General features: G+C 67.8%; 43 protein-coding genes and 1 tRNA gene. 28 read left to right on the forward strand and 16 right to left on the reverse strand.

What is annotated here, in order from left to right; all coding sequences use genetic code 11:
• The 14 genes from tsf to lpxB form a co-directional block, all read left to right on the forward strand.
• Positions 1-625 (forward strand): translation elongation factor Ts (tsf, locus tag ACI8U3_RS13805; protein WP_415015446.1); only part of this gene is annotated, 625 nt, incomplete at its 5' end.
• Between the two features lie 239 nt (positions 626-864).
• Positions 865-1,611 (forward strand): UMP kinase, encoded by a 747-nt coding sequence (pyrH, locus tag ACI8U3_RS13810; RefSeq protein WP_415015447.1) that lies wholly within the window; start codon positions 865-867, stop codon positions 1,609-1,611.
• 25 nt (positions 1,612-1,636) lie between these two features.
• Positions 1,637-2,194, forward strand: a complete 558-nt coding sequence (gene frr / locus ACI8U3_RS13815) for a ribosome recycling factor (RefSeq protein ID WP_415015448.1) — start codon at positions 1,637-1,639, stop codon at positions 2,192-2,194.
• A gap of 33 nt (positions 2,195-2,227) precedes the next feature.
• Positions 2,228-2,995, forward strand: coding sequence for a polyprenyl diphosphate synthase (gene uppS, locus ACI8U3_RS13820; protein WP_415015449.1), 768 nt, complete (start codon positions 2,228-2,230; stop codon positions 2,993-2,995).
• Positions 2,995-3,810 carry a phosphatidate cytidylyltransferase gene (locus tag ACI8U3_RS13825; RefSeq protein ID WP_415015450.1) on the forward strand — a complete coding sequence of 272 codons (816 nt, stop codon included), beginning with the start codon at positions 2,995-2,997 and terminating at the stop codon, positions 3,808-3,810. The genes uppS and ACI8U3_RS13825 overlap by 1 nt, the downstream gene beginning before the upstream one ends.
• Positions 3,810-5,006: a 1-deoxy-D-xylulose-5-phosphate reductoisomerase gene (gene dxr, locus ACI8U3_RS13830; RefSeq protein ID WP_415015451.1), complete on the forward strand. Its 1,197-nt coding sequence runs from the start codon at positions 3,810-3,812 to the stop codon at positions 5,004-5,006. Before ACI8U3_RS13825 ends, dxr begins: the two co-directional genes overlap by 1 nt.
• A 65-nt stretch (positions 5,007-5,071) precedes the next feature.
• Positions 5,072-6,289, forward strand: coding sequence for a M50 family metallopeptidase (locus ACI8U3_RS13835; protein WP_415015452.1), 1,218 nt, complete (start codon positions 5,072-5,074; stop codon positions 6,287-6,289).
• Positions 6,290-6,318: 29 nt separating this feature from the next.
• Positions 6,319-8,757 carry an outer membrane protein assembly factor BamA gene (gene bamA / locus ACI8U3_RS13840; RefSeq protein WP_415015453.1) on the forward strand — a complete coding sequence of 813 codons (2,439 nt, stop codon included), beginning with the start codon at positions 6,319-6,321 and terminating at the stop codon, positions 8,755-8,757.
• A 9-nt stretch (positions 8,758-8,766) separates the two neighbouring features.
• Positions 8,767-9,342 carry an OmpH family outer membrane protein gene (locus ACI8U3_RS13845; RefSeq protein WP_415015454.1) on the forward strand — a complete coding sequence of 192 codons (576 nt, stop codon included), beginning with the start codon at positions 8,767-8,769 and terminating at the stop codon, positions 9,340-9,342.
• 24 nt (positions 9,343-9,366) lie between these two features.
• On the forward strand, positions 9,367-10,386 hold the full coding sequence (gene lpxD / locus ACI8U3_RS13850; protein WP_415015455.1) for a UDP-3-O-(3-hydroxymyristoyl)glucosamine N-acyltransferase: 1,020 nt from the start codon (positions 9,367-9,369) through the stop codon (positions 10,384-10,386).
• Entirely contained in the window at positions 10,379-10,858 is a 480-nt protein-coding gene (gene fabZ / locus ACI8U3_RS13855; RefSeq protein WP_415015456.1) for a 3-hydroxyacyl-ACP dehydratase FabZ, read from the forward strand. Before lpxD ends, fabZ begins: the two co-directional genes overlap by 8 nt.
• Positions 10,855-11,640, forward strand: a complete 786-nt coding sequence (lpxA, locus tag ACI8U3_RS13860; RefSeq protein WP_415015457.1) for an acyl-ACP--UDP-N-acetylglucosamine O-acyltransferase — start codon at positions 10,855-10,857, stop codon at positions 11,638-11,640. The genes fabZ and lpxA overlap by 4 nt, the downstream gene beginning before the upstream one ends.
• Positions 11,637-12,470, forward strand: coding sequence for a UDP-2,3-diacylglucosamine diphosphatase (lpxI, locus tag ACI8U3_RS13865; protein WP_415015488.1), 834 nt, complete (start codon positions 11,637-11,639; stop codon positions 12,468-12,470). Before lpxA ends, lpxI begins: the two co-directional genes overlap by 4 nt.
• Positions 12,467-13,669, forward strand: a complete 1,203-nt coding sequence (lpxB, locus tag ACI8U3_RS13870; RefSeq protein ID WP_415015458.1) for a lipid-A-disaccharide synthase — start codon at positions 12,467-12,469, stop codon at positions 13,667-13,669. The genes lpxI and lpxB overlap by 4 nt, the downstream gene beginning before the upstream one ends.
• Here the strand turns inward: lpxB and ACI8U3_RS13875 are convergent.
• From ACI8U3_RS13875 to gltX, 3 genes are all read right to left on the reverse strand, one after another.
• Entirely contained in the window at positions 13,633-14,145 is a 513-nt protein-coding gene (locus ACI8U3_RS13875; RefSeq protein ID WP_415015459.1) for a DUF305 domain-containing protein, read from the reverse strand. The two genes, lpxB and ACI8U3_RS13875, sit on opposite strands and share 37 nt — an antisense overlap.
• A 106-nt stretch (positions 14,146-14,251) precedes the next feature.
• Complete coding sequence (gene gltA / locus ACI8U3_RS13880) at positions 14,252-15,553, reverse strand: citrate synthase (RefSeq protein WP_415015460.1); 1,302 nt, start codon at positions 15,551-15,553, stop codon at positions 14,252-14,254.
• Positions 15,554-15,619: 66 nt separating this feature from the next.
• Entirely contained in the window at positions 15,620-17,032 is a 1,413-nt protein-coding gene (gene gltX / locus ACI8U3_RS13885) for a glutamate--tRNA ligase (RefSeq protein WP_415015461.1), read from the reverse strand.
• Between gltX and ACI8U3_RS13890 the strand changes: the two genes are divergently transcribed.
• The 3 genes from ACI8U3_RS13890 (at position 17,031) to ACI8U3_RS13900 (ending at position 20,123) form a co-directional block, all read left to right on the forward strand.
• Positions 17,031-19,169 carry a ComEC/Rec2 family competence protein gene (locus ACI8U3_RS13890; protein ID WP_415015462.1) on the forward strand — a complete coding sequence of 713 codons (2,139 nt, stop codon included), beginning with the start codon at positions 17,031-17,033 and terminating at the stop codon, positions 19,167-19,169. The genes gltX and ACI8U3_RS13890 overlap by 2 nt on opposite strands.
• 110 nt (positions 19,170-19,279) lie before the next feature.
• Positions 19,280-19,354, forward strand: a tRNA-Val gene (locus tag ACI8U3_RS13895).
• Positions 19,355-19,877: 523 nt separating this feature from the next.
• A complete protein-coding gene (locus ACI8U3_RS13900) occupies positions 19,878-20,123 on the forward strand; it encodes a hypothetical protein (protein WP_415015463.1) in 246 nt (81 codons plus the stop codon).
• An 88-nt stretch (positions 20,124-20,211) separates the two neighbouring features.
• Here the strand turns inward: ACI8U3_RS13900 and ACI8U3_RS13905 are convergent, their stop codons facing one another.
• The 13 genes from ACI8U3_RS13905 to ACI8U3_RS13965 form a co-directional block, all read right to left on the reverse strand.
• On the reverse strand, positions 20,212-23,535 hold the full coding sequence (locus ACI8U3_RS13905; RefSeq protein ID WP_415015464.1) for an error-prone DNA polymerase: 3,324 nt from the start codon (positions 23,533-23,535) through the stop codon (positions 20,212-20,214).
• Positions 23,532-25,085, reverse strand: coding sequence for a Y-family DNA polymerase (locus ACI8U3_RS13910; RefSeq protein WP_415015465.1), 1,554 nt, complete (start codon positions 25,083-25,085; stop codon positions 23,532-23,534). Before ACI8U3_RS13910 ends, ACI8U3_RS13905 begins: the two co-directional genes overlap by 4 nt.
• Positions 24,988-25,491, reverse strand: coding sequence for an ImuA family protein (locus ACI8U3_RS13915; RefSeq protein ID WP_415015466.1), 504 nt, complete (start codon positions 25,489-25,491; stop codon positions 24,988-24,990). Before ACI8U3_RS13915 ends, ACI8U3_RS13910 begins: the two co-directional genes overlap by 98 nt.
• 2,456 nt (positions 25,492-27,947) lie before the next feature.
• Positions 27,948-28,961 (reverse strand): type VI secretion protein, encoded by a 1,014-nt coding sequence (locus tag ACI8U3_RS13920; RefSeq protein WP_415015467.1) that lies wholly within the window; start codon positions 28,959-28,961, stop codon positions 27,948-27,950.
• Between the two features lie 518 nt (positions 28,962-29,479).
• Entirely contained in the window at positions 29,480-30,412 is a 933-nt protein-coding gene (locus ACI8U3_RS13925) for a DUF2493 domain-containing protein (protein ID WP_415015468.1), read from the reverse strand.
• Positions 30,413-30,731: 319 nt separating this feature from the next.
• On the reverse strand, positions 30,732-31,136 hold the full coding sequence (locus ACI8U3_RS13930) for a single-stranded DNA-binding protein (RefSeq protein WP_415015469.1): 405 nt from the start codon (positions 31,134-31,136) through the stop codon (positions 30,732-30,734).
• 2 nt (positions 31,137-31,138) lie between these two features.
• Positions 31,139-31,495, reverse strand: coding sequence for a single-stranded DNA-binding protein (locus tag ACI8U3_RS13935; protein ID WP_415015470.1), 357 nt, complete (start codon positions 31,493-31,495; stop codon positions 31,139-31,141).
• 102 nt (positions 31,496-31,597) lie between these two features.
• A complete protein-coding gene (locus ACI8U3_RS13940) occupies positions 31,598-32,587 on the reverse strand; it encodes a hypothetical protein (RefSeq protein WP_415015471.1) in 990 nt (329 codons plus the stop codon).
• The gene (locus ACI8U3_RS13945; protein ID WP_415015472.1) at positions 32,584-33,834 is read right to left on the reverse strand and encodes a hypothetical protein; all 1,251 of its coding nucleotides are present in this window, start codon (positions 33,832-33,834) and stop codon (positions 32,584-32,586) included. The genes ACI8U3_RS13940 and ACI8U3_RS13945 overlap by 4 nt, the downstream gene beginning before the upstream one ends.
• Positions 33,835-34,306: 472 nt before the next feature.
• Positions 34,307-36,874, reverse strand: a complete 2,568-nt coding sequence (locus ACI8U3_RS13950) for a hypothetical protein (RefSeq protein WP_415015473.1) — start codon at positions 36,872-36,874, stop codon at positions 34,307-34,309.
• A gap of 65 nt (positions 36,875-36,939) precedes the next feature.
• Complete coding sequence (locus ACI8U3_RS13955; RefSeq protein ID WP_415015474.1) at positions 36,940-37,410, reverse strand: MucR family transcriptional regulator; 471 nt, start codon at positions 37,408-37,410, stop codon at positions 36,940-36,942.
• 201 nt (positions 37,411-37,611) lie between these two features.
• On the reverse strand, positions 37,612-38,910 hold the full coding sequence (locus ACI8U3_RS13960) for a type II toxin-antitoxin system HipA family toxin (protein WP_415015475.1): 1,299 nt from the start codon (positions 38,908-38,910) through the stop codon (positions 37,612-37,614).
• Entirely contained in the window at positions 38,907-39,260 is a 354-nt protein-coding gene (locus ACI8U3_RS13965) for a helix-turn-helix transcriptional regulator (protein ID WP_415015476.1), read from the reverse strand. Before ACI8U3_RS13965 ends, ACI8U3_RS13960 begins: the two co-directional genes overlap by 4 nt.
• A 357-nt stretch (positions 39,261-39,617) precedes the next feature.
• Here ACI8U3_RS13965 and ACI8U3_RS13970 point away from each other — a divergent pair, with 357 nt between their 5' ends.
• From ACI8U3_RS13970 to ACI8U3_RS14020, 11 genes are all read left to right on the forward strand, one after another.
• Positions 39,618-41,489 carry a type IV secretory system conjugative DNA transfer family protein gene (locus ACI8U3_RS13970; protein WP_415015477.1) on the forward strand — a complete coding sequence of 624 codons (1,872 nt, stop codon included), beginning with the start codon at positions 39,618-39,620 and terminating at the stop codon, positions 41,487-41,489.
• Positions 41,479-41,907 (forward strand): hypothetical protein, encoded by a 429-nt coding sequence (locus tag ACI8U3_RS13975; protein ID WP_415015478.1) that lies wholly within the window; start codon positions 41,479-41,481, stop codon positions 41,905-41,907. The genes ACI8U3_RS13970 and ACI8U3_RS13975 overlap by 11 nt, the downstream gene beginning before the upstream one ends.
• Positions 41,904-42,857, forward strand: a complete 954-nt coding sequence (gene trbB / locus ACI8U3_RS13980) for a P-type conjugative transfer ATPase TrbB (RefSeq protein ID WP_415015479.1) — start codon at positions 41,904-41,906, stop codon at positions 42,855-42,857. Before ACI8U3_RS13975 ends, trbB begins: the two co-directional genes overlap by 4 nt.
• A gap of 82 nt (positions 42,858-42,939) precedes the next feature.
• Entirely contained in the window at positions 42,940-43,299 is a 360-nt protein-coding gene (locus ACI8U3_RS13985; RefSeq protein ID WP_415015480.1) for a hypothetical protein, read from the forward strand.
• Positions 43,300-43,539: 240 nt separating this feature from the next.
• Positions 43,540-43,857 (forward strand): TrbC/VirB2 family protein, encoded by a 318-nt coding sequence (locus tag ACI8U3_RS13990; protein ID WP_415015481.1) that lies wholly within the window; start codon positions 43,540-43,542, stop codon positions 43,855-43,857.
• On the forward strand, positions 43,857-44,120 hold the full coding sequence (locus ACI8U3_RS13995; RefSeq protein WP_415015482.1) for a VirB3 family type IV secretion system protein: 264 nt from the start codon (positions 43,857-43,859) through the stop codon (positions 44,118-44,120). Before ACI8U3_RS13990 ends, ACI8U3_RS13995 begins: the two co-directional genes overlap by 1 nt.
• A gap of 12 nt (positions 44,121-44,132) precedes the next feature.
• Complete coding sequence (trbE, locus tag ACI8U3_RS14000; RefSeq protein ID WP_415015483.1) at positions 44,133-46,544, forward strand: conjugal transfer protein TrbE; 2,412 nt, start codon at positions 44,133-44,135, stop codon at positions 46,542-46,544.
• Positions 46,507-47,268, forward strand: coding sequence for a conjugal transfer protein TrbJ (locus tag ACI8U3_RS14005; protein ID WP_415015484.1), 762 nt, complete (start codon positions 46,507-46,509; stop codon positions 47,266-47,268). The genes trbE and ACI8U3_RS14005 overlap by 38 nt, the downstream gene beginning before the upstream one ends.
• Positions 47,269-47,276: 8 nt before the next feature.
• Positions 47,277-48,578, forward strand: a complete 1,302-nt coding sequence (gene trbL / locus ACI8U3_RS14010) for a P-type conjugative transfer protein TrbL (protein WP_415015485.1) — start codon at positions 47,277-47,279, stop codon at positions 48,576-48,578.
• 1 nt (position 48,579) lies between these two features.
• Positions 48,580-49,263, forward strand: coding sequence for a conjugal transfer protein TrbF (gene trbF / locus ACI8U3_RS14015; RefSeq protein ID WP_415015486.1), 684 nt, complete (start codon positions 48,580-48,582; stop codon positions 49,261-49,263).
• Positions 49,242-50,069 (forward strand): TrbG/VirB9 family P-type conjugative transfer protein (locus tag ACI8U3_RS14020; protein ID WP_415015487.1); only part of this gene is annotated, 828 nt, incomplete at its 3' end. The genes trbF and ACI8U3_RS14020, both read left to right, overlap by 22 nt.

Below are 50,069 nucleotides of genomic sequence, written 5' to 3' on the forward strand. Positions count from 1 at the left end.
GCTGGACGCCGAGGGCGTCGAGGGCGTCAACGCCGCGACCCTGCCGGGCGGCAAGACCGTGCAGGACGAGGTGACCAACCTGATCGCCACCATCGGCGAGAACATGCAAGTGCGCCGCGTGGCCCGTCACTCGGTGTCCGAAGGCGTGGTCGCGTCCTATGTGCACAACGCCGTGGCCCCCTCGCTGGGCCGCATCGGCGTGCTGGTGGCGCTGGAAGGCGCTGCGGACAAGGCCGCCCTGCGCGACCTGGGCCGCAAGATCGGCATGCACATCGCCGCCACCGCACCGCTGTCGCTGAACACCGACGACCTGGACCCGGCGGCCATCGAGCGCGAGCGTGCGGTGCTGACCGAGAAGGCCAAGGAAGACGGCCGTCCGGAAAACATGATCGCCAAGATCGTGGACGGCCAGATCGCCAAGTTCCAGAAGGAAGTGGTGCTGTCCAAGCAGCCTTTCGTCATGAACCCGGACCAGACCATCGAGCAGCTGGTCGCCGACTCCGGCAAGGAATTCGGCGCCGAGCTGAAGCTGGTGGGCTTCACCCGCATGGCCCTGGGCGAAGGCGTGGAGAAGGCGGAAGAGCCCGACTTCGCCGCCGAAGTCGCGAGCATGACGGGCGGCTGAGGCTGACTTTCCCTCCCCCCGCGGGGGAGGGCGGCTGGCGCGAAAGCGACAGCCGGGTGGGGAGGGCGCGGCGAGGCGGACTCGCTGTTTCGCCGAAACGCCCCCACCCGGTCGCTTCGCGACCACCCTCCCCGAGCGGGGAGGGAGAATTATAGGGGCGCGTCGGCTTTAAGGTCGGCGCGCCCTTCGTCTAGTATGCGCCCGCCGATTCCGGCGCCCCGACCCGAGAGAGCATCGCCATGAGCCCGACCCGCGCCGATCCCAAATACAAGCGCGTGCTGGTCAAGGTGTCCGGCGAGGTGCTGATGGGGGATCAGGGATACGGTCTGGACATCAAGACCGTGGACGCCATCGCCGCCGAGATCGCCGAGGTGGCGCGGACCGGGGTGCAGCTGTGCCTGGTCATCGGCGGCGGCAACATCTTTCGCGGCCTGTCGGGCGCGGCCAGCGGCATGGAGCGCGCCAGCGCCGACTACATGGGCATGCTGGCCACGGTGATGAACGCCCTGGCCATGCAGAACGCGCTTGAGCGACTGAACGTGGACACCCGCGTGCAGTCGGCGATCCAGATGGACACCATCTGCGAGCCCTATATCCGCCGCCGGGCCCTGCGCCATCTGGAGAAGGGCCGCGTGGTGATCTTCGCCGCCGGGGTGGGTGCGCCGTTCTTCACCACGGACTCCGGCGCCGCCCTGCGCGCCGCCGAGATGGGCTGTGACGCCCTGCTGAAGGGCACCAGCGTGGACGGGGTGTATACGGCCGACCCCAAGAAGGATTCGTCGGCCACGCGTTATGACACCCTGACCTATCACGACGTGCTGGCGAAGGATCTGCGGGTCATGGACGCGTCCGCCATCGCCCTGATGCGGGACAACGGCATCCCCATTGTGGTCTTCTCGATCCGCGAACACGGCGCCCTGAAGGCTGTGCTCGAGGGCAGGGGCGTCTATACGGTCATCAGCGACAACCCGGCGAACGGGGCCTGAGGTCAAAGGAAATACGGACAAGAACATGAGCAAACCCGATCTCGCATCCTATCGAAACCGCATGGACAAGGCGGTCGCCGCCCTGAAGGAAGAGTTCAGCGGCCTGCGCACCGGCCGGGCCAATTCGGGCCTGCTGGATCCCGTGCAGGTGGAGGCCTACGGCTCGGTGTCGCCGCTGAACGCGGTGGCGGCCATCAGCGTGCCGGAACCGCGCATGATCACGGTCAATGTCTGGGACAAGGGCATGGTGGTCTCGGTCGAGAAGGCCATCCGCGCCGCCGGCCTGGGCCTGAACCCCATCGTGGACGGCCAGACCCTGCGCATCCCGATCCCGCCCCTGACCGAGGAGCGCCGCAAGGACCTGGTCAAGCTGGCGGGCAAATACGCCGAGCAGCAGAAGATCGCCGTGCGCAACGTGCGCCGCGACGCCAACGACGACCTGAAGAAGGCCGAGAAGGCGGGCGACATCAGCCAGGACGATCAGAAGAGGATGGAGGCCGAGGTCCAGAAGGACACCGACGCCGCCATCAAGCGCATCGACGAGACGCTGAAGACCAAGGAAGCGGAGATCATGCAGGTGTGAGGCGGCTTGACCGCCCGGCCCGGCACACAGGGAATGGCTGACGACATGCGCAGGGTGGATGCGCCCGCCGACGGCCCTTCCGATCCCGGGCCCCGGCATGTGGCGATCATCATGGACGGCAACGGCCGCTGGGCCGCCGCCAGGGGACTGCCGCGCGCGGCGGGCCACAAGGAAGGCGTGTCCGCCCTGAAGCGCACCGTGCGCGGCTGCGCCGGGCTGGGCGTGCGCTGCCTGACCGTGTTCGGCTTTTCCACCGAGAACTGGCGCCGCCCGGCCGAGGAGGTCTCGGACCTGATGGGGCTGGTGCGGTCCTATGTGGCCAGCGACCTGACCGGGCTGGCGAAGGAGGGCGTGCGCATCCGGGTGCTGGGGCGGCGCGAGGGCCTGCCGCCCGACATCGCCGCCATCGTCCAGAAGGCCGAGCGGGACACCGCGCACAATGACCGCTTCCTGCTGCAGGTGGCGTTCAACTACGGCGGCCAGGCCGACATTGTGGACGCCGCGCGCAAGCATGCGGAACGGGTGCTGGCGGGCGAGGCGGACGCGCCGATCAGCGAGGCGGAATTCGGCAGCCTGCTGTCGACCGCGGGGGCGCCGCCGCTGGATCTGATCGTGCGGACCTCGGGCGAGTTGCGGCTGTCGAACTTCCTGCTGTGGGAAGCTGCGTACGCCGAACTGGTTTTTCAGGACATCCTGTGGCCCGACTACGGGCCGGAGGCGCTGAAGGCGGCGATCGACGAGTATCAGGCGCGGGAGCGCCGCTTCGGCGGACGTCCCGCCCTTGTTGAGGCGTCAGGCTGATGGCGTTCCGGGCGAAAGACATCGGGCTAAGGGCGGCGTCGGCGCTGGTGCTGGCGCCTGCCGCCATTCTGGCCACCTGGGGCGGGGGCTGGTGGTTCGCGGCCCTGATCGCCGCCGCCTGCGTGCTGTTGGCCCGCGAGTGGGCGCTGATGAGCGCGCGGGGCGCGCGCAAACCGGTCTGGGCGGCAGTGGCCGCCGCTCTGGTGGCGGTGGTGTTGATCGCCCACGTGGGCCATGTGCCGGGAGCCCTGGTCACTCTGGTGCTCGGCGCCGGACTGGCGGGGGTGTTCGCCCGACGGCTAGGCCAGCAGGGGCTGGATGCCGCCTACGGGGTTCTGTACCTGGGCTGGCCCGCGATCCTGTTCATCTGGTTGCGGGGACAGCCGGAGGGGCTGGGCTGGACGGTTCTGCTGTTCATGACGGCGTGGTCGGCGGACGTTTTGGCCTATCTGGTGGGGAACCTGCTGAAGGGGCCGAGACTGTGGCCCCGCTATTCGCCCAACAAGACCTGGTCCGGCTTCATCGGCGGGCTTATCGGCGGCCTGGCGGCGGGCGCGCTGGTGACAGCGTCACCTTGGCCGGACCTGGGGATGTTGAGCGTGGCTTGGGGTGCGGTGCTTGGCCTCGCCGGCGCCGTCGCCACCATGGCGGGCGATCTGTGGGAGTCGGCGCTGAAGCGGCGGTACGGCGTCAAGGACGCGGGTGACCTGATTCCCGGTCACGGGGGCCTGATGGACCGGGTCGACGGGCTGATGTTCGCGGTGGTGGTGATCGCCGCCGGTCGCGTACTGCTTCAATGGATTGGCGTCATCTGATGATCCGTCGCCGTGTCACAATTCTGGGCGCCACCGGGTCGGTGGGACGCTCGACGCTCGATCTGATGGATCAGGCGGAGCAGGCGGGCAGCGGCGCTTTCGAGGTGGAAGCCCTGACCGGCGCGGGCAACATCGCCCTGCTGGCGGAACAGGCGCGGCGGTGGCGGCCGAAGCTGGTGGTGACGGCTGAGACGGGGCGACTGGAAGAGTTGGGCGCGGCGGTGGCGGGGCTGGATGTGGCCGTGGCGGCAGGGCCGGAAGCCGTGGTTGAAGCGGCGACGCGAACCGTGGACTGGACCATGGCGGCCATCGTGGGCGCGGCGGGTCTGCGGTCGGCGTGGGCGGCGGCGGGGACGGGCGCGACCCTCGCCTTGGCCAACAAGGAGAGTCTGGTCAGCTGCGGACCGGCCCTGATGGCGCGGGTGCGGCAGGCGGGCGGGCGGCTGATTCCCGTGGATTCCGAGCATTCCGCCATCTTCCAGGTGTTTCCCGCCGAGGCGCCCGAGCGGGTGGCGCGGGTTGTGCTGACCGCCTCGGGCGGTCCGTTCAGAACCTTTTCCCGCGAGCAGATGGCGCGGGTGACGCCGGAGCAGGCGGTGGCCCATCCCAACTGGAGCATGGGGGCCAAGATCTCGGTGGACAGCGCCACCATGGCCAACAAGGGCCTGGAGATGATCGAGGCGGCCTATCTGTTCGGGCTGGAGGCCCGGCGCATCGACGTGGTGGTTCATCCGGAGTCCATCATTCACAGCCTGGTCGAGATGATCGACGGTTCGACTCTGGCCCAGATGGGCCCACCGGACATGAAGACGCCCATCGCCTGCGCCCTGGCCTGGCCTGAGCGCATGGCGTGGCCCGCGCCGAGGCTGGATCTGGCGGCGCTGGGGGCGCTGACCTTCGAGGCGCCGGACGAGGTGCGATTTCCGGCCCTGGCGCTGGCGCGGCAGGCGCTGGAGGCGGGCGGGGCGGCGCCGGCGGTGTTCAACGCCGCAAACGAGGTGGGCGCGCGCGCTTTCCTTGACCACAAGCTGGGCTTTCTCAATATTGCCGCAGTCGTGGCCGAAACCATGGAGCGACTGGCCCGCGCCGACGAGGCCGCCGACGCTCCGGATGCATGCGATGCCGCTCTGCGCATCGACGCCCTGGCGCGACGGACGGCCCAGCGGATCGTGGCCGATCACGCGCAGGCGGCGTGAACGAGTGCGCGTAAAGAGGCGGGTTCGTCGAATTCCTCGACGGCTTTAGGGAGGCGCTTCGCTTCATGTTGGATTTCATCGGCCAGGCGCTGATCTACGTCGTGCCGTTCCTGCTGGTGCTGACGCTGGTGGTGACAATCCACGAGCTGGGCCACTTCTGGGTGGCGCGGGCCTTTGGCGTGAAGGTGGACCGGTTCTCCATCGGCTTCGGCAAGGGCGTTCTGAGCCGGACCGACAAGCACGGCATCGAATGGCGGCTGGGGTGGATCCCCCTGGGCGGCTATGTGAAATTCTCCGGCGACGCCGATCCGTCCAGCGTGCCGGATTCGCGCGGGCTGGAGGCCATGCGCGAGGAGATCGCCGCCCATGACGGGCAAGGCGCCGAGAAGGACTACTTCCATTTCAAGCCGGTGTGGCAGCGGGCCCTGATCGTGGCGGCGGGGCCGTTCGCGAACTTCGTGCTGGCGGTGACCATCTTCACGCTGCTGTTCAGCCTGATCGGCGCCGAGATACGGCCGCCGCGCATTGTGAATGTCGTCCCCGACAGCGCCGCCGCCGAGGCCGGGTTTCAGCCCGGCGACCTGATTCTCCGGGTCAACGGCCGCGCGGTTGAGGATGACGTCGCAGTCCAGCGCATGGTGACCCTGAGCGCCGGCGATCCGCTGGACTTCGTAGTGCGCCGTGGCGAGCAGGACGTGGCCCTGACCGCCACGCCGCGCCGGGTCGAAACACAGAATCCCATCGCCGGGCCGGTGCGCATGGGCGTGCTGGGCGTGGAGATGCGGCCCATGCCGGGCGAGGCGACCCACATGCGCTATCCGCCCCATGAGGCGGTCTGGCAGGGCATGAAGGAGACCTGGTCTGTGCTGGAAACGACGGTGACCTATCTGGGCCGCATCGTGACCGGCCGGGAATCGGGCGACCAGCTGAGCGGGCCGCTGGGGATCGCCAAGGCTTCGGGCGCCCTGACCAACGCGGCGGCGGATGTGGAGGCGTCCAACGGAATTCGCCTTGCGAACGTATTGCTGACCCTGATCAGCTTCGCCGCCATACTTTCGATCGGAATTGGCTTTCTAAACCTGTTGCCGATACCGGTTCTGGACGGCGGGCACCTGCTGTTCTACGGCTACGAAGCCGTGGCCCGGCGTCCGCTGGCCGCAAACATCCAGGAGATGGGGTACCGCGTTGGTCTTGTATTGCTGGTCGGATTGATGTTGTTCGCCACTTGGAACGACCTGCGCAAGCTCAGTCTCTTTCAATTCCTTGGCGGGCTCTCTTCATGAGCAGACGCCGCTCGCCGATGGTTCTCTCCATGATTCAACGACGTCCCGAAGCCCTGCTCCGCTCCCACGGCCGCGCCAGCGTGCTGGCGCTGATCCTCGCGGCGGGCCTGGCAGGGCCGGCGCTCGGTCAGGACGCCGCCCAGCAGCCGGCCCCTGCGCCCGGCGAGGTTCAACTGCCGCAAGCCGCGCCGCCCGCCACCGTTCAACGGGCCCAAAGCGGGGTGGCCAACCGTATTCTCGTGCAGGGCAACCAGCGGATCGATCAGACGACGATCCTGTCCTACCTGCCGATCCAGCCCGGCGACACCGTCGATCCGGTGTTGCTGGATGTGGCGGTCCGGACGCTCTACCGCACCAATCTGTTCGCGGACGTCCAGATGGCGCTCGACGGCTCGGACCTGATCATTCAGGTGGTCGAGAATCCGGTCATCAATCAGGTGGTTTTCGAGGGCAACAGCGCCGTCAGCGAGGAAAAGCTGCGGGAGGAAGTGACCATCCGTCCGCGCGGCATCTATACCCCGGCCCGCGTGCAGGAGGACGTGCAGAGCATCGTCGAACTCTACCGGCTGTCGGGTCGGATCTCGGCCACCGTCACGCCCAAGCTCATCCAGCTGGAGCAGAACCGCGTCGATCTGGTGTTCGAGATCGACGAGGGCGTGTCCACGGGCGTTCGCGGCATCAACTTCCTGGGAAATGAGGCGTTCTCGGACAGTGACCTGCGCAGTGTGATGGTTACGAAGACCTCACGTTGGTGGCGGCTGTTCTCGAGCAACGACAACTACGACCCCAACCGCCTGGATTACGATCAGGAGCAGTTGCGCAGCTTCTACACCAATCGCGGTTACTATGACTTCCGCGTCGTCTCGGCGGTGGCCGAGCTGTCGCCCAGCCAGGACGATTTCCTGGTCACCCTGACCGTGGACGAGGGCGAGCAGTACAACTTTGGCGAGATCCGGGTCGAGACTGAAAGCGATCGTCTGAACGCGGACTTCCTGCGTCGGCTCCTGCCCTTGCAGGAGGGTGATCTGTTCGAGAGCGACCGGATCGAAGAGTCCGTCGACGCCCTGACCTTCGCGGCCGGTTCGGCCGGCTACGCCTTCGTCGATATACGGCCCAGCTACAGCGCCGACCCCGAGACCCGCACCGTGGACATGGTCTTCAACGTGCGGGAGGGCGAGCGCGTCTATGTTGAGCGCATCGATGTGGTCGGCAACACGCGCACCATCGACCCGGTCATCCGGCGTGAGCTGCTGCTGGTCGAGGGGGACGCGTTCAACCGGACCCTGGTGGAGCGCTCGCGCAACAATCTGCGCGCCCTGGGCTTCTTCGAGGAGGTCGAGATCACCGAGGTGCGCGGCAGCGAGCCTGACCGCAGCGTGGTGACCGTTCAGGTGACCGAGCAGCCGACCGGCGAACTTTCGGTGGGCGCCGGATTCAGTTCGGTCGACTCCTTCATCATCAATCTCGGCATCACGGAGCGAAACTTCCGGGGACGTGGTCAGAACGTGGTCGCCCGTCTGGAGTGGGGCTCTATCCGCCAGCAGATCGACTTCCGCTTCACGGAGCCCAAGTTCCTGGGACGAGACATCCGGGCGGGATGGGACCTGTACCATTCGCGATACGACTACAGCGAGTTTTCGTCCTATAGCTACGCGTCCACGGGCGGCGGATTCCGGCTGTCATGGCCGATCAACGGCTACACCCTTCTGTCGACCCGTTATTCGCTGCGCGCCGATGACGTGACGGTTCCGGGGAATTTCTGTGAGAACGGATCGGGTTCGCGGGCGCTTTGCGAGCAACTTGGCGAATCGATCAACTCGTCGTTGGGCTACACCCTGCTTGTGGATCGACGGAATGATCCCGTTCGTCCGACGCGCGGATGGACCGGCACCCTGCGTCAGGACTTCGCCGGCGTCGGCGGTGACGTGAACTATGTGCGCAGTGAGCTGGACGCGGCCTGGTACTATGGGTTCAATCCCAACTGGGTCGTCACGCTTCAGGGCTCCACTGGCTATATCGCCGGCTGGAATGGCGACGCGATCCGCATCAACGATCGCTTCTTCAAGGGCGGAAACAGCTTCCGCGGCTTCGAGACCGCCGGCATCGGGCCGCGCGACCTGGCGCAGGGCTTCAATTCCCGCGGCAACGCCTTGGGCGGGAACTTCTACGCCATCGGCACGGCCGAACTGACCGTCCCGAATTATCTTCCTGAAGAGTACGGCATTCGGACATCGGTCTTCGTGGACGTCGGCACGCTCGGCGTTCTTGATGATCGCTACAAGCTGCTGGATGACGGAACGCTCGATGCGCAGATCGTCGACGAGCTGGCGCTGCGCGCCTCGGCCGGCATCAGCGTTCACTGGCGCTCGCCCATGGGGCCCATTCGCCTCGACTTCAGCCAGGTCCTCGCTGAAGAGGAATACGACGTTACGGAAACCTTCCGCTTCTCCACCTCGACACAGTTCTAAAGGCTCAAAATGAAACGTCTTCTTCTCACCGCCGTCGCGGGCGTGATCGCATTGTCGGCCCAGGCCGCCGCCGCTCAAACCCAGTTGCAGAACCCCGGCCCCGCCATTCCGGGCATGTGCGTCTATCACAACGAGCGCATGCTAGCGCAGTCGTCGGCCGGACAATCCCTGAACCAGGGCATGCAGCGCCTGGTGCAGGAAGTTCAGGGTGAGCTGGCGCCCTACGGGACGGCCATCGAGACCGAGGCCCAGCGCATCCAGGGCCTGCCCGAGGACCAGCGCGCGCAGCCGGTTCAGGCCCTGCAGCAGCGGATTCAGGAAGCCCAGCAGCTGGAGCAGACCCGGGACACCGAACTGCGGTACACCCGCGCCCAGCAGATCAACGCCATTGCCGAGGCCGTCGATCCGATCGTGGTCGCAATCTATCAGGAGCGCGGCTGTGGCATGCTGGTGGACCGGGAAAGCGTCTATGTGATGAACCCGGCCATGGACATCACTGACACGGTGATCGAGCGCCTGAACGCCGCCCTGCCGTCGCTGAGCTTCACTCGCCAGTCGCCGCCGGTGCAGCAGCAGCAACAGTAAAACTGAGGAGGCGGGTGACGGGGCATGCCTGACGCCCGCTTCTTTCTGACTGCTGACCCGCTGACCGTCGCGGACCTTGCAGCCCTGACCGGGGCCGAGGTGCTTCGCGGCGGCGACGCGGTCATCACGACCGTCGCGCCCCTGTCCCAGGCGGACCGGGGCGCGATCGCGTTTCTGGGTGACCGTCGCCATGCGGCGGCGCTGGCCACCACGCACGCCGGCGCGGTTTTCGTGTCGCCGGCCATGGCGGGCGGAACGCCGGCGGATACGGCCGTTCTGGCCACAAGATTCCCTCAGGCCGCCTGGGCCATGGCGGCGTCCAGGCTTCACCCCGTCGTTGAGGCAGACGAGACACCCGGGGTCCATCCGCAAGCGGAGTTGGAGGACAGCGTCCGGATAGGCGCCGGGGCCGTCATTAGCGCCGGCGCGCGGATCGGGCGCGGGACGGTCATCGGCGCGAACACCGTGATCGGGCCAGGGGTGGCGATCGGGCGCGGATGCCGGATCGGCGCCAATGTCTGCATCGGATTCAGCCTGATCGGAGATCGAGTGAGGATCGCCTCCGGGGCCGTAATCGGCGAGGCCGGTTTCGGCGCCGCAGGCTCGGCCACGGGACCGGTGGACATTCCCCAGCTTGGCCGCGTGATCATCCAGGATGATGTCACGGTGGGGTCCAACAGTTGCATCGACCGCGGCGCCTTCGACGATACGGTGATCGGGGAGGGGACCAAGATCGATAATCTGGTCCACATCGCGCACAATGTGGTCCTGGGCCGGTTCTGCCTGATCGCCGCCCAGGTGGGCATATCCGGATCGGTGGTCATCGGCGACGGGGTCATGTTCGGCGGCCAGGCGGGCGTGGGCGACCACCAGACCATCGGCGCCGGGGCGAAGATCGGCGGCGCGGCGGCGGTGTTGTCGGATGTGCCGGCGGGCGAGACGTGGTCGGGTTATCCCGCCAAACCGCTGCGCCGGTTCTTGCGCGAGACGGCCTGGCTGGCCAAACAGGCGTCTTCGCGAGCGAAGGGAAAGCGTGATGAGTGAGTCCGAGGGCGTTTCGATCGACTATGCCGAGGTTTTGCGGCGCATTCCGCACCGCTATCCCTTCCTGCTGGTGGATCGGGCTGAGGACTACCGGGCCAATGAATCCATCGTCGGGATCAAGAACGTCACCGCCAACGAACCGTTCTTTCAGGGGCACTTTCCGAACAATCCGGTGATGCCCGGCGTTCTGATCGTCGAGGCACTGGCGCAGTCCGGCGCGCTGCTGATGTCCAAGACCCTGGACGCCGATGTGTCGAACAGGACCATCATGTTCATGGCCGTGGACGGGGCGCGCTTCCGCAAGCCGGTGCGGCCGGGCGACGTGCTGCGCCTGCATGTGCATGTGACCAAGCACCGGGGCGATCTGTTCAAGTTCCGGGGCGAGGCCTATGTGGACGGCAAGATGGCGGCGGAATGCGAGTTCGCGGCCATGGTTGTCGACAACCCCAAATCCGACGGCTCCGGCGCATGACCGTTCACGCCACCGCCTCGGTCGACGCCTCGGTGACCATGGCTGACGACGTGGTCATCGGGCCGTGGTGCGTGGTGGGGCCGGGCGTGGCCCTGGCCGAGGGGGTGGAGCTGCGCGGCCATGCGGTGGTGGAGCGGGACACCATCGTCGGCCCGCGTACGGTGATTCATCCCTTCGCCGTGGTGGGGGGCGACCCTCAGCATACGGGCTACAAGGGCGAGACGGTGCGGCTGGAGATCGGCGCCGACAACGTCATCCGCGAGCATGCGACCCTGAACCGGGGCACGCCGCAGGGCCATGGGGTGACGCGCATCGGCTCGAACAATCTACTGATGACCGGCGCGCACGTGGGGCATGACTGCGTGGTCGGCGACAATGTGGTCATGGCCAACAACGCCACGCTGGGCGGCCATGCGATCGTCGGGGACAAGGTGTTTCTGGGCGGGCTTTGCGCCGTGCATCAGAACGGCCGGGTGGGCGAGGGCGCCATGGTGGGCGGCCTGTCGGCGGTGACGCGGGACGTGATTCCGTTCGGTTCGGTGTGGGGCAACCACGCGCGCCTGCAGGGGCTGAATCTGGTCGGCCTGAAGCGGCGCGGATACGGCAAGGCGGACCTGCGCCGGCTGCTGGGCGCTTACCGCGAGATGTTCGAGGGCGAGGGCGCGTTTGCGGACCGGCTGGACGCGGCCGAGGGCGAATACGCGGACCTGCCGGAGATCCTGCGGATCATCGCCTTCATCCGGGAAGATTCGAAGCGACCGCTGTGTCTGCCGGAACGGTGAGAAAACTGGGCATTGTGGCCGGCGGAGGGGATCTGCCCTTGGCGGCGGCGCGGCGGTGTGAGGCCGAGGGCCGCCCCTTTTATGTTGTTCGGATCAAGGGGTTCGCGGATGAAGCTCTTGTCCGATATGAGGGGCAGGAGTCGCGCATCGGTGAGTTCGGCCGCACCATCAAGCTGTTGAAGGCGGCGGGCTGCGAGGCGGTTTGTTTCGCGGGCGTCGTTCAGCGTCCCGACTTTCGCGACATGAAGCCGGACCTGAAGGGCGCCGCTGTGTTGCCCGGCATGATCGCGGCGGCCACGAAGGGTGACGACGCCCTGTTGCGCTATGTGCTGGGCGTGTTCGAGGCGGAAGGGTTCGCCATCGAGGGCGCCGATCAGGTGCTGGGGGGCGAGACGGCGCCCGCCGGGGCGCTGGGGCGCCATGCGCCGGACGGGGCGGCGCTGGCGGATCTTCGCAAGGCGCTGGAGGTGGCGCGGGCCACGGGCGAGCTGGACATAGGCCAGGGCGCCGTGGTGTGCGACGGCCTGGTGCTGGCGGTGGAGGCGCAGGAAGGCACCGACGCCATGCTGGCGCGGGTGGCGGGACTGCCTGAAACCCTTCGGGGCCGTGAGGGCGCGCGGCGCGGCGCGCTGGCCAAGGCGCCCAAGCCCATCCAGGACGAAAGGGTGGACATGCCGGTGATCGGGGTGCGGACCATTGAGGGCGCGGCGGCGGCTGGGCTGGCCGGCGTGGCCGGGATGGCGGGCAAGCTGATCCTGATCGACCGGGATGCGATCATCGAGGCCGCCGACCGGCTGGGGCTGTTCGTGTGGGGCGAGGATCACCGATGACTCGACCGCTGAAGATCATGCTGGTGGCCGCCGAGGCGTCGGGGGATTCGCTGGGCGCCGGGCTGGCGCGGGCGCTGAAGGCGCGGCTGGGCGACGCGGTGTCCTTTGTGGGCGTGGGCGGGGCCCAGATGGCGGCGGAGGGGGTGGAGAGTCCCTTCGACATCAGCGAACTGTCGATCCTGGGCCTTATGGAGGGCCTTCGCGCCTATGGCCGGGTCAAGCGCCGTGTGGCGGAAACGGCGGCGCTGGCGGCGCGCGAGACCCCGGACGCCGTGGTGCTGATCGACAGCTGGGGCTTCACCATCCGGGTGGCCAAGGCGATCCGGGCGGCGTCGCCGAAAACGCCCCTGATCAAATATGTGGGGCCGCAGGTGTGGGCCTCGCGACCGGGGCGGGCGAAGACCCTGGCGGCGGCGGTGGACCACTTGCTGGCGCTGTACGGGTTCGACGCGCCGTGGTTCGAGCGGGCAGGCCTGCCGGTCACGGTAGTGGGGTCATCGGCCCTGCATGTGGACATGTCGGGCGCCGACGGCGCGGCGTTCCGGGCGCGGCGGGGGATCGCGCCGGACGCGCCGCTGCTGCTGGTGCTGCCGGGCAGCCGGCCCGGCGAGGTCGCGCGCATGACGCCTGTCTATGAGGCGACGGTGAAGCGGCTGAAAGGCGAGATCGAGGGGCTGGAGACGGTCGTGATCGCGGCGGGCACGGTGGCGGCCGATGTGACGTCGCGGGTGGCCGCCTGGCCGTTCCGGACGCATCTGGTGGACGAGACCGACAAGTACGACGCCATGGTCGCCGCCGACGCCGCCCTGGCCACCAGCGGCACGGTTTCCACCGAACTGGCGCTGGCGGGCGCGCCGATGGTCATCGCCTATCGAATGGACGGTCTCAGCTGGGTTCTGATCAAACGCATCGCCACGACGAAGTACGTGACCCTGTTCAACGTGGCGGCGGACGAAGCCATCGCGCCGGAGTTCCTGCAGGACGACGCCACGCCCGAAAAACTGGCGGCCGCCGCGAGCCGCCTGCTGACCGACCGCGATGCCGCCGCCGATCAGGCGCGGCGCCAGACGCAGGCGCTGGACCTGATGGGCCGGGGCGAACCGGACCCGTCACAGCTGGCGGCGGATGCGGTGCTGCGGGTCATCGTAGAGAAGGCCGGCGATCAGGAGGCCGGCGCCGCCAGCCCCCGCTCGCGATAGGACGGCAGGACCGGGGCGTCCTCCGGCAGCGGTTCGGCCTCGAGCCGGGCGATGTGGCGCTCCATCTCGGCGATCTCGCGCACCTGGGCCTCAATGATCTGATCGGCCAGACGGCGCACTTCCGGGTCGCGGATGTTGGCGCGCTCGCTGGTCATGATGGCGATCGAGTGGTGCGGGATCATGGCCTTCATGTAGCTGACGTCGCCAACGGTCGCCTGGCTGCGCACGAGGGTCAGGGCGACGGCGAACACGGCGACCGCCGCGACCACTATGGCGACGTTGGCGCGGATGTTCTTGTACATGCCCCACATGAAGCCGAGCATGACCACTGCCATGACCGCGCCCATGACCAGCGCCATCCACGCCCGCGTCTGGCTGAAGGCCACATGCTCGATGGCGTAGGTGTTCAGATACATCAGGCCGAACATGATCACGGTGGATGTGGCGATCATGGCGGCGAACCGGCGATAGCTCATGGCGTCCTCCTTTGGCGAAGGGAACACATAAGGCCGAGGCAGGGTTCGACGAAAAACGCCGGGGCGATGGGCCCCGGCGTTCTGCGTTTCAGCGATGTCGGACCGATCAGCCGCGCTGGTCGATGGTGATGTAGTCCCGCTCGGTGGGGCCCGTGTAGAGCTGGCGGGGGCGGCCGATCTTTTGCGACGGATCCTCCATCATCTCCTGCCACTGGGCGATCCAGCCGACGGTGCGGGCCAGGGCGAACAGGACGGTGAACATGGTGGTGGGGAAGCCCATGGCCGACAGGGTGATGCCGGAATAGAAGTCCACGTTCGGGAACAGCTTGCGCTCTGCGAAGTAGTCGTCCTTCAGGGCGACGGCCTCCAGCTCCTTGGCCACCTGGAACAGCGGGTCGTTCTCACGGCCGGTGGCGGCCAGCACTTCGTAGGCCGACTGCTGCATGACCTTCGCGCGCGGGTCGTAGTTCTTGTACACGCGGTGGCCGAAGCCCATCAGCTTGTACTTCTTGTCCTTCACGCCGGCGATGAACTCCGGGATCTTGTCCGGGGTGCCGATCTCCTTGAGCATGTTCAGCGCCTCCTCGTTGGCGCCGCCGTGCGACGGGCCCCAGAGGCAGGCGATGCCCGCGGCGATACAGGCGAACGGGTTGGCGCCCGACGAGCCGGCCAGACGAACGGTCGAGGTGGAGGCGTTCTGCTCGTGGTCGGCGTGCAGGATGAAGATGCGGTCCATGGCGCGCACCAGCGCCGGGTCCACGTGATAGTCCTCGGCCGGCACGGCGAAGCACATGCGCAGGAAGTTCTCGGCGTAGCTGAGATCGTTGCGGGGCGACACGAAAGGCTGGCCGATGTGGTACTTGTAGGCCCGCGCGGCGATGGTCGGCATCTTGGCGATCAGGCGGATGGCCGAGATGTTGCGCTGGACCGGATCATGGATGTCCAGGCTGTCGTGATAGAAGGCCGACAGGGCGCCGACGGTGCCGACCATGATGGCCATGGGGTGCGCGTCGCGGCGGAAGCCCTCGAAGAAGCGATCAAACTGCGAATGCAGCATGGTGTGCATGGTGACGCTGTTTTCGAACGACTCATATTGAGCCGCCGTGGGGAGCTCGCCGTGCAGAAGCAGGTGGCAGACCTCGACGAAGTTCGACTTTTCCGCCAGCTGGTCGATGGGATAGCCGCGGTGCAGCAGCACGCCGGCGTCGCCGTCGATGTAGGTCAGGCTGGATTCACACGACGCCGTGGAGGTGAAGCCCGGATCGTAGGTGAAGGCGCCGGTGGCGCCGTACAGCTTGCGGATATCGACGACGTCCGGCCCGGTAGAGCCGCCCAGAACCGGCAGGTCGACGGACTTGTCGCCGATGGTCATGGTCGCCGTGCCGGCGGGTTTGGCTTGTTCGGTCATAAGCACCCCTTGGTTTTTGGACGCCCTCGCGGGGAGGCGACGGCGCGGGTCATTTGTTGTGCGCGTTCACTTAGCGACTGAAAGGGCATCCTCCAAGCGTCCGAGGCTCTCTTCTCGCCCAAGTGATGACAAAGTTCGGGCCAGATCGGGCGAACTTGACCCTGCGGTAAGGGCGCCGCGCAGGGGCGGGCCGATCTTGCCGAAGCCCACGCCTTCATCCTCGGCGAAGGCCTTCAGCTCGGATTCCAGGGCGAACACGTCCCAGCTCTGGAACAGGCGCAGGCGCTCCAGCAGGCGGGCCATGCGCTCGCCGGTCTCGTCGATCAGGGAGGCCTTGATCTTGTCGTTCAGGAGCAGCGGGCGGCGCTGGAGCAAGAAGGCGGTCTGGGCGGCCAGTTCGATGACGGTCTTGGCCCGGTCCTTCACGAAGGGCATGGCCTGGAGCAGGCGTTGTTCGTCACCTTCGTGCAGGGTGTGGCCCGTCTTCATGTGCTGATCCAGCACCAGCTTGGACAGGCGTTCGTCGTCGGCCAGGCGGATCCAGTGGGAATTGACGTGGGCCAGCTTGTCGAAGTCCAGACGAGCGGGCGCCTTGTTGACCGCGTCCAGATCGAACCAAGCGATGGCCTGTTCGTCGCTGAACAGCTCGTCGTCGCCGTGGCTCCAGCCCAGCCGGGCCAGATAGTTGCGCATGGCCTCGGGCAGGTAGCCCATTTCGGCGTACTCGTGCACGGCCTGTGCGCCGTGGCGCTTGGACAGCTTGGCGCCGTCGGGACCGTGGATCAGCGGGATGTGGGCGAACACCGGGCGATCCCAGCCGAGGGCGTCATATATCAATGATTGACGAGCGGCGTTGTTCAGGTGGTCGTCGCCGCGAATGACGTGGGTCACGCCCATGTCGTGGTCGTCGGCCACCACCGCCAGATTGTAGGTGGGCGCGCCGTCCGAGCGCAGCAGCACCAGATCGTCCAGCGAGGACGATTCCCAGCGCACACGGCCCTGCACCGCGTCATCCACGAATACCGCCGTGTCGGCCGGGCGGCGGAAACGCACGGTGTGGGGTTTGGACAGGTCGTCGACGCTGGGTTCGCGGTCGCGCCAGGGGGATTCGAAGGTGCGGCCCTCGGCCTTGGCCTGATCGCGCAGGGCGCCGGTCTCCTCGGCGGTCAGGAAGTCGCGGTAGGCGTGGCCGCTTTCAAGCAATTGGTCGACCACCTCGCGGTGACGGTCGGCGCGGCTGTGCTGGAACACCGGCTCCTCGTCGGCGAACAGTTCGAGCCAGGCCATGCCGTCGAAGATGGCCTTCACGGCGTCGTCGGTGGAGCGTTCGCGGTCGGTGTCCTCAACGCGCACCAGGAATTTGCCGCCGTGACGACGGGCGAACAGCCAGTTGAATAGCGCTGTTCTCGCGCCGCCGATATGCAGGTAGCCTGTGGGCGAGGGGGCGAAGCGGGTGACGACGGGTGAGGGTTCAGTCATGTCCGGGGCGGTGTCTGATGGGGCCGCCCTTATAACGCCGGAAGCGGCCAAGCCCATACGCGCGCGCATAATCGATTGGCTGGCCGGGAGCGTTTCGGCCCAGCGGGACCGCTGGCGCCTGTGGGCGCCGGTGGCCTTCGGCGGGGGATGCGCGGTCTATTTCGCCCTGCCGGAAGAGCCACCCCTGTGGCCGCTGGCGCTGTTCGCGGTGCTGGCGTCGGCGGCGTGGATCATCGCGCGGCGGCGAGGGGCGGGCCGGGGGCTGACCGTGCCGCTGATGCTGGTCGCCTGTCTGGCGCTGGGGCTGGCGGCGGCCAAGGCGCGGACCGAGCGGGTCGAGGCGCCCATCGCCCCGGCGCTGGCCGAGCCGACGGTGATCGAGGGCTGGGTGGTGGATGTGGACAGCCCCGGAGCGCGAGGGTCGCGGGTGGTGCTGGCGCCGGTCCGCATCCGGGGACTGGCGCCGGAGGAGACGCCCCTGCGGCTGCGGGCGACGTTGCGGGGCGCGGCGCCCGCGCCGGGGACGCCGATCCGGGTTTTCGCCATCCTGAACCCGCCGCCGCCGCCGGCCAGTCCCGGCAGCTATGACTTCGGGCGCAACGCCTTCTTCCTGGGCATGGGCGGGGTGGCGTTCGGGCTAGGCGAGACAAGGGCCGCGACCCTGCCGGAGCCACCGGAGGGTCTGCAGCGGCTCATGTGGCTGAACGGGGTGCGGTTCGATCTGGCCAGCCGCATCGTGGACCGGCTGGGCGAGCGGACCGGCGGCATCGCGGCGGCCATGACCACGGGGCATGAATCCTGGCTGATTCAGGAAGACATGGACGCCATGCGGGACTCCGGGCTGTTCCACATTTTGTCCATTTCGGGCCTGCACATGGCCATTGTGGGCGGGTTCGTCTTCTTCGGCGTGCGGCTGCTGGTGGCGTGCTGGCCGTGGCTGGCGTTGAGGGTGTCGGGAAAGAAGATCGCGGCGTGGGCGGGTCTGGTCGCTGTGGGGGCCTATCTGCTGATTTCGGGCGGGCCGCCGCCGGCGGAGCGGGCGGCGACCACGGCGGCCATCGCCTTTCTGGCCGTTCTGCTGGACCGTCGGGCGATCAGCATGAACGCCCTAGCGGTGGCGGCCTTCGTGGTTCTGATCTTCCGGCCCGAGTCCATCGTCCAGCCGGGGTTCCAGATGTCGTTCGCCGCCACGGCCGCGCTGGTGGCGCTGGCCGAGAACTGGCCGGTGCGGACGCGGGAGATTTCGGCGCCGTGGATCATCGTCACGACCCAGCGGTTCGGGGCGTGGCTGTTCGCCGCCTGCGCCGCCAGTCTGGTGGCGGGCATGGCCACCGGGCCGTTCGCCATGCAGCATTTCAACCGCACCGCCGTGTTCGGCCTGATCGCCAATGTCTCCACCGCGCCGATCTCCAGCTTCATCATGATGCCGGCGCTTGCGCTGGGCGCGGCGCTGGAGCCGCTGGGGCTGGGCGGGCCGTTCCTGGCCGTGGCGGGATGGGGCGTGGACCTGATGCTGGCCATCGGCCACTGGACCGCGAACCTGCCGGGCGCGGTGCGGACCATACCCAGCGCGCCGGACATCGCTCTGCCCATCGCCTTTCTGGGGGTGCTGTGGCTGTGCCTGTGGAAGGGGCGGGGCCGCTGGGTGGGCGTTCCGTTCGCTCTGGCGGTGCTGCTCTGGCCCCGTCCGCCGGCGCCGGACCTGTGGATCGGGGACGCGGCGACCACGGCGGGTGTGCGGGTTGAGCGGACGGCCATCCAGCTGCGGCCCGGCGTGCGGCAGTTTCCCATCGATCTGTGGTCCCAGCGGCGGGGGCTGGCCCTTGTGGCGCCGGATGACAGCTGGATCGCCGACCGGTTCTCGCGCCGCCCGGTTCAGACGGGACCGCTGGCGCTGTGGTGGGGCACGCGGGCCCCGGATGAGGATCAGCTTTCAGCTCTGTGCGCTTCGGCCGAGGTGGTGGCTGTTCGGGCGGTCCTGTCCAGCCTGCCGGGTGATTGCGACGCGCGGCTGGTGCTGGACGGCGCGGACTTCGCGCGCGGCGGTGCGGTGGAGCTTTGGCGTGAGGACGGCGGCTGGCGCGGCGTCTGGACGCTGGAGGAGCGCGGGGACCGTCCGTGGTCGCCTCGGGCCTGATCCCGTTTGGGCCCACAGAGCGGAAGCCTAACCTTCGGTCTTGCGCGTCGGCGACCTCCGGGCTATGTCCGCGCCTCCCGACGGTTCGAGCGTTCGAACCCGGCCCGGATGGATGCGTAGCTCAGCGGGAGAGCACCTCGTTCACACCGAGGGGGTCACAGGTTCAATCCCTGTCGCATCCACCATTCTTTTCCCATTAAAATCAACAAGTAAGCGTTTTTATCTCGCCGCTCGGGCGGCCGGAAAATCGTCCATGTTGAGCTAGTGGGGCGCTAGTGGGGTAGTTAGGCTGCAACTGGGTGAAATCATTTCCCCAGGGCCGGACGGTTTCAGTGCATTTCAATAAGGCATCGTTTCTCACGAAACTTTCACCGCTCCCGGAGCCGTTCAGATCGCCTTCGAACCTAGCCGGTGGCCCACTGAATTCCCAAAGATCGTCTCGGGTAAGGCGTTGCGAAGTCCTCTTGGCAGGCACGCTCCAGTAGTACGGATCCGCCTCTGGCCCGCGCGCGGCGGGTTGGACCAAGCGCCGGGGTCGTCTCGTTCAACCCGACTTTCGCACGGGTCCGGTGGCAACGCCGAAGTATGCTTTCAGGGTTGAGGGGCGCTGCGCTCGGGCAGTTTGCGCAGGCGATCGTTGGGCAAGCACGGGTTGCAAGGGGTAGCGCGCGCGGCTTGGGGGCGCCAACCTGAGCATGGGGCGTTGGCTTGCGGGGGACTATGACCCACGAGTATCGCGGCTATCGCATACTGGTGCGAAGGACGCCGGAGCTGGAAGCCAGCATACTGACACCTGGAGCCGGCTTTAGTTTGGGGCGGTCAGTCCGGGCCTCTGAGGTGGAGGGCGTCGATGTCCTCCTGCGCCGCGCCTATGCGGTTATCGATGAGGACATCGTGACGGTCATCGAGTCCGGCAAACGGGCGAACCCGCCGGAACCAGACACTGACGACTGACTGATGCGCAAAGCCGTCAGGGCATGTGTGCCGCGTCATGGAGCGGCCAGCGTGCGGAAAGCCAAATTCCGCTCATGCCGCATGTCCGTCAGTGGAAATCCCGCGATCCGGGCAGCATCCGCAGATCGCGGGGATGCTGGGGATGCACGAACTCGTCGGCGCCGGAGAGCTGGAGCACCGGGTCGTGGTCGGGCGACAGGCGGTTGAGCTCGGCGGAGCGGTCATGAAGGCGGTCCGCCATCAGGTGGACGACGCCCTCGGCGCTTTTCTCCACCACGCCCTCGACCGCCAGCAGGCGGGCGCTCATGACCACGCGGCGGTGCGCCTCGAAGGTGGGAACCCACAGGACCAGATTGGTGACGCCGGTCTCGTCCTCCAGGGTGATGAAGATGGCTTTCCCGTTGCCGGGACGCTGGCGCACCAGAACGACGCCTGCGGTGCGCACCCGCGAGCCTGAGCGTTTCGCCTCCACCTGGGCGCAGGTGAGCAACCCCTCGGCCGCGAACACCGGGCGCAGGATGGCCATGGGATGGGCTTTCAGGGACAGGCGCGTGGTCTGGTAGTCGGCGGCCACGTGTTCGCCCAGCGCCATGGTCGGCAGGGCGGCGTCGGGCTCATCACCCAGCTCACGGGTGTTCGCGGCGGCGAACAGGGGCAAGGCGTCGTCATCGGGCAGGCGGCGCACCGCCCAGAGCGCCTCGCGCCGGTCCAGCCCCATGGAGCGGAAGGCGTCGGCGTCGGCCAGTTTGCGAAGGGCTGCCACCGGCAGGCGGGCGCGGCGCATGAGGCCCTCGGCACCGTCGAAGGGGCGGTCGCGAACGGCGGCCATGACCTCGGCCCATTCTTTCCGGAACCCGTCGATCTGGCGCAGGCCTAGGCGCAGGGCCAACGCGCCCGATGAACCCTCCAGAGTGTTGTCCCAGGCCGAATGGTTCACATCGATCACGCGCACCTCGACCCCGTGCTCCTGGGCGTCGCGCACGATCTGGGCCGGTGCGTAGAAGCCCATGGGCTGGCTGTTCAGCAGGGCGGCGGCGAAGGCGGCCGGGTGCCTGCACTTGATGTAGCTGGACACATACACCAGCCGGGCGAAGCTGGCGGCGTGGCTTTCCGGGAATCCATATGAGCCGAAACCCTTGATCTGTTCGAAGCAGCGGCGGGCGAAGTCGGGATCATAGCCGCGCTCAATCATCTTCCCGACCATGCGGTCTTCATAGGTGTGCAGCGTCCCGTCGCCCCGGAAGGTGCCCATGGCCTTGCGTAGTCCGTTGGCCTCACGGTCGCTGAACTCGGCGGCGACCATGGCCACCTTCATGGCCTGCTCCTGAAACAGAGGCACGCCCAGGGTCCGGTGCAGGATGGTCTTCAGCTCGTCCGGGTCATGGGGCGGCGCCGGGCTGGCGTAGATCACATCCTCCTGACCCTTTCGGCGGCGCAGATAGGGATGGACCATGTCGCCCTGGATCGGGCCGGGGCGCACGATGGCCACCTGGATCACCAGATCATAGAAGGCGCGGGGCCGCAGGCGCGGCAGCATGTTGATCTGGGCCCGGCTCTCCACCTGGAACACCCCGACGGAATCGCCCCGGCACAGCATGTCGTAGACATCGGTCTGTTCGGCCGGGACCGAGGCCAGGTCGTGGTCCGCGCCCTCGTGCGCCTTCATCAGGTTCAGCGCCTTCCTAATGCAGGTCAGCATGCCCAGCGCCAGCACATCGACCTTCATCAGGCCCAGCTCGTCGATGTCGTCCTTGTCCCATTCGATGAAGGTCCGGTCCGTCATGGCTGCATTGCCGATGGGGACCAGTTCATCCAGCCGCCCGCGTGTGAGGATGAAGCCCCCCACGTGCTGGCTGAGATGGCGGGGAAACCCCAGAATGCGCCCGGCCATGTCCACGGCGCGCCGGATCATGGGGTTGGCCGGGTCCATACCCGCCTGCTCGATCTGGGCGTCGGGGATGGACGACCCCCAGCTTCCCCACTGGGTGGAGGCCAGGCGCGCGGTCACGTCCTCGGTCAGGCCCAGGGCCTTGCCCACCTCGCGGATGGCGCTGCGGGGGCGGTAGCGGATGACAGTGGCGGCGATGCCGGCGCGCTCCCGGCCGTAGGTCTCATAGATGTGCTGGATGATCTCCTCGCGCCGCTCGTGCTCGAAATCCACGTCGATGTCGGGCGGCTCGTTGCGGTCCGCCGACATAAAGCGTTCGAACAAAAGGTCGTGGTGGACCGGATCGACGCTGGTGATCCCCAGCACGTAACAGACCGCCGAATTGGCGGCTGAACCGCGCCCCTGACACAGGATGCCCTTGTCCTCGGCCACCCGCACGATGTCGTGGATGGTGAGGAAATAGGGCGCCAGATCGCGCTCGGCGATATAGGCGAGCTCCTTGCGGATCAGGGTCATGACCTTGTTCGGCGCGCCGTCCGGATAACGCACCGGCAGGCGGCGGTTCACCAGGGTCTCCAGCCAGCCCTGCGGGGTTTTCCCTGGCGGGATGGGCTCCTCGGGATATTCGTAGCGAAGCTGGCCCAGGTCGAAGGCGGAGCGGGCCAGCAAGGTTTGCGTCTCGGTAAGGGCCTCGGGTGCATCGGCGAACAGGCGGGTCATCTCCCCGGGCGCCTTCAGATGGCGCTCGGCGTTGGCCAGCAGGTGCAAACCGGCCTGATCGATGGTCACGCCCTCGCGGATGCAGGTCAGCACGTCTTGAAGATCGCGCGACTCCGGCGCGTGATAGAGTACGTCGTTCATGGCCAGAAGGGGGGTGCTCGCGCCCGCCGCCAGCGTCCTCAACCCCGCCAGCCGCCGCCGGTCGTCGCCTCGCCGGTGCATGGCCGCGCCTAGCCACACCGCGCCGGGACGCGCCGCGTTCAGGCGGGCCAGAAGGTCGGGCAGGGCGTTCAGTTTCTGGTCGGGCACGGCGATGAGCAGCAGTCCGTCCGGGTCCGCCAGCAGGTCGTTCAGATGCAGCAGGCAGTCGCCCTTTTTCGCGCGCCGCGCGCCCAAGGTCAGCAGCCGCGTCAGCCGTGCCCATCCGGCCCGGTCCTCAGGGTAGGCGACGATGTCCGGCGTCCCGTCGGCGAACACCATCCGCGCGCCGGTGAGCAGGCGGAAACCCTGCGCCCGTTCCCGAATGGCCTCCGCCAGATCGGGCCCGCCGGTCGCATTCTCCACGAAGACCACCTCGCCGGGCGAGCCGCCGGTGCGGACCTTTTCGGGCGCTCCGCCGTGTTCCTTGAGCTGTTTCAGCGCGCTCCACGCCCGCACCACCCCCGCGACCGTGTTGCGATCCGCCAGCCCCAGCCCCGTGTGGCCGCGCAGCACGGCGGTCAGCACCAGATCCTTGGGGTGCGAGGCGCCGCGCAGGAACGAGAAATTGCTGGCTGCGACCAGTTCGGCATAGGGCGCGTTCATGCGAACAGCCCGTGCACGTACCAGCGCGGCGGCGGATCGTCGCCATAGCCGCCGGCGCGGAACAGCCAGAAACGGCGCCCTTCCTCGTCCTCCACCCGGTAATAGTCCCGCACCCGATGCCGGGGCGCACGCCACCACTCGGCCTCGATACGCTCGGGGCCCTCGGCGCGGATGACCCGGTGCGTGGCGCGCCGCCACTGGAACTGGGCGGGCGGACTGTCGGGCGCCAGGGCCACGGCCTCCACTGGTTGGGGCGGGTCGAACAGGTGCAGCGGCCGAAGGGGCGGCGACGCCGTATCCGGGGCCGGCCAGTCGCCGGCGGCCATCTCCGCCTGGGCCGGAACCAGCCGGGCTGAACGCTCCGGCAGGTGCGAGGCTGCCGGATGCACCCGCAGCACGGCGTCGGGCCCGAGCCGGACGCTGAGCCGATCGATCAGGGCGTCCAGAGCCTCGCCGTCCTGGGTGCGTCGGTCGAAGGTGATCTGTTCGGCCGCGATGGCGTGCAGTTGTTCGGCGCCCAGACGCAGATGGTCGAAACCGAAACCGGGATCGACCGGCCGGGCCAGAGCGGCCAGCCGCTCTCGGAACAGGCGCATGACGACTGTGGCCTCTCGCACCGGACGGGCGGTGTTCAGAGCGATGCGGCGGATGTGGCCATCCACACGATAGAGACTGACGGTGAACCGGCGCGCGCCCTGGCCCCGCGTCTCCAGCTGTCGTTCGGCGTCCGCCAGCAGGTCGGCGATGACGGCGTGTACCGCATCCAGATCGGTGATCGGCTCGGCCAGAACGCGGTCAGCCGTGACCGGAGGCGGCGGACGATGGGGGGTGATGCGCACGTCCACGCGGCCCATCAACCGATCCAGCCGATCCGGGAAATCAGCGCCGAAGCGGGCGGCCAGGGGCGCGCGGGGGCGTTCGTCCAGATCGGCGACGGTCTTCAGCCCCGCGCGACGGATGGCCTGATGATCGCGCGGCGGCAGTTCCAGGGCTGCAATGGTCAGGCGACCGGCAAGGGCGGCGTCCCGACCCTCGGGGGCGACGCCCCCCGGGCCGAACCGGGAGAGGGCGCGGGCGGTCTGGGGCGTGCGGGCCATGCCCAGCCGGACCTGCAGCCCGAGGCGCTTGGTTCGCGCCTGAACGGCCCGCACCATCCCGTCCTCGCCACCGAACAGGTGGGGGCAGCCGGTCACGTCCAGCATCAGGCCGTGGGGTTCGTCCAGCGCCGCCATGGGCGTGAAACGGTCGAAGTCCTCCAGCACCGCGTGCAGAAGCCGGGCGTCGGCCTCCCTGTCATGGGGAAGCGCCGTGATGTCCGGAACCCGAGCCCGGGCGTCGGCCAGGGTCATGCCGGGGGCCAGACCCAGCGCCATGGCGGCCGTGTTCCCCGCCGTCAGGCGCAGCGCCCCCCGATCCTTGTCCGCCAGAACCATCGGCTGGTCGGGGTCATGCTCAGGCGGCGCGGGATCGCTTCGCGCCAGCCGATCGGTCGGCAGGAACGGAAACCAGACCGCCAGATGCCGCCGGTTTGACGAAGGCCCGCGCCTCACGATCCCACTCCATGATCCACTCGCCCGGCTGCGCTCCGGACCGGCTGCGCAAAAGCCGCGCCCGGAAAGCCGGACGCCCCGGCGCGTTGGCGTCCAGCGGCGAGGAGGGCGTAGCGGCCACGGACCATCGGGTCTCGGCCGCGCTGGGCGCCGGCGCCGCATTGGCCCGCACCAGCACCCCTAAGGTCGAGCCGCTGCGCGCCGCCATCATCAGCCGCCGGCTGGCGGTCAGGCCATGGACCTTCGCCTCGCCCCAGCCGCTCATGATCACGGCGCCCGCCGCCCCGCTGCGCAGCGCCTCTTCTCCGGCGGCCAGCAGGGAGGCCGCATCGGGCGTCCGCACCATGACCAGATCGGCGGGGTTCAGGCCCCAGGCCGCAAGCCCGGGGCCGAAGGGCTCCCCCATTTCGGATCGTCCCGATGTCTGCAAGATCCACACGATGACGCCCGAAGCCCTTGAGGCCAGACCAAAGGCGAACCCATGCGCTGCCAGGGTATGGCGGGGGGCCTCGGGCAAAAACTCATGAACCGCATCCGCCCTGAGCACACCCAAGTACTTATCCAATGTGCTCAGGCCCGACCTGACAGGCGCACACGGCTTGGCTTCCAAGGCCAAAAGCTGGCGTTGCAGACTGTGGAGGGAAGAGGGGGCAGGCATCTTGTGTTCCTGATATGTTCTTCTATATGCCTCTCCTTCAACCATCGGAGTCAAGCGGTGCATTTGGAGGAAACTGGGGCCGTCGTACCGCTCAGCGGTGACGAGGCATCTAACCCAAATGGCAGAAAAGGTCGGTGCGAACACTTCGCGAGGAACGGGGGCAATCGCGCCGATGGCGCAAAGCCGGACCCGGAGCGGCTCGGCACACAGTTTGGCGAAAGGGAGCCCGCTCGAACCTGCACTCCCATCTTTTCCACCAGCCTGAACCAGGGTCACCCGAAGCCCTAGGCGTCTCCACCGGAACCGGACGATGGAGATCCAATGCCCCAGAAAGCTCAGCCACGAAGAAGACCCGGTCGACCTCCGGCCCCAATTGTCGAGTTCCCGGATCCATTGTGGGAGGCGCATGATACGCCAGAGGCATTCCACGAAGCGCTGGATTTCCACATGCGGCGGCACGGGGACAACGTGTGGCGGCTGTTCCGCGCGCTTAAGGCCAAGGGCGCGCTCATTGATCGAACCACCATCACGAGCTGGCGAAACGGCGCCAAAGCACCGCGGACGGTCGCGACGCTGAGAGCGCTCGACTTGATCGAGGACCGATACCGGCTCGACCGGGGAGAGCTTCGCAAACTTCTGCCGCGGGGAAGGGCAATCAGCGGGCATGGCCCCAGCAAGACGCCTCATGCGCTGTCGCGCCGTCTCGCCTGGCATTTGCCAGATGATTTTGGCCGGCGAAGCTCTGTGGAACAGACCGAAATCCTGGCGTGGGTCCGCGAGAATATACTGTCGGGCGGGACCGCATACCGGCGCTACCAGTCTGAGGTCTGCAAAACCCGCTTTGCGATCCGGTTTGAAGCAGTCCCGATATCTCCCGGCGCTGGCCATCCGCACTGTGCGCCAGCCTCCCTGGCGGAAGAAATGGCGGACCTGCTGCACTTTAAAACGGCGACCCTTACAGATGCCGGCTATCAGCGTTCGGGGGTGTGGAATACCGAGACGGCCAGCCAGAGGGTGGAGCATCTGGGGCTCATGCTTGGGGCGCTTTGCGCCTCTCCGGACGGTGAAGTACGCGGCGCCGGCGCGCCTCTGGAAGACGTAAGCCTCGGGCACCTGGTCTTTCCTGGGGTCTGGGACTGGTATCTGGGATGGCGGGAGCGTCGGCGCGGCTTCTTCACCGGGTGGGAGGCCGATATGCTTCTCCTGGCCGCAGCCTTCACACGCGAGCGAACCGGCTGGCTGAGACAGACGCCCCGGCTTGCGGACAATCTCGTTCCTCTGAAGAACCTGGTCAGCGAGACGGAGCTTGCAGTCGTCCGGGCAGACTGGGGCGCAGCCTGTGACCGTATGAACCAGCACGCACTGAACCGGGCAAGGGAGGTGCAGAGGGTCGCCCGGGTCCATCGTGATCCATTCGAACCTCTGTTGCCCGTCCTCGAAGCTGCCAGCCCGCTTGAGGCCTATCGGCGGATCACTGAAGAAATCCTGCGGCTTATGCCCGACGCCCGGCGTTACCCGCTTCAGGCGGCTGAGGCCACGCGCAGTTTTCTGATGCTTCGCTTCGGACTGCACTTGGGTCTTCGCCAGAAAAACCTGCGCGAACTTTTGGTAAGGCGCAGGGGCGAGCCCGCCACTCCTGAACGGGATCTCGAACGCCTCAAACGGGGAGAGCTCCGCTGGAGCACCGGTGAGCAGGGGTGGGAGGTCTTCATTCCCTGCGCCGCGTTCAAGAACTCCAACTCAGCCTACTTCAGCCGGCGACCATTCCGCTTGTTGCTCCCTGATCTGGGCGATCTCTATCGCTGGATCGACACCTACCTTGAGCGCGAGCGCGCCGTGCTTCTGAAAGGAGCGCCGGATCCGGGCGTGTTTTTCGTCAAGACGGTCAAGCGATCGAGCCGCGACGCAGCCTTCACCCAGACGGCATTCTATGAGGCGTGGCGGCTCACCATTCAGCGGTACGGGATCTACAACCCATGGACCGGGCGCGGGGCCATTGCCGGGTTGCTCGCACACGGCCCACACAGCGTCCGGGACGTACTCGCCACCCACGTCCTGAAACAGACGGGCTCGTACGAGCAGGCCAGCTACGCCATTCAGGACACACCCGCCACCGTGGCTCAGCACTACGGACGGTTTCTGCCGCAAGACAAGGCGGCAATCGCTGCCAGACTCCTGAACAAGGCTTGGATCGAGCCTCTCACTCAGAGCGACAGGCCCCTCCCGCGAGATCGGGGAGGCATTGGTCGGCCGACCCCGCCGGATCCGACCACCATTTCGATGGCACGGCCAGGCTCGGGCATCGGGGCGCCAGGGCGCAGCCGCACGTAACGCTCCACCCCGCCGGATTCTGCCACGATTGCCCAGGGGCAGGCGCCCAGCTCGTCGTGGAAACCTGTCTTCACCACACGGCCTCGAAGCACTCCCTCGCGGGCATCTAGGACCGCGCGGCCAGTCTGAAGGCGCCGTTGGTTGCGCAGGCGTATGACATCGCGGGCGAGCTGGAGCCGGCGCAGGCGGCTTTCCATATCCTCGGCAAGCCTGAACCTCCGCCCGATCCGTGTCGCCAGACCAAGCTTCTCCAGGTGCCGAAGCCGGCCACGCGTCAGAGCCTGCCAGACGTCGGTGCCCCCGACGCCGTCGCTGACCATCCGTTCCGTATCGGCTGATGCGAGCAGGCGCCGGTCGAAACCGGTTAGCCGGTCAGCTTGGGTTTCACGCCAGATGCGGCGCTCCGCATCCTGCCGCGAAAGGTCGCCCAGCCGCTCCTGAGCCACCTCCTGCGCTCGCGCACGGAAGCCGTAGCCAATATAGGCCCGAGGAATAACCAGATCGCGCCCGTCGGCGCGGCGGCCGGGCAGGAGGACATGTCCGTGCGGCTGGTCCGTATCGTAGTGGCATACCGCCATCCAAGGCAGGTCCGGCTCTCCGAGATCGCCGCAGACCCTGCGCATCGTCTCGCGCACATAATCCGGCAGGTTCTTCAACCGGTCGCCGTGCTCGGGGGAAACAATGAAGCGGAAATGGTGGCGATGCTTCGCCCACTCCTGGAGCCGCGCCTGCGCGTCGACGCGGTCGCTTCCGGCGTCGAAGAACGCCGCCGTCTCACCCTCCCAGCCGGCGCCCAGGCGGCTGAGATAAGCGACATGCCGCGCGAGGGCGGAGGCGTGAGCGGCACCCCTTCCCTGGTGGCGGCAGACCAGCGCTTTGACGATCACTCTCTGGCGAACGTCCAGACGAAAGGGTCTGCCTGAGCGCCCCTCGGCAGCGCGCAGACAACCTGATCGATCACCCAGGGCGAAGAGCCGGCCGGCCGAAAGCCGCCGCAGCATTCCAGTGCGCACGAGAGGGCGATCTGGCCGGATCCTGAGAGGCAGGCGAGCAAGGGGGCCTTCGCTCTCGGACAACGGGAGGTAACCCTCGAGGCGGGCTCTGACCTGCATGGCGACGCTCCGGCTACGCGCGGCATGCACTTGCCGACGATGGCTCATGAAAAGTCGCCGCGCCGCAGGAGCATGCCGCTAAACAACGGACAGACTAGGACAACAGCGCAGCGCCCGGCTCCGCCTTTTATCTTGCCCTAAGCCTGAAATTTGCTGCTGAGATCACAGATGGTCCAAGGGGATCAACAGTCATCAAACCGGCCTATTGCTGATGGTGCCGCGAGTCTCGACATCGGCCAAACGAAGAAACCCGCCCGGCCGGAGCCGAGCGGGTCGAAGGTTTTGCGTCGCCGTCAGCCTGAACGGGCGCGAATGGCCAGGTGCCGGACGCCGCGCGCCCGGGCCTGCTGGCCAATATTGAGCGCCGGTCCGAAAGGCTTGGCCGGGCCGCCTTCGCCCGGGCGAAGTGACTGCGAAAGGCTGAGGCAGCAGACCGGGCTGAGGGCCATCATCTCGTCGTTGGCCCTGAACGGAGCTGCCTTGCCATGCCGGTCGAAGTCCGCGCGAGCCAGGACAAGGACGACGTCCTTCTGGCGCGCCCATCTGATGGCCAGCTTCTCGGCGCCCTTTGCTCCTGTCGTGGCCAGCGCCATGTCGGGCCACTGCTCGCGGGCCCAGTTCAGGGCGTCGAAGATGCGCCCCGCATCCTCGCCGGAGTCGGCGAAAGGCGCGCCGCGAAAGGCTACAATGGGCCCCTTGGGCCGCCGGGCCTCCCGCCGCTGCTCCTCGACGGCGCGAAGCAGGTCTCGAGCTTCGATCTGCGCAGCGGTCAGGCGCGTACCGCGGCGACCTCCGCGCCATGCTGTCCAGACTTCTCCGGACGCCACGGTCCAGGTTTGTGCGGCTGCGTCCCGGATCAGTTCTGCGGCTGTGGCCGCCACGTCTGCGGCGCGCGCCTCCCTGGAAGCTGCCTGCAGTTCGGTATCCGCCAGCTCGGAGCCGTCGAAGTCGCGATCCAGCTGACGCATGCGGTCCCTCGCCCGGTCCGCGTCCCGTGAGATCCGACCGGACGCCGAGTGGAAGGCTCCGATCAGGCTCTCGGCCAGAATGGTCTGGACGTCCTCCAGCGCGGTGTCCGTGATGAGGTCGACAAGTTCGGTCATGAGAGCCTGACCCAGCTGGATCAGTGACGCCTCGGTCGGGTGAGGACGAATGTCCTCAAGCGCCGCAGCCTGGATGTCGAAGGCGGTGTCAGCTGATGAAAAGGCATGAAGAGAGAAGGTCATCGCACGCTCCTGAGAAAGGGGAATGCCGCAGCGCCCGTGCGCAACGACCCCGATCCCCGGCACGTCGGGCCCCGGGAAGTCACCGGAGCGGGCTCATGGAGACCGCGCAGGGGAACGGCGAAGCCGTTGACATCCAGGGTGACGTGACAGGATCGGAGGGCGTTGTGTGGGGGTGGGTGACCGCCGAAGGCGGTCACGCCGTCCGGCGCTGCGGCGCCGGGACCGCCGTTGGCTGCGCCCCGTGGCGGGAGAGCCGTGCCAGAAACGAAAAAGCCGCCCCCGGCGAAGCCGGGAGCGGCTGAAGGCGATGTGCTGAAGATCAGAACGGAATGTCGTCATCCGCCCCCGTATCCGGGTCCGCCTGGTGCGGTCCTTCAGGGCCGTCTGGCTCGCTGCGCCGGTTCTTCACCCGCAGGTCGGCGACGACGACCCGAAGATCGTAGTGTTCGACGCCGTCCTTTCCGGTCCAGCTGTCGTTTTCGACATGGCCCTGCACCACAACCCGCGTTCCCTTGCGGGCGAACGGTGCGATGTACTGCTGCGCAGTGACTTCATTGAAGCAGACACAGTTGAAGCCGGTCGTGCGCTCTGCGGGCTGGCCGTCGGCACGCCGGAAGCGCGTGGTTTCCAGAATCCGGAAGGTGGCGCGTGTCCGGCCATCAGTCTGTGAGGACAGGATGGACGGATCACCGGCCAGATAGCCTTCGATGGTTATGGTCTGCATCTTCAGTCTCCCGCTCTTGCTGTGCCGGCGATCGGCTCTTCGGCTGCGTCCGCCCAGTCCAGGACGCTCAGCCGTGACACCACAAGCTCCTTGGCCTTGCGCGTCACGCCGTCCTGGGTGGTGTATTCGGTGTCTGCATAGGCTCCCGCGACCAAGGCTTCGCAGCCCTTCCTGAGGCCGGCCAGGATGACCTTCTCATTGAGGCCCTTCTTCCAGCTGATGCAGTTGATCCCGACGAGGCGCGGCCGGCCGTCGGCCTCCTTGCCCCTCTTTTCGAGCAGTCTGAAAATGGCCTTGGCGCCATTGTCGCTGACGACGGGATCATCGCTCAGCCGCCCGGTGAATACGGCAGATTGCATGTCAGTCTCCTGTGATCGAGACGGACCGGAAGCCGATCCCCCGGTCCTGCCTCGTCTCCCATCCCCCTTTCTTTCGCTCCTTCCGGCGCCGGGGCGCCGCTTTCAGCAGAAGTCGAAATAGCCGGCATGAGCCCGCAGATCGGCCATGGTCACCCCGCAGGTCTCGAGGAAATCCGCGACGATTTCCGGATGGGACCGGACGAACGATGAATCAGCATCGAGAGACTCAAGGATCGGAGCGGCGGTGCTTTCCTCCCACCGCCAGTCCAGGCCCCACAAATCGTCTTCCGGGGCCCCCGGTGCGCGCTCGGCGGTCAGGCCGGAGAAGTCGGCCGAGACCAGGGTGTCGCGCAGCCAAGCCAGAAAGACCAGATCCTGCTGCTCGCGGGGGCCGTGGGCGTTGAAGTAGCCAACGGAAACATTGGTGCATTCACCCACGAGTCCGGCGTACATGGCGGTGTCGGTGAACAGGCCGGTGTCGTCGGGCTGGAAACGTGCGCCTAATATCCCCGCCAGGGATGCGGCGAAGGCGTCAGACGCGGTCCTGCCGCCCTGGTGGGTGATCACGTCGCTGTACCCCCGCCGGTCAAGGGCGATGGCGAACCTGATGTTCTCAAGACGCTCGGGAGTGTTGGACGCGATCCAGGCGGAGCCGTGACCGCCGTTCTCCTCGTCCCGGTGAAACACATACAGACCAGGAACACGGGCCAGGATCATCTCGCGCATAAGCCAGACCCCCGAAGCGCAGTCCGCTCCAAGGCAGTTGGATGCTCCGCCGCGGCCCTCGGAGGTATCGCGCAGAACGGCCATGGTTCCTTGTCTCAGGACGGACTGGCGTCCCGGGGCGCGGTGAACCGTGTCCGTGTGCGAGGACCACAGGATGTGGGGCGTCTCGCCGCCTGGTCCGGCGATGCACAAAAGCAGGTTGCCGAAGGCGTCCTCTTCCATGCCCTCCAGCGGCCTCAGGAACCGGGAGATGAACGCCTCCTCTGTGGTCGACCAGGCGGGGCGGCGAAAGCTGAGCATGTCCATGAACACACCCAGGCCTGCGCCTGGCGATGGCGAAGACAGGTGCACGTCTCGGGCGCTCACTGGACCGCCTCCGCAGCGCTGTTCGGTCGTCTGGTGCTGAAGGTATTAGTGGCCGCGTGGAACTGAAGTTCCGGCCGTGCTTCGGCGATCCCGCGTGCCCAGAGGTGTCCATCAACCTCCACGCTGGGCACCGTCACGCTGAAGATTGCGCCCGAGCCCGCGCAGTCGAAGGTTACGCTGTCCCGGCAGGACTGGCAGAAGTCGTGCTCGCAGCCCGGCGCGCCGTTCCACACGGAGACGCAGACCGTGTAGCGCTCGTGGTCATCGCTCATGCCGGAGCCGCAGCCGTCGCAGGTCCAGGATGTGTCGTCGAGGTAGAGGAGGCCGTCTGTTCGCTCCGCGACGTATTCGCCGCTTCGCGCCATGCGCCAGACCCGGCCGCAGTCATCCAGGCCGTAGTCCAGATCCAGATAGGGCATCACCCAGGCGCCGCAGCCGGCGGCGATCTTCCTTATGCGCGCTCCGCAGAATCCCTCGTCGTGCAGCCGTTCGTGTTTCCAGCCCCTGGCCTCCATGGCCTGGACCAGGGCTCTGGCGTAGTCGCTGGCGTCAGGGTCCGGGTAGGTTCGGCCGTAGACGCCGCGATGGGGCCAGCAGAGGCATCGGGCGGTGATCTCCTCATCGTCGGCGCGCCAGAACGCCACGGCCAGGTCGCCGGCTGCGTAAACGCGCACGCAGTCCTGGCCCTCCATGCATGAGCTGATGCTCGACGCATAAACCTCGGTGATCTCGTCTCCGCTGCTTGTCAGCGCCATGGCGCCGTCCATACTGACCGGCGGGCGCGAACCGCTGACGAACCACTCGGCCAGATAGGCGATCTGCTTGGCGGTGAGGGCTTCGCTGAAGTAGCGTTTCAAGTAGCGGCCCGGCTTCATCCGGGTTTGCCGGTCCAGCTCGCCGTGGGCTTCGTCTTCGGTGAAGGCCACCATCGCCGGGTCTTCGAGCGACACGTGAGCGTAGTGGTCTATGAGCGGCGCCGGCCGCTGCCTCCAGAACGGCTCCTGGTTCCAGACCGGGGCGGTGTAGACCCCGGAATCGAAGAAGCCTTGCTCCCGTTCGCGCCAGGTCGCGCGCCGGGGGATGCGGCGCCGGATGATCTCGCCCAGCCGGTAGTCGGGACAGAAGCTGAGCGGAGAGCCAAAGGCGTCTGCTATGTAATGGTCAGTCTGCTGAAGCGAGCTGAACAGGTTTGATGAGGGCACCGTCCCGTAAGGATCGACGGTGTCGTAGGTGAACAGTTCGGGCATGAGGCATCGCGCCCGCACATGTGCGGGCGGCCTTTTCGTGCTTGGAATGAGGGTCGGGAGGTGCGGGCTCGTCCTGGGAGGGCCCGCGGATCAGGCGATCATCGGCCGGAGGCCGGCATCGCCGGCCCAGAGCCTGGGCTGTACGTTCAGGATAGAGGGCGCATGGCTGTCTCCGGCGGCGCCGGACGGAAAGCCACTCTTTCCTTCATCTCCGGCGCTTACCCGGCAGCGCCCTTCCTTTTCACCCTGGGGCGCGCAGCGGCGCCGGTATCGCACAGCCCCCCGGATCGATCGCCGGGGAGCAGGGGATTGCGTGCGTTGTCTTCACGCGACCGCTGGTGAAGCGGCGGTGGAGCGTGAGTGACCGCAAACCTCTCGCGCCACGGGCGATCGGGCGAGCTGAATGAGGAAGGCAGGTGGCTGCGCGGCCGCAGACCGGCGGCGGAGATGGGGCCGGGCTGTAGCAGCCAGCTCAGTTCGTGGGTGCGTCACCCATAGACTCAAGCTCTGCAATCTCCGCCCAGGGGACAGGCGGCCGCATAGGAAGCGGAAAGGCTGAAGTGTTACCCCGATGCGGGGCTTCACCTGTTTCGGTAGCGGCTGCAGTCTCCACAGGGACTTCAAGCCGAAAAACAAGCGAGAATCGGCCCACGGGTCTTTGGGCGAAAAGCACTGTCCATATGGTTAGTGGGCTCTGGTAGGCGAACAGGCGACCATTGTCGTCGAACCGACCGACCTGCAGGGGCACGTCATACTGCTTCACGCGATAGTGGACATTCGCCGAGGGAAAGTACTGAATATTGTTGTTGGCCACATGGACGAAGTCTCCAAAGAGATCCGCCCCGTTCTCATCCTCGGCCCGCAGTGAAAGCGACGAGACCCGCGCGTTCTGGAATTTTCTTGGAAGCTCGCCCACGGTCAGGTTTACGGCGTGTTGGCTGTTCAGGTCAGCAAACATCTCCGGGTGGGTCTCACGGCTGAACACCGCCAGCGGTATCTCGATCGAAGCTGTCGGCGGCTCGCTGATCATGAGCCTCCGGATTCCGCTGAGAACCGCCTGCATGTGAACGGCGTTGAACGCCTGGTGGATTCCGTCTGCCGGTATCTGAGGCGCCAGTCCGTCGTTGCGCGTCGTACGCAGGTCGACGTATCTTAGAAGCGCGTAGACGTCCCGGCCCGTAGCAAGGCGAATATCGCGATGGGCGCGCTCTGCGATCCGCGCCAGCTCTGTAAGCTTGGCGGTGTCTTTCGAACTCCACCAGGCATCCAGATTGGCGGCCAGCCGGCGGTAGTCCTGAATGCGTTGCTGAGCTGAAATCTTCCGGATGTTCAGCTGGGCTATGGCGGCCTCCATCCCGGCCATCTCGTTCTTTACGCGGAAAAGGTCGTCCTTGGCCTTGTCGATCTGCGCGCGGATGGAATCGACCAGAGCCGCCAATCGCCGCGCTGCGTCCTCAGCCTGAGCCAGGCTGCCCAGAAAATTTGAAAATCCCAAACCTGCGGCGGCCCAGTTCTGAGCCCCCAGTGCGGCGCCGATTGTTCCGATGTGAGTGATGGCGTTTTCCACCGAGCCGAACAGATCCCGGAACGCCTGGGCTGCGGCGCCGGGAAGCGCGCTGAGGCTTTCATAAAGCCGTCTGATGCGATCGACGAGCTCCTGGGCCTGCCGGCTGAAGCCTGCGAGTCTCTCCCGCAGGGCCTCGATCTCGCCTGCGAACGATTCAATATGGCTGGTGAACTCTCGTATGCTCGCCTGCAGTTGGTCGCCCTCAAAGCGATAAGCCTCCTCGGCTCTCTTGCCGTCCCATTCCTGGCGGCGCCTGTATGTGAGGATCGCTTCCGATCTGCTGACATCGTTCATCAGCTTTTCGAAACGGGCTTCAACGTCCTCCAGCGACAGAGGTACGTTGCGTGCTCCGGAAGCACCATCTCGCGTTATCACCCTGGCGGCATGCCGGTCTTCGCCGAAATAGGTCAGACCCAGATTGATCTGGGTGATCAGCGTAGTGGCCCGCACCGCGTCGGGACTCGGCCGTCCGGCATTGTCCTTCAGGAGCGCAACCTTCTCCAGCAGCGGGCGAGCTTCGGCTTCACGATTTAGGAAGTAGAGCATCTCGCCTTTGCTGAGCAGGCCGTCGAAGACCTCAGGCGCGAGCCTGGCCGCTTCATCGAAGAAGTCCGCCTCGCTTTGATAACGTGACACGGACAGGCGGCCCGCCGCTCCGGATGAGCCGGCTGGTCCTGTCCGGCCGCGGTCACCCGCCGGACCTTCACGGCCCGGCCGGCCCGGGCTTCCGCCGGGCATGTCCTCGCCGCTGTCATGGTCGGTCACGGGCCGGCACCACTTTCCCGCGCCTCCTGCGCCGCCGCTCCCTCCAGGACCGCCGCGGCCGCCGCTGCCGCCGGCGCCGCCGACGCCGCCTTCCCCGCCGCGAATGTTTACGACAGTGTCGGGCGGCTGCGCCAGACTGACCTTTGAGTTCAGATACCTGATTGTGACCGAGCCGCTGGCGCCGCCCGACGCGCCGCGTCCGCCGGGGTTTCCGGCAGGGCCTTTTCCGCCGTCCTGACCGTTCTTGCCATTACTGCCTGGCCCCCGGTCCTTTCCGCATTTGGCGGGTTCCCCGGGGGCGCCGTGGGCGCCCGGCGCGCCTCGTCCTGCAGCCGCCAGCCCTGCCGGACCGCGTCCGCCCTTTTGCCCTTTTGCCGAGAGGCTAAGGGACTGGATCTGGGACGCGATGACTGTAATCGCGCCGGCCGCGGCCCCGGGTCTTCCATCCGGCGCGTCAGACGCATAGCCGGAGGAGACATAGGCTCCGGCGCCGAAGCTCAGCTTCTCCGCGACAATGAGGATGGGCGCCCCTTCGGAGATGACCGGCTCATTGATTACAACTTCAGCCCCTACGATCACCTTGGTGTCGGCGGGGCTCGCCGGCGCGGCCGTCCAGGCGGCGTTCTTCAGGCGCATGCCCTGGGCTTCAAGCTGGGTGGCTATGTCGGCCCCGTCGGGGTCGGCCTCCGAGGTCCCGGTTCCGGCCATGGTTCTGCTCGCTCCCTCTCATGGGAGAGGTAGAGAACAGTGTTTTTTTAAACTGTCCACTTCAATCAGCGCCGCGGCCCGTCGCTGACGGCAATTTGCTCAGGCCCGGACCTGCGCGTTTTCTTGGCCGGCTTTCGCCCGCCTTGGCCGAGGCCCATGGATTTGGCCAGTTCGGACCGGGCTTTGGCGTAGTTGGGGGCGACCATCGGATAGTCCGGAGGCAGGCGCCATTTGGCGCGATAATCCTCAGGGCTCATGCCGTACTTGGTGGCCAGGTGGCGCTTGAGCGATTTGTACCTGGAACCGTCTTCGAGGCTGATGATGTAGTCCGGCGTGATGCTCTTGCGGATCGGCACCGCAGGGGCCTGCGGCTCCGGCTCAGGCTCAGCTCCGGACGGCATTCCGGCCAGCGCTGCGTGGACGCTGGTGATCAGACTGGCCAGTTCTTCCGGAGCCACGGCGTTGTTCGACACGTAAGCGGTGACGATGTCGGTGGTCATGCCGGCCAGATCGGCTTCGGTGCGGGTCTCATCCATGGACTGCGATCTCCCAGAGCGCGGATTAGCTGATGGCGCCAAGTTGCACGAACGCCCCTGGCCTGAGAACAGTCCGGGGTCATATTCGGCCCGGCTTTTCTTCCGGCCTCAAACCGTTCAGGGGGGCTGTGCGAGGGGAGAGGAGACGAACCTGCGCCCCCTGGATTACCCATGCCGTTATGGCCGGTCCGCGGCCGCTCTTTAAAGGGTCAGGCGAAGACTGGGGCCGATGGACCGGCGCATGCCCTCGTCCACCTGGGCGGCGTCCGCGAACCTGGGCCATTCGGCGACGGTCGCGATGACCTCGTCAATGATCGTGCGGGCGCGGGCGGCGTTGATTGAGGCGGTTGCGGCGCATGCTTCCAGATCGGCGCGCGTGAAGTCGTCGCGCCGGCCGTTCACCGACATCTGGTGCTGCCTGAGCCACTTGTTCCCTGGTTCCATGGCCCAGGTCACATCGAAGGCGGGCGCGAGCGACCACACGCCCTTTCGGTCCATTAGGAAGGCGATGTTCTTCACATGGTCGTCCTGGTTGCGGGCCACGACGTTGAACGTCATTCGCCGGAATAGCTCTTCCATCTGCTCCATCGGCAGCTTCAGCCGCCACATGACTTGGAAGGCCTGTTCGTAGGTGTAGCTGTCGGGGCTGCAGTAGTCGTAGTGGGCCAGGGCGGCGAGCGACTGCATGTGCAGCTTGCCGCCAGAGTCCGTGCGATCGAAGCGGCGTGTCATGAAGTGACGCCGGTCCCCCTCGGGCAGCAGGCGGCATTCGGTCATGGTGATGCCCGCGGCCCTGGCCATTTCCGAGTAGGCGTACTCTACCGCGCCGTAGCCCTGCGGGTCAGCGAGGCCGCGGTCCTTGTTGTTGCTCACCCCGTCGAACTTGAGCAGCCAGTAGCTGAACCCGTCTCCGGCCTCGACCTGGCCGGAGCGGACCTCGTTGGTCTCGGGATTCCACGCGATGACCGCTTTGGCGCGGGCGCCGCCGGCCGAGGTTCCGACCTGCAGGATTTCGGTCAGGGCGGAGGCCTTCCCGGGATCGGCGAAAGAGACCTGCAGGGTGTTGCGGTTGCTCAGCACCTCCGAAGCCAGCCGGACCAGGTTCTCGATGTGGATCTGCTCGGACTTGCGCGGTTTGGGGCCGGCAGCGGGGGTGAACTCGAGCGCACCCATGCCGCGGGCGCCCATGTAGCAGAGACGCTCAACCGCATCGAAACTGTCTGGTGTTCGGCCCTGGGTCGCCAGCCAGGCGTTGATCAGGGTGTGGCCGTAGCGGTCGGGCAGGGCGTCGGCGAGCATACCGGGCAGACCGTAGAAGCTCTCGGGGTTGAGGCCCGGGAAACTGTAGATGCGATCACTCAGCGGCATGAACAGCGGCGCCACCTCGATCTGCGATCGAACGAAAGCCGGTTCATAGGCGAAGGTCGCGACCGCGGTGCCTTCGGCCAGCGAAACGGCGCCGATCCGGCGGCCCCAGAGGTTGACGGCGGCCAGGCTCATGTTTCGTCACCCCAACGCCAGGGCTGCGATTCCTCGTCTTCATCGCGGGCGTCCGGCCGGGCGCGCTGCCGGACCTTGCCATGCCGCTCCAGCAGATCGATCGGATTGGCCGGCGCGTCCGGAAGGAAGCGGTCGAGGCCGTCGAGCTTCTCCAGCACGCGCAGGGCGCGGACCAGGTTGACGAGCTGAACGGATTCTCCGGCCTCAAGGCGTTCAACGGTGCGCTTCGACAGCCCGGCGGCTTCGGCGAACTGCGCTTGGGTCATATGCCGTTGCAGGCGGTAATCGGCTAACCTGCGCCCGAGCTCGGCCAGAACCGCCTGATCCGTGTTATGGTTATCTATCTTCATAATTCGCCACTTCCGCCGACTTATGTATCATAATGCGGGTTAATTCGTCAATAGTGGCGAGTTAAACGTAAGAACCGCTTTACTGATAGTTCGCCATAGCTGACGAGTTAGGCGCTTTATCGCCCTTAAGTCGTCAACTGTGACGACTTAATGGGTGAGAAGCCCCAGCTTGGCGCTAAACGCCCGCCAACCGGAAGGAGCAGATATATCTGCGCGCGCCGCAACCCCGCTGCCCCAAGTGGTCACGGGCTTGCTCCATATATTCGTGCGGCCGGACGCCAAGCCGGTCTCCGCGCCTCCAAAGTCGCCGAAAAGTCGCCATTATGTGCCGCGCCAATCGCCTGCATGGGAGCTCGCATGGCATCGCGGCTGGCGGCGCTGGCTGTCGCACTCGTGGCGGGAGGACAGGCCGCGGCCCAGGCGTTCGCCTGGGTCTACCGCTTTGATCCGGTCCTGGGCGCCGCGATGCGGCCTGGCCCGGACATCGCCATCTATCCGCCCTGGGCGCTGCTGGACTGGCGGGCGCGGTTTCCTGAGGCGGAGCCAGGCATGGCTGCGGCGGCCCCGGCCTTTCTGCTTGGCTTCGGCCTGACCCTCGCCGCCGGCCTGGCTCTGACTGCGCGGCCGGCCACGCGCAGGCGCGGATGGGGCGGCATGGCTGAAGCGCGCGCCGCAGGCCTGCGGGACCCCGGCGGCTGCATCATCGGCGAGATGAACGGCCGGCTGCTGGCCACAGGCGACCTTCGCCCGACCCTGGTCACCGGCGGAACCCGGTCGGGCAAGGGGCGGGGACATGTCCTTCCGACGCTTCTGAGCTGGCCCGAAAGCACACTGGTCCATGATCCCAAGGGCGAACTCTGGGCTGTCAGCGCGGGCTGGCGCTCAGGATTCTCACATGTGCTGCGGTTCGCGCCGCGCGATCCCGCCTCCGCCCGGTTCAACCCTCTGGCCGAGATCCGGCCGGGGCCGCAGGAGCTCGCCGAGGTGCAGCGTCTCGTGGCGATACTGGCGGATCCCGGCGGGGTTCGTGACGACGAGGCGATTTGGGACAAGGCCGCGTCGGAGATCCTCGAGGCGGTGATCCTGCACGTCCTCTACACGGCGCCCGACGACGAAAAGACCCTGCTCACAGTGCGCCGACTCATCGCCGATCTGGATGAGACGGCCGAGATGATGAACCGCACCCTTCATCGCGAAGGGCCGGACGGGACGCCTGAGACCCATCCCTTCATCGCCACGGCGGTGAAGGGCTATGCGGCCATGCATGATCGTTTCCGCACCTCGGTTCAGGGCACCGCGCGCAGCTATCTCAAATGGCTGGCGGGCGAGGATCTGGAGCATGCCCTGTCGGCCTCGGACCTGGCGCTGGGCGATCTGATGTGCGCCCGCGCGCCGGTCAGCCTCTATGTGCAGGTCGCGCCCGCCGACGCGGCGGCGCTGCGCCCTCTGGTCCGGCTGTTTTTCTACGCCGCCGCCCAGGCGCTGACGGCTGAGGAGAAGAGCGACGCCGCGGGCCGGCCCAAGGCCTGGCAACTGCTCATGATGATGGATGAGTTTCCGCTTCTCGGCCGGCTCGCCTTCTTCGAGAAGTCCCTGCGGCTGATGAGCGGCTACGGCATCAAGACCATGTTCGTGGCCCAGTCCCTCAACGACATCGTCGAGACCTACGGCGCGCACAACACCATCCTGGACAACTGTCACGTCTACACCGCCTTCAGCGCCCTGGACCCGCTGACCCAGGACAAGGTGTCCAGGCTCACGGGATCGGTCCTGGAGCCCCGCGAGAGCCGCAGCCGGCCGGCTGGGCTTTCGGGGGGCAATGCCTCGGTTTCGCGCTCGGAGATCGAACGCCCGCTTCTGGAGCCCGGTGAGATCCGCGCCCTCCCGGACGACACTCAGCTTGTCTTCGCGGCCGGTCACCGGCCACTGCGCACGCGCAAGATGAAGTACGACCGCCGCCGGCCCTTCGCCAGGCGCGCGCGCATCGCGCCGCCCGCGCCGGGTGCGCCTGTGGATACGCCCGGCCGCCCGCCTCATCCCTGGGAGGGGAGGCGGGCGCTGGGCGAGGATCCCGCCGCCGCCCTGCCGCTGTTCAAGGAGGTGGAAGCCGCCATTCACGAGCGCCGCGTCGCGGCCCGGGCGGCCGAGACCTATGAGCGGGTCTCAACCGAGTTCGCCGCCCAGCAGGCGGCGTTAGACAGCCTGCAGGGAGAGCGCCATGAGCCGTGAGGGCGCCACGACCCGGGTTCAGGTCTATCTCAGCAACCCGCGCGTGATCGAAGCGCTGAACCGGGAAGCCCGCGTGTCCGGTCTTTCCCTGAGCCAGACCGCGGGACGCGCTGTGGCGCGGGGTCTCGCCCGCAGGCTGACCGCCGATCCCGAGGATCGGCTGGCTGTTCTGGAAAGGTCGCTGCGGGACCACATGCGATCGACCCGGCGCGACATGCAGATCGTCCAGGAGCTGACGGTGGAGATCGCACGCGCCTTCTTCCTGCGCCTTCCCGATGCGGCCGTGGACGAGGATCCGGTGGTCCTCGCCGCGGTCGAGGTCAGGATCGACAGGATGCTGGACGCCGTCGCCGCCCGCCTGATCAGCGGCGGCTCTGTTCCGCCGGAGCGGGAAGGCGAGGGGACCGGGTCTTCATGACGGGCGCCGCCCTGAGCGCCGCCCGCAAGCTGGAGGCACTGCGCCACGCGCTGGGGCCTGTGGTCTGCGAGGCGCTGGAGGACCCGGCTGTGGTGGAGATCATGGCCAACCCCGACGGCCGTCTGGTGATCGACCGCCTTGGGGCCGGCCGGGCGCGGGCGCAGGATGCTTTGGAGCCTGAGGCGCGCGAGCGTGTGATCCGTCTGGTGGCTGATCATGTGGGCGCGCCGGTGACGAGGGAGGATCCCCGCCTGTCCGGTGTGCTGCCCGGAGGCGAGCGCTTCCAGGGCTTCCTGCCGCCGGTGACGGCGGCTCCCGCCTGGTCGATCCGCAAGCGCCCGGCGGTCATCTGGCGGCTCGATGACTATGTCGAACAGGAGGTGCTGAGCGCGGATCAGGCCGACGCACTCCGGCGAGCCGCGCAGGAATGCCGCAACCTGCTGATCTGCGGCGGGGCGGGCTCGGGCAAGACCACACTGGCCAACGCCATCCTGGCCGAGCCGGCGTTCGCGGATGATCGCATCTTCCTCATCGAGGATGTGCCCGAGCTGCAGTGCTCGGCCTGGGACAAGGTGCCGGTGCTGACCCGCCGCCATCCGCGCGTCATCGGGGTGGCCGATCTGGTGCGCGACGCCCTGCGCATGCGCCCTGACCGCATCGTCATCGGCGAGATCCGCGACGGGGCCGCGGCGCTGGAGACGCTCAAGGCCTGGAACACCGGACACCCCGGGGGACTGGCGACGCTGCACGCCAACTCCGCCGCCGAGGCGCTGACGCGAATGGAGGACCTGATCGCCGAGATTACGCCTGCGCCCCCGCGCCGGGCGCTGGGTCAGGCCATCGACCTGATCGTGCAGATCTCGCGGACGCCGGCCGGGCGCCGGATCGACCAGATCCTGGCGGTAAAGGGCTGGAGCGAGGAAGGCTATGCGCTGACCGCAGTCGAGTAAGCGACGGGCGGGATCGGTTTGTCACGGAGGCGCCCGGCCGTATTGTGCGATTTCACTGAGAGCAGAACACGGAAGCCGCTCGATGCTGAACTTCGGACTCGCCATGTCGGTGCTTGCGGCGCTTGTGACGCCTGACCAGCTGCGCCCGCTGAGCGAAGAGGAGATCGCGCGCAGGTTCTCCAACGTCGCGGTGATCCCCGAGGCCGTCGTCCACGACCGCGCCGAGCGCTTCTTCGCCGGTGGGCGTTACGTTGTGCTTGGACGCCCCCGTGTGGAAGGGCGGTTCGAGGTCCGCGGCGGCCGGCTGTGCACGGCCCTGCCCCTGCAGGATGAACTCTGCCGCGAGATTCTGCAGGACGAAGACGCGTCGCTGTATTTCAGGGGGAGCGCCGGTGGCCGCCCGGGCGGATTCCGGCTCGTTCCGGCGGAACCGCAGCCCTGACTGCGGTCCAGGCGAGGCCTGAAGCAACGCTTTGCCTCCAATCAAATGAGGCTGGTGTCGAATAGTCCGGTCCGATGCTCGGTTGGTAGCCGACATCATATCCAGCAATCGCCGAGTTGCGGTGACTTGCCGAAGTATATAGCAAGTATACTTTCTCACTCCAATTGACTTAACAGCCGCTCTATTGCTTGCCTTGAGTCGCGAGCGATCTCTGCTCGTCATGTTCAAAGGGCAGCAGACATGAAGCGCATGGTTTCACGCAGTCTCATGGCCGGTGCGGCGATCTGTCTTGCGGCCGCTTCCGATGCTCTTGCCGGCGGCTCGGGCATGCCCTGGGAGGGGCCGATCCAGCAGATCGTCCAGTCCATCACCGGGCCGGTGGTTCAGGCCGCGGCGGTGATCGCGGTGGTCATCTTCGGCGCCGGGGTGGCCATGAGCGAGGGCGGTTCCTCCATGCGGCGGGGGCTCGGCATTCTGTTCGGCCTTTCGATCGCGTTCGCCGCCTCAACCTTCTTCCTGGATTTCTTCGGCTTCGCCGGCGGACTGGAGATCGGCTGATGGAGCGCCGCCCCGAAGGCTGGGATCTGCCGCTGGCCGGCGCCCTGACCGAGCCGGTGACCCTGGCGGGGCTGCCGCGCGACTACGCCATCCTCATGGGCACGGTCGCCTTGGTGCTGGGACTGGCGCTGAGGATCTGGTGGCTGGGTCTCCTGTGGTGGGCGGCGGCCCATGCCTTGGGCCTGCTGGCTACCCGCCGCGACCGGCGCATGTTCGACGTCCTGCGCCGGCATCTGGCGCTGCCTGGTCATCTGGACGCTTAGGGAGGTGATCGGATGCGCTTTCTGGACGAGCACCGCCGCCGCCCCGACCGTCTTTCGGACCATCTCCCCTGGGCCGCCCTGGTTTCCCCCGGGATCATCCTGAACAAGGACGGCTCCTTCACCTGCGGCTTCCGCTTTCGGGGCCCGGATCTGGATTCCGCTGAGGATGAGGAGCTGATGGCTGTGCGGGCCCGGCTCAACAACGCCCTGAAGCGTCTGGGTTCCGGCTGGTGCCTGCACATGGAGGCGCGCCGGCGCCCGGCAGATCCCTATCCCGAAGACCATTTCACCAACCCCGTGGCCTGGCTGGTGGACGCCGAACGGCGGGCGGGGTTTGAGACGGACGATCCCGCGTTCGAGACCGACTACCGCGGCGCCCTGACCTGGCTGCCTCCGGCCGACGGCGGCCGTCGTCTGGAGCGGTGGATGTTCGATGGCCTGAGCCGGCTGAACGCGGACTGGCGCTCTGCTCTGGAGACCTACCGGCGGGAAACTGCCGCCCTGCTGGATCTTCTCGCAGACGCTCTGCCTGAGGCCGAGCCGCTTGATGATGAGGCGCTGCTGAGTTGGCTGCATGCCTGCGTCTCGACCCGGGAGGGCAGGGTCGCGCCGCCGCCGTGCCCCATGTTCCTTGACGCCCTGCTGGCCGATGAAGCACTGACCGGAGGCGCGGCGCCGCGTCTCGGAGACCAGGCCCTGCGTGTGGTCTCGGTGCGGGGCCTGCCGTCCTCGACCCGGCCCGGTCTGCTCGATGCGCTGGGCGCCCTGCCGTTCCCCTGCCGCTGGAGCGTGCGCTGGATCGCTCTGGACAAGGCGGACGCCGAGCAGGAGCTGCTGCGGCTGCGCCGCCGGTGGTTCGCCCGGCGCAAGGGACTGGGGGTGCTGCTGCGCGAGGCGATCACCAGGGAAGAGACGCCTCTGATCGACACGGACTCGGTTGCCAAGACCGAGGAGTGCGACGGCGCCCTGGAGGCGCTTGGCGGGGAGGTCTGCGCCTATGGCTACCTGACCCTGACCGCCGCCGTCACGGCGCCGGACGATGCGGAGGCTGACGCGCGTGCGCGCCAGATCGAGCGGGTGCTGAACGCCCAGGGCCTGGTTGCGCGCACCGAAGACCTGAACGCGGTGGAGGCATGGCTGGGCGCGGCGCCCGGAGAGCCCTATGCCGATGTGCGCCGGCCGATGATCTCGACCCTGAACCTGGCCGACCTGCTGCCGGTCTCGGCGGTCTGGGCCGGGCCGGCGCAGGATCCCCGCCTGAAGGCGCCGCCGCTGCTGACGGCGCGAACAGGGGGCGCGGCGCCGTTCAGGCTGGCTCTTCACGTGGGCGATGTGGGCCACGCAATGGTGGTGGGGCCGACCGGCTCGGGCAAGAGCGCGTTTCTGGCTTTCCTGGCCCTGCAATGGCTGCGCTATTCCAACGCCCGGGTGGTGTTCTTCGACAAGGGCCGCAGCGCCCGGGCCGCAACCCTGGCGGCGGGCGGGAAGTGGCGGGCCCTGGAGCCCGGCGCCGGGCTCAGCCTCCAGCCCCTGGCCGGCATCGACCGGCCGGGTGAGCGGGCCTGGGCCCAGGACTGGCTGACCGGCGCCGTGCGCTGCGCCGGCCTGGAGCCGTCGCCGGCCCTGCGCGAAGAGCTGTGGTCGGCGCTATCGGCCCTGGCGGAAGCGCCTGAGGACCAGCGGACGCTGACGGTGCTGTGCGCCCTGCTGCAGGACCGTGCGGCGGCCGCCGCGCTTGAGCCGCTGACGCTGCAGGGGCCGCACGGGGCCCTGCTGGACGGCGCGGAGCAGGCGAACACCGGAGCGCAGATCGAGTGTTTTGAGATGGAGGCGCTGATGGGCGCGCCGTCCGTTCTGATCCCGGTGCTGGAAGCCCTGTTCCGCCACGTGGAGCGCGGATTCGACGGGCGGCCCACCCTGATGGTGCTGGACGAAGCCTGGCTGTTCCTGGACGCCTCGGCCTTCGCCGGGCGGCTGCGAGAGTGGCTCAAGACACTGCGCAAGAAGAACGTGGCGGTGGTTTTCGCCACCCAGTCCCTGGATGACGTCGCGGCCTCCAGCATCGCCGCGACCCTGATCGAGAGCTGCCCAACCCAGATCTTCCTGCCTAATCCGCGGGCTCTGGAGCCCGCTTCGGCGGAGCTCTACCGCATGTTCGGCCTGAACCGGCGCCAGCTGGAGCTGATCGCCTGGTCCACCCCGAAGCGCGCCTACTACCTGCGCCAGCCGCAGGGCCGGCGCCTGTTCGACCTGAAGCTTTCAGGCGCAGGCCTGGCCCTGTGCGGCGCCAGTTCTCCCGAAGACCAGGCCCTGATCGACGCCGTCCTCGAGAGCCACGGCCCGGACGCCTTCGCCCGATCCTTCCTTGAAGCCAAAGGAGTCCGCCATGTGGACCAGATCCTTGAAGCCTTTGACGCCGCCTGACCGGCGGCGTTCTGCAGCGCTCAGCATCTTCGCGGCGGCGTCGATCCTCGCCGCAGGCGGCGCAGCTTCGGCGCAGCACGTGGTGTTCGACCCGCGCAACCACGTGGAAAACGCCCTGCAGTCGGCCCGCCAGCTGGAGTCCCTGGCCAACGAGGCCGCCCAGCTGGCCAATGAGGCGCGGATGCTGGCCGCTTCGCCCTACAGCCATCTGGTCCAGTCGTCCGAGACCCTCGCCCGGATGCAGGCCCTGGCCGGGTCGGTGACGGGCATGGCGTCCGGCGTGGAGGATCTGCAGCAGCAGTTCGACCAGCTGTATGCCAGCGATCTCACCGGCCTGGGGCCGCGCGCCCTGGCCGGGCAGCGGCAGGAGCGGGCCGAAACTGCCCGGCGCACAGCGCAGGATCTGGCCCTGGCGGCGGCCGAGCTGGACCGGCTGGCCGCAGGCCGCGCTCAGCGCGTGCATGGCGCTCTCAGCGCCAGCGAAACTGCGAACGGCCAGACCGCGGCGGTTCAGTCGTCCACCCAGATGCTGGCGGTTCTGGCCGAGGACTTGGCGTCCATGCGCATCGTTCTTGCGGCGGAGGCCCGGCTCATGGCCGAGACCGCGGCGCGCCAGGCCGCTGAACGGGCCGCGGCGGCGGAGGCCAGGCGCCGCTTCTGGAGCGGGGGCGATGCGTCTCCGGCGCCGCCGGCCTTTGATCCGTTTCCCCGGGCGCGGGACTGAGGCGCATCATGGCCGGACCCACCCTGCAAACGCCCAATGATCTGATGGTGGTGTTCTCCACCACCATCACCGAAGGCTTTGACGCCCTGTCCGGCCCGGTCAGCGGCATCTTCGGCATGATGATCGTGCTGGTGGTGGCCCTGACGGGCATCCAGTGGGCCCTGTCCTCCCAGCGCGAGATGCTGGCGGCGGGTTTCGGCAAGGTGCTTCTGATCGGCGCCTTTGCCTGGCTGATCAATGACTGGCAGGCCCTGTCCGAGACCATCTACGCCGGGTTCATCGAGCTGGGCCTGACCGCAGGCGGGGGATCTCTCAGCCGCGCCGAATTCCTGAACCCCGGCGCCGTGCTGGCCCAGGGCTGGGAGATCGTCAGGGCGCTGGGCGAGACGCCGGCGCCGGTGGACAATCCTCTGGACGTGGCGGGCAACCTGGCCGACGCCCTGATCCTGAGCCTGGCCATGATCGGCATCATGCTGGCCTTCGCGGTGCTGGCGCTGCAGATCATCGTCTCGCTGATCGAGTTCAAGATCGTCACCCTGGGCGGCTTCGTGCTGCTGCCCTTCGGCATCTGGTCGCGGTCCGCGTTCCTGGCCGAGCGGCCGCTTGGCTATGTGGTCTCTTCGGGTCTGAAGGTCCTGGCCCTGGCTCTGGTGGTCTCCGGCGCCCGCTCGGTGTTCGACCAGCTTCAGCCGAGCGCAAACCCTGACCTTTATGAGGCCCTGACCATCCTGGTCGCCAGCCTGCTGCTGGCCATGCTGGCGGTGTTCATTCCCAACCTCGCCGGGGCTCTGGTCACGGGCGGCCCGGCCCTTGGCGCCGGAGCGGCCATGGGCGGGGTTCTGGCGGTCGGCGGAACGGCCGCGGCGGGCGCAGGGCTCATCACGGCCACGGCCGGACGCCTGTCCAGGGCCGGGGCTCTCCTTGGACCGTCGCGAGCCGCTGCAGGCGCCCAGGCGCCGCCGCGCTCTGCGGGACCCGGACCGTTCGGACCGCGGCCGGGGAGCCAGGGGGCCGGACCTGACGCACCGCCGCCGCCGGCATCGCCTCCGGGACCCGGCCGCCCCCCGTCTGGCGGAGGCCAGCTCCGCCGGAGCCCGCCTGGATTTCCCCAGACACGGGCAACTGCCGCACCGGATCCCTGGAGCCAGGGCGCCGGACCGGCAGGCGCTTCGTCCGAACCGTCCGCCTCCCGGCCGGGCCGCGCCGGCGCCCTTCGCGCCTATCTGGCCGCCAACAGCGCCCGGTCTCTGATGCCAGCCGTGGAGAGCAGCGGAACGCTCCAGCCCCAGCTTCGCCCGAGGGAGGACTGAGATGAATCCCTTCTTCCGGTCCCGCCGCCCCATGAGTTCGGCGCCGCAGGCCACGCCTTATCAGCGCGCCGGTCAGGTCTGGGACGAGCGCATGGGCCTGGTGACCGCCCATGCCCGCAACTGGCGCCGCTTCGCCGCCGCCAGCCTTTTGCTGGCCGGGTTCCTGGGGGCGGGATGGTGGGCCCAGGCCCGGCGGGCCGAGGTGCGTCCGTTCATCGTGGAGGTGTCGGACTGGGGCGAGACGCAGAGGATCACGGCCCTGGACGGACGTTATGAGCCGACCGAGGCCCAGACCGCCCATGCCCTGGCCGTCTGGGTCCGCCATGTGCGCTCCAAGTCCATCGATCCCATCGTCATCCGCGAGAATTGGCTGAGCGCCTATGACCTGACTACGCCGCGCTCGGCGGCGTTTCTGAACGCCTGGGCCCAGGCCAAAGATCCGTTCGCCGAAGCCGGGCGCGAGGCTGTGACGGTGGAGGTCCTCAATGTGGTGCGGCGCAGCCCGCGCACCTGGGACCTGCAGTGGCGCGAGACCCGCTTTCTGGACGGCCGTCAGACCGCCGCGGAGCGCTGGCGCGGGCTCATCACCACCCGGATCGAGCCGCCCCGCACCGAGGCGGAGCTGATGCGCAATCCCCTTGGCCTGAAGATCGAGGACATCTCATGGACCCCCGACGCTTCCTGATCGCCGGGGCGGCGGCCCTGGCGCTGGTTCCCTCGCTCACGGGCTGCGTGCTGACCCGCCAGGATGCGGCCGCGGCGGTGGTCGTCGACGCCTCGAGCGCCGCTGCGGCGGACCCTGCTGCGGCCGGCGCCGCCATGCAGGAGGCCGGAGGCGAGATTTCTGCTGCGCCAGTCCCGCTCGGCCCGCAGGGCCCGCCTGCGCCGGTCCCCATCACCCCGGCGCCGCCGGAGCCGCAGGAGTCACGCCAGCCGGTCACGCCGCACGTCGGAGAGCCATACATGGCATGGGCGCAGGACACTCCGGTGCTCGAGGGCCGGGCCGCCCTGGTCGCCGCCGGCCAGGCCGCGCGCGCCCGCTCCCGGTCCGACGCCTTTGCGGGAGGGGTCCAGGTCTTCGGCTGGTCGCCGGGCCGCCTCTACGAAATCTGGACCGCGCCCCTGCGCGTCACCACCCTGACCCTGGCGCCCGGCGAAGCCGTCACGGCCCTGGCGGCCGGGGACACAGTCCGCTGGCAGATCGCTGAGGCGCCTTCAGGGAGCGCGGACGCAGCGTCCGGAGCGCCGGGGGAGGGGCGCCGCAGCCACGTCCTGGTCAAACCGCTGGAGACGGGGCTGGAGACCAACCTGGTCCTGACCACCACGGAGCGGGTCTATCTGATCACCCTGCGTAGCGGCCGCGCCGCCGACGGGTTCAACGCGGCTGTCGCCTGGGACGTCCCGCCGAGGGCAGCGCCCCCGCCCCCGCCCCCGCCGCCGCCGCCAGAGCCCCTCAGGCTCAGCCCGGCTGAGCCTGAGGGGCCGATCCAC

The sequence above is a fragment of the Brevundimonas sp. genome (assembly GCF_047617075.1).
In the GTDB taxonomy this organism is placed as follows: Bacteria; Pseudomonadota; Alphaproteobacteria; order Caulobacterales; family Caulobacteraceae; genus Brevundimonas.

Excerpts from the sequence above, each read along its gene's own strand:
- trbL (WP_415015485.1), top strand. The coding sequence starts at position 47,277 with ATGGCCGGACCCACCCTGCAAACGCCCAATGATCTGATGGTGGTGTTC.
- ACI8U3_RS13915 (WP_415015466.1), bottom strand. The coding sequence starts at position 25,491 with ATGGGGGAGCCCTTCGGCCCCGGGCTTGCGGCCTGGGGCCTGAACCCC.
- dxr (WP_415015451.1), top strand. The coding sequence starts at position 3,810 with ATGATCCGTCGCCGTGTCACAATTCTGGGCGCCACCGGGTCGGTGGGA.
- pyrH (WP_415015447.1), top strand. The coding sequence starts at position 865 with ATGAGCCCGACCCGCGCCGATCCCAAATACAAGCGCGTGCTGGTCAAG.
- ACI8U3_RS13945 (WP_415015472.1), bottom strand. The coding sequence starts at position 33,834 with ATGCCCGAACTGTTCACCTACGACACCGTCGATCCTTACGGGACGGTG.
- trbB (WP_415015479.1), top strand. The coding sequence starts at position 41,904 with ATGACGGGCGCCGCCCTGAGCGCCGCCCGCAAGCTGGAGGCACTGCGC.
- ACI8U3_RS13835 (WP_415015452.1), top strand. The coding sequence starts at position 5,072 with ATGTTGGATTTCATCGGCCAGGCGCTGATCTACGTCGTGCCGTTCCTG.
- ACI8U3_RS13965 (WP_415015476.1), bottom strand. The coding sequence starts at position 39,260 with ATGAAGATAGATAACCATAACACGGATCAGGCGGTTCTGGCCGAGCTC.
- ACI8U3_RS13950 (WP_415015473.1), bottom strand. The coding sequence starts at position 36,874 with ATGGCCGGAACCGGGACCTCGGAGGCCGACCCCGACGGGGCCGACATA.
- ACI8U3_RS13990 (WP_415015481.1), top strand. The coding sequence starts at position 43,540 with ATGAAGCGCATGGTTTCACGCAGTCTCATGGCCGGTGCGGCGATCTGT.
- lpxB (WP_415015458.1), top strand. The coding sequence starts at position 12,467 with ATGACTCGACCGCTGAAGATCATGCTGGTGGCCGCCGAGGCGTCGGGG.
- gltA (WP_415015460.1), bottom strand. The coding sequence starts at position 15,553 with ATGACCGAACAAGCCAAACCCGCCGGCACGGCGACCATGACCATCGGC.
- uppS (WP_415015449.1), top strand. The coding sequence starts at position 2,228 with ATGGCTGACGACATGCGCAGGGTGGATGCGCCCGCCGACGGCCCTTCC.
- ACI8U3_RS13925 (WP_415015468.1), bottom strand. The coding sequence starts at position 30,412 with ATGACCTTCTCTCTTCATGCCTTTTCATCAGCTGACACCGCCTTCGAC.
- frr (WP_415015448.1), top strand. The coding sequence starts at position 1,637 with ATGAGCAAACCCGATCTCGCATCCTATCGAAACCGCATGGACAAGGCG.
- bamA (WP_415015453.1), top strand. The coding sequence starts at position 6,319 with ATGATTCAACGACGTCCCGAAGCCCTGCTCCGCTCCCACGGCCGCGCC.
- ACI8U3_RS13845 (WP_415015454.1), top strand. The coding sequence starts at position 8,767 with ATGAAACGTCTTCTTCTCACCGCCGTCGCGGGCGTGATCGCATTGTCG.
- lpxD (WP_415015455.1), top strand. The coding sequence starts at position 9,367 with ATGCCTGACGCCCGCTTCTTTCTGACTGCTGACCCGCTGACCGTCGCG.
- gltX (WP_415015461.1), bottom strand. The coding sequence starts at position 17,032 with ATGACTGAACCCTCACCCGTCGTCACCCGCTTCGCCCCCTCGCCCACA.
- ACI8U3_RS13890 (WP_415015462.1), top strand. The coding sequence starts at position 17,031 with ATGTCCGGGGCGGTGTCTGATGGGGCCGCCCTTATAACGCCGGAAGCG.
- ACI8U3_RS13985 (WP_415015480.1), top strand. The coding sequence starts at position 42,940 with ATGCTGAACTTCGGACTCGCCATGTCGGTGCTTGCGGCGCTTGTGACG.
- ACI8U3_RS13970 (WP_415015477.1), top strand. The coding sequence starts at position 39,618 with ATGGCATCGCGGCTGGCGGCGCTGGCTGTCGCACTCGTGGCGGGAGGA.
- fabZ (WP_415015456.1), top strand. The coding sequence starts at position 10,379 with ATGAGTGAGTCCGAGGGCGTTTCGATCGACTATGCCGAGGTTTTGCGG.
- ACI8U3_RS13875 (WP_415015459.1), bottom strand. The coding sequence starts at position 14,145 with ATGAGCTATCGCCGGTTCGCCGCCATGATCGCCACATCCACCGTGATC.
- ACI8U3_RS13935 (WP_415015470.1), bottom strand. The coding sequence starts at position 31,495 with ATGCAATCTGCCGTATTCACCGGGCGGCTGAGCGATGATCCCGTCGTC.
- ACI8U3_RS13825 (WP_415015450.1), top strand. The coding sequence starts at position 2,995 with ATGGCGTTCCGGGCGAAAGACATCGGGCTAAGGGCGGCGTCGGCGCTG.
- lpxA (WP_415015457.1), top strand. The coding sequence starts at position 10,855 with ATGACCGTTCACGCCACCGCCTCGGTCGACGCCTCGGTGACCATGGCT.
- ACI8U3_RS13995 (WP_415015482.1), top strand. The coding sequence starts at position 43,857 with ATGGAGCGCCGCCCCGAAGGCTGGGATCTGCCGCTGGCCGGCGCCCTG.
- ACI8U3_RS13930 (WP_415015469.1), bottom strand. The coding sequence starts at position 31,136 with ATGCAGACCATAACCATCGAAGGCTATCTGGCCGGTGATCCGTCCATC.
- trbE (WP_415015483.1), top strand. The coding sequence starts at position 44,133 with ATGCGCTTTCTGGACGAGCACCGCCGCCGCCCCGACCGTCTTTCGGAC.
- ACI8U3_RS13905 (WP_415015464.1), bottom strand. The coding sequence starts at position 23,535 with ATGAACGCGCCCTATGCCGAACTGGTCGCAGCCAGCAATTTCTCGTTC.
- ACI8U3_RS13975 (WP_415015478.1), top strand. The coding sequence starts at position 41,479 with ATGAGCCGTGAGGGCGCCACGACCCGGGTTCAGGTCTATCTCAGCAAC.
- ACI8U3_RS13960 (WP_415015475.1), bottom strand. The coding sequence starts at position 38,910 with ATGAGCCTGGCCGCCGTCAACCTCTGGGGCCGCCGGATCGGCGCCGTT.
- ACI8U3_RS14005 (WP_415015484.1), top strand. The coding sequence starts at position 46,507 with ATGTGGACCAGATCCTTGAAGCCTTTGACGCCGCCTGACCGGCGGCGT.
- ACI8U3_RS13955 (WP_415015474.1), bottom strand. The coding sequence starts at position 37,410 with ATGGATGAGACCCGCACCGAAGCCGATCTGGCCGGCATGACCACCGAC.
- trbF (WP_415015486.1), top strand. The coding sequence starts at position 48,580 with ATGAATCCCTTCTTCCGGTCCCGCCGCCCCATGAGTTCGGCGCCGCAG.